Source organism: Fictibacillus norfolkensis (assembly GCF_014836645.1).
GTDB classification, from domain to species: Bacteria; Bacillota; Bacilli; order Bacillales; family Fictibacillaceae; genus Fictibacillus; species Fictibacillus norfolkensis.
The window spans coordinates 1-55,384 of the sequence record NZ_JACSQM010000015.1; the positions used below are offsets into that span (position 1 = coordinate 1).

The 55,384-nt window shown below is 39.4% G+C and carries 60 protein-coding genes, 2 tRNA genes, 1 pseudogene and 2 riboswitches; of the genes and pseudogenes, 50 read left to right on the forward strand and 13 right to left on the reverse strand.

Going from position 1 to position 55,384, the window contains the following annotated elements; genetic code table 11:
* Nucleotides 1–637 precede the first annotated feature (637 nt).
* The 9 genes from H9648_RS19480 (at nucleotide 638) to tsaD (ending at nucleotide 7,661) form a co-directional block, all read left to right on the forward strand.
* Entirely contained in the window at nucleotides 638–1,786 is a 1,149-nt protein-coding gene (locus H9648_RS19480; protein ID WP_191755379.1) for a trans-sulfuration enzyme family protein, read from the forward strand.
* Between the two features lie 110 nt (nucleotides 1,787–1,896).
* Nucleotides 1,897–3,276 (forward strand): amino acid permease, encoded by a 1,380-nt coding sequence (locus tag H9648_RS19485; protein ID WP_191755380.1) that lies wholly within the window; start codon nucleotides 1,897–1,899, stop codon nucleotides 3,274–3,276.
* Nucleotides 3,277–3,417: 141 nt separating this feature from the next.
* Nucleotides 3,418–3,494: transfer RNA gene (locus H9648_RS19490), tRNA-Met, on the forward strand.
* 109 nt (nucleotides 3,495–3,603) lie between these two features.
* Nucleotides 3,604–3,679 (forward strand) — tRNA-Asp (locus H9648_RS19495).
* Nucleotides 3,680–4,032: 353 nt separating this feature from the next.
* Nucleotides 4,033–5,031: a thiamine-phosphate kinase gene (gene thiL / locus H9648_RS19500; protein ID WP_225219017.1), complete on the forward strand. Its 999-nt coding sequence runs from the start codon at nucleotides 4,033–4,035 to the stop codon at nucleotides 5,029–5,031.
* 9 nt (nucleotides 5,032–5,040) lie between these two features.
* The gene (gene tsaE, locus H9648_RS19505) at nucleotides 5,041–5,493 is read left to right on the forward strand and encodes a tRNA (adenosine(37)-N6)-threonylcarbamoyltransferase complex ATPase subunit type 1 TsaE (RefSeq protein WP_191755381.1); all 453 of its coding nucleotides are present in this window, start codon (nucleotides 5,041–5,043) and stop codon (nucleotides 5,491–5,493) included.
* Complete coding sequence (gene tsaB / locus H9648_RS19510; RefSeq protein WP_191755382.1) at nucleotides 5,493–6,188, forward strand: tRNA (adenosine(37)-N6)-threonylcarbamoyltransferase complex dimerization subunit type 1 TsaB; 696 nt, start codon at nucleotides 5,493–5,495, stop codon at nucleotides 6,186–6,188. Before tsaE ends, tsaB begins: the two co-directional genes overlap by 1 nt.
* A 10-nt stretch (nucleotides 6,189–6,198) precedes the next feature.
* Nucleotides 6,199–6,648, forward strand: coding sequence for a ribosomal protein S18-alanine N-acetyltransferase (gene rimI, locus H9648_RS19515; RefSeq protein ID WP_066399684.1), 450 nt, complete (start codon nucleotides 6,199–6,201; stop codon nucleotides 6,646–6,648).
* Entirely contained in the window at nucleotides 6,645–7,661 is a 1,017-nt protein-coding gene (tsaD, locus tag H9648_RS19520; protein WP_191755383.1) for a tRNA (adenosine(37)-N6)-threonylcarbamoyltransferase complex transferase subunit TsaD, read from the forward strand. Before rimI ends, tsaD begins: the two co-directional genes overlap by 4 nt.
* Before the next feature lie 435 nt (nucleotides 7,662–8,096).
* On the opposite strand, the gene H9648_RS19525 is transcribed toward tsaD, so the two are convergent.
* A complete protein-coding gene (locus H9648_RS19525; protein WP_191755384.1) occupies nucleotides 8,097–10,037 on the reverse strand; it encodes an ABC-F family ATP-binding cassette domain-containing protein in 1,941 nt (646 codons plus the stop codon).
* A 420-nt stretch (nucleotides 10,038–10,457) separates the two neighbouring features.
* Here H9648_RS19525 and moaC point away from each other — a divergent pair, with 420 nt between their 5' ends.
* The 4 genes from moaC to tatC are packed head-to-tail and all read left to right on the forward strand — an operon-like array spanning nucleotide 10,458 to nucleotide 12,638.
* Nucleotides 10,458–10,961: a cyclic pyranopterin monophosphate synthase MoaC gene (gene moaC, locus H9648_RS19530; protein ID WP_191755385.1), complete on the forward strand. Its 504-nt coding sequence runs from the start codon at nucleotides 10,458–10,460 to the stop codon at nucleotides 10,959–10,961.
* Nucleotides 10,962–11,006: 45 nt separating this feature from the next.
* Complete coding sequence (locus tag H9648_RS19535) at nucleotides 11,007–11,642, forward strand: redox-sensing transcriptional repressor Rex (protein ID WP_191755386.1); 636 nt, start codon at nucleotides 11,007–11,009, stop codon at nucleotides 11,640–11,642.
* A gap of 18 nt (nucleotides 11,643–11,660) precedes the next feature.
* A complete protein-coding gene (locus tag H9648_RS19540) occupies nucleotides 11,661–11,843 on the forward strand; it encodes a twin-arginine translocase TatA/TatE family subunit (RefSeq protein WP_191755387.1) in 183 nt (60 codons plus the stop codon).
* A gap of 12 nt (nucleotides 11,844–11,855) precedes the next feature.
* A complete protein-coding gene (gene tatC / locus H9648_RS19545) occupies nucleotides 11,856–12,638 on the forward strand; it encodes a twin-arginine translocase subunit TatC (protein ID WP_191755388.1) in 783 nt (260 codons plus the stop codon).
* A gap of 269 nt (nucleotides 12,639–12,907) precedes the next feature.
* Here tatC and H9648_RS20935 read toward each other — a convergent pair whose 3' ends face one another.
* From H9648_RS20935 to H9648_RS19555, 3 genes are read right to left on the reverse strand one after another with little or no spacing between them, the layout of a single operon-like run.
* Entirely contained in the window at nucleotides 12,908–13,036 is a 129-nt protein-coding gene (locus tag H9648_RS20935; RefSeq protein WP_263600350.1) for a hypothetical protein, read from the reverse strand.
* A 39-nt stretch (nucleotides 13,037–13,075) separates the two neighbouring features.
* Entirely contained in the window at nucleotides 13,076–13,279 is a 204-nt protein-coding gene (locus H9648_RS19550; protein WP_137792220.1) for a YdiK family protein, read from the reverse strand.
* Entirely contained in the window at nucleotides 13,276–13,989 is a 714-nt protein-coding gene (locus H9648_RS19555; protein WP_191755389.1) for a CPBP family intramembrane glutamic endopeptidase, read from the reverse strand. Before H9648_RS19555 ends, H9648_RS19550 begins: the two co-directional genes overlap by 4 nt.
* A gap of 246 nt (nucleotides 13,990–14,235) precedes the next feature.
* Between H9648_RS19555 and groES the strand changes: the two genes are divergently transcribed.
* Complete coding sequence (gene groES, locus H9648_RS19560; protein WP_137792218.1) at nucleotides 14,236–14,520, forward strand: co-chaperone GroES; 285 nt, start codon at nucleotides 14,236–14,238, stop codon at nucleotides 14,518–14,520.
* Between the two features lie 101 nt (nucleotides 14,521–14,621).
* Complete coding sequence (groL, locus tag H9648_RS19565) at nucleotides 14,622–16,259, forward strand: chaperonin GroEL (RefSeq protein WP_191755390.1); 1,638 nt, start codon at nucleotides 14,622–14,624, stop codon at nucleotides 16,257–16,259.
* A 111-nt stretch (nucleotides 16,260–16,370) separates the two neighbouring features.
* Here groL and H9648_RS19570 read toward each other — a convergent pair whose 3' ends face one another.
* Together H9648_RS19570 and H9648_RS19575 are read right to left on the reverse strand one after the other, a co-directional pair.
* Complete coding sequence (locus H9648_RS19570) at nucleotides 16,371–17,534, reverse strand: site-specific integrase (protein ID WP_191755391.1); 1,164 nt, start codon at nucleotides 17,532–17,534, stop codon at nucleotides 16,371–16,373.
* A gap of 2 nt (nucleotides 17,535–17,536) precedes the next feature.
* Nucleotides 17,537–17,992, reverse strand: a complete 456-nt coding sequence (locus tag H9648_RS19575) for a helix-turn-helix domain-containing protein (RefSeq protein ID WP_191755392.1) — start codon at nucleotides 17,990–17,992, stop codon at nucleotides 17,537–17,539.
* A 171-nt stretch (nucleotides 17,993–18,163) separates the two neighbouring features.
* Here H9648_RS19575 and H9648_RS19580 point away from each other — a divergent pair, with 171 nt between their 5' ends.
* From H9648_RS19580 to H9648_RS19640, 14 genes and pseudogenes are all read left to right on the forward strand, one after another.
* Nucleotides 18,164–18,376 (forward strand): helix-turn-helix domain-containing protein, encoded by a 213-nt coding sequence (locus H9648_RS19580; protein WP_191755393.1) that lies wholly within the window; start codon nucleotides 18,164–18,166, stop codon nucleotides 18,374–18,376.
* Nucleotides 18,377–18,400: 24 nt separating this feature from the next.
* Nucleotides 18,401–18,682: a MerR family transcriptional regulator gene (locus tag H9648_RS19585; RefSeq protein WP_191755394.1), complete on the forward strand. Its 282-nt coding sequence runs from the start codon at nucleotides 18,401–18,403 to the stop codon at nucleotides 18,680–18,682.
* A 15-nt stretch (nucleotides 18,683–18,697) separates the two neighbouring features.
* Complete coding sequence (locus H9648_RS21030) at nucleotides 18,698–19,582, forward strand: replication protein (RefSeq protein WP_191755395.1); 885 nt, start codon at nucleotides 18,698–18,700, stop codon at nucleotides 19,580–19,582.
* A 14-nt stretch (nucleotides 19,583–19,596) separates the two neighbouring features.
* Nucleotides 19,597–20,451 (forward strand): ATP-binding protein, encoded by an 855-nt coding sequence (locus tag H9648_RS19595; protein ID WP_191755396.1) that lies wholly within the window; start codon nucleotides 19,597–19,599, stop codon nucleotides 20,449–20,451.
* A 12-nt stretch (nucleotides 20,452–20,463) separates the two neighbouring features.
* Entirely contained in the window at nucleotides 20,464–21,000 is a 537-nt protein-coding gene (locus tag H9648_RS19600) for a sigma factor-like helix-turn-helix DNA-binding protein (RefSeq protein WP_191755397.1), read from the forward strand.
* Entirely contained in the window at nucleotides 20,984–21,277 is a 294-nt protein-coding gene (locus H9648_RS19605; RefSeq protein ID WP_191755398.1) for a hypothetical protein, read from the forward strand. The genes H9648_RS19600 and H9648_RS19605 overlap by 17 nt, the downstream gene beginning before the upstream one ends.
* 349 nt (nucleotides 21,278–21,626) lie before the next feature.
* Nucleotides 21,627–22,184 (forward strand): hypothetical protein, encoded by a 558-nt coding sequence (locus H9648_RS19610; RefSeq protein WP_191755399.1) that lies wholly within the window; start codon nucleotides 21,627–21,629, stop codon nucleotides 22,182–22,184.
* Nucleotides 22,185–22,201: 17 nt separating this feature from the next.
* Nucleotides 22,202–22,390 (forward strand): hypothetical protein, encoded by a 189-nt coding sequence (locus H9648_RS19615; protein WP_191755400.1) that lies wholly within the window; start codon nucleotides 22,202–22,204, stop codon nucleotides 22,388–22,390.
* Between the two features lie 147 nt (nucleotides 22,391–22,537).
* On the forward strand, nucleotides 22,538–22,714 hold the full coding sequence (locus H9648_RS19620) for a hypothetical protein (protein ID WP_191755401.1): 177 nt from the start codon (nucleotides 22,538–22,540) through the stop codon (nucleotides 22,712–22,714).
* Nucleotides 22,715–22,724: 10 nt separating this feature from the next.
* Nucleotides 22,725–23,087, forward strand: a complete 363-nt coding sequence (locus H9648_RS19625) for a hypothetical protein (protein ID WP_191755402.1) — start codon at nucleotides 22,725–22,727, stop codon at nucleotides 23,085–23,087.
* A pseudogene (locus tag H9648_RS21090) lies at nucleotides 23,077–23,434 on the forward strand (hypothetical protein); the annotation flags it as partial. The gene H9648_RS19625 and the pseudogene H9648_RS21090, both read left to right, overlap by 11 nt.
* Before the next feature lie 164 nt (nucleotides 23,435–23,598).
* Nucleotides 23,599–24,102, forward strand: coding sequence for a phage tail tape measure protein (locus H9648_RS21095; RefSeq protein ID WP_404825775.1), 504 nt, complete (start codon nucleotides 23,599–23,601; stop codon nucleotides 24,100–24,102).
* A 325-nt stretch (nucleotides 24,103–24,427) separates the two neighbouring features.
* Nucleotides 24,428–26,122, forward strand: coding sequence for a hypothetical protein (locus H9648_RS19635; protein ID WP_191755404.1), 1,695 nt, complete (start codon nucleotides 24,428–24,430; stop codon nucleotides 26,120–26,122).
* A gap of 190 nt (nucleotides 26,123–26,312) precedes the next feature.
* Nucleotides 26,313–26,750, forward strand: coding sequence for a hypothetical protein (locus H9648_RS19640; RefSeq protein WP_191755405.1), 438 nt, complete (start codon nucleotides 26,313–26,315; stop codon nucleotides 26,748–26,750).
* Nucleotides 26,751–26,870: 120 nt separating this feature from the next.
* Here H9648_RS19640 and H9648_RS19645 read toward each other — a convergent pair whose 3' ends face one another.
* Genes H9648_RS19645 through H9648_RS19655 form a run of 3 tightly spaced genes read right to left on the reverse strand, consistent with a single transcriptional unit; the run spans nucleotide 26,871 to nucleotide 29,148 of the window.
* A complete protein-coding gene (locus tag H9648_RS19645) occupies nucleotides 26,871–27,374 on the reverse strand; it encodes a hypothetical protein (protein ID WP_191755406.1) in 504 nt (167 codons plus the stop codon).
* Between the two features lie 12 nt (nucleotides 27,375–27,386).
* Nucleotides 27,387–27,977, reverse strand: coding sequence for a replication-relaxation family protein (locus H9648_RS19650; RefSeq protein WP_191755407.1), 591 nt, complete (start codon nucleotides 27,975–27,977; stop codon nucleotides 27,387–27,389).
* Nucleotides 27,913–29,148 (reverse strand): FtsK/SpoIIIE domain-containing protein, encoded by a 1,236-nt coding sequence (locus H9648_RS19655; protein ID WP_191755408.1) that lies wholly within the window; start codon nucleotides 29,146–29,148, stop codon nucleotides 27,913–27,915. Before H9648_RS19655 ends, H9648_RS19650 begins: the two co-directional genes overlap by 65 nt.
* 231 nt (nucleotides 29,149–29,379) lie before the next feature.
* Here H9648_RS19655 and H9648_RS19660 point away from each other — a divergent pair, with 231 nt between their 5' ends.
* Genes H9648_RS19660 through H9648_RS19670 form a run of 3 tightly spaced genes read left to right on the forward strand, consistent with a single transcriptional unit; the run spans nucleotide 29,380 to nucleotide 29,943 of the window.
* Nucleotides 29,380–29,589 (forward strand): helix-turn-helix transcriptional regulator, encoded by a 210-nt coding sequence (locus H9648_RS19660; RefSeq protein ID WP_225219018.1) that lies wholly within the window; start codon nucleotides 29,380–29,382, stop codon nucleotides 29,587–29,589.
* A complete protein-coding gene (locus H9648_RS19665; protein WP_191755409.1) occupies nucleotides 29,562–29,783 on the forward strand; it encodes a hypothetical protein in 222 nt (73 codons plus the stop codon). The genes H9648_RS19660 and H9648_RS19665 overlap by 28 nt, the downstream gene beginning before the upstream one ends.
* Nucleotides 29,784–29,805: 22 nt before the next feature.
* Nucleotides 29,806–29,943 (forward strand): hypothetical protein, encoded by a 138-nt coding sequence (locus tag H9648_RS19670; protein WP_191755410.1) that lies wholly within the window; start codon nucleotides 29,806–29,808, stop codon nucleotides 29,941–29,943.
* Between the two features lie 2 nt (nucleotides 29,944–29,945).
* Here the strand turns inward: H9648_RS19670 and H9648_RS19675 are convergent, their stop codons facing one another.
* Nucleotides 29,946–30,314 carry a hypothetical protein gene (locus H9648_RS19675; RefSeq protein WP_191755411.1) on the reverse strand — a complete coding sequence of 123 codons (369 nt, stop codon included), beginning with the start codon at nucleotides 30,312–30,314 and terminating at the stop codon, nucleotides 29,946–29,948.
* Nucleotides 30,315–30,475: 161 nt separating this feature from the next.
* On the opposite strand from H9648_RS19675, the gene H9648_RS19680 reads away from it, so the two are divergent.
* The 3 genes from H9648_RS19680 to H9648_RS19690 all read left to right on the forward strand — a co-directional run bounded on the left by H9648_RS19680 (nucleotide 30,476) and on the right by H9648_RS19690 (nucleotide 32,041).
* The gene (locus H9648_RS19680; protein ID WP_191755412.1) at nucleotides 30,476–30,688 is read left to right on the forward strand and encodes a helix-turn-helix domain-containing protein; all 213 of its coding nucleotides are present in this window, start codon (nucleotides 30,476–30,478) and stop codon (nucleotides 30,686–30,688) included.
* A gap of 144 nt (nucleotides 30,689–30,832) precedes the next feature.
* Nucleotides 30,833–31,270 carry a hypothetical protein gene (locus H9648_RS19685; protein ID WP_191755413.1) on the forward strand — a complete coding sequence of 146 codons (438 nt, stop codon included), beginning with the start codon at nucleotides 30,833–30,835 and terminating at the stop codon, nucleotides 31,268–31,270.
* A 21-nt stretch (nucleotides 31,271–31,291) separates the two neighbouring features.
* The gene (locus tag H9648_RS19690) at nucleotides 31,292–32,041 is read left to right on the forward strand and encodes a Panacea domain-containing protein (protein WP_191755414.1); all 750 of its coding nucleotides are present in this window, start codon (nucleotides 31,292–31,294) and stop codon (nucleotides 32,039–32,041) included.
* Between the two features lie 486 nt (nucleotides 32,042–32,527).
* Here H9648_RS19690 and H9648_RS19695 read toward each other — a convergent pair whose 3' ends face one another.
* From H9648_RS19695 to H9648_RS19705, 3 genes are all read right to left on the reverse strand, one after another.
* Nucleotides 32,528–33,700, reverse strand: a complete 1,173-nt coding sequence (locus tag H9648_RS19695; RefSeq protein ID WP_191755415.1) for a type I restriction endonuclease — start codon at nucleotides 33,698–33,700, stop codon at nucleotides 32,528–32,530.
* 252 nt (nucleotides 33,701–33,952) lie between these two features.
* Nucleotides 33,953–35,134 carry a DUF4317 domain-containing protein gene (locus tag H9648_RS19700; RefSeq protein ID WP_191755416.1) on the reverse strand — a complete coding sequence of 394 codons (1,182 nt, stop codon included), beginning with the start codon at nucleotides 35,132–35,134 and terminating at the stop codon, nucleotides 33,953–33,955.
* Between the two features lie 551 nt (nucleotides 35,135–35,685).
* Complete coding sequence (locus tag H9648_RS19705) at nucleotides 35,686–36,210, reverse strand: ECF transporter S component (protein ID WP_191755417.1); 525 nt, start codon at nucleotides 36,208–36,210, stop codon at nucleotides 35,686–35,688.
* A gap of 303 nt (nucleotides 36,211–36,513) precedes the next feature.
* Between H9648_RS19705 and H9648_RS19710 the strand changes: the two genes are divergently transcribed.
* The 15 genes from H9648_RS19710 to H9648_RS19780 all read left to right on the forward strand — a co-directional run bounded on the left by H9648_RS19710 (nucleotide 36,514) and on the right by H9648_RS19780 (nucleotide 55,082).
* A complete protein-coding gene (locus tag H9648_RS19710; RefSeq protein WP_191755418.1) occupies nucleotides 36,514–37,224 on the forward strand; it encodes a hypothetical protein in 711 nt (236 codons plus the stop codon).
* Between the two features lie 378 nt (nucleotides 37,225–37,602).
* Nucleotides 37,603–38,454, forward strand: a complete 852-nt coding sequence (locus H9648_RS19715; RefSeq protein WP_191755419.1) for a manganese catalase — start codon at nucleotides 37,603–37,605, stop codon at nucleotides 38,452–38,454.
* A 173-nt stretch (nucleotides 38,455–38,627) separates the two neighbouring features.
* On the forward strand, nucleotides 38,628–39,602 hold the full coding sequence (locus tag H9648_RS19720; protein ID WP_191755420.1) for an AAA family ATPase: 975 nt from the start codon (nucleotides 38,628–38,630) through the stop codon (nucleotides 39,600–39,602).
* Nucleotides 39,602–40,873 (forward strand): DUF58 domain-containing protein, encoded by a 1,272-nt coding sequence (locus tag H9648_RS19725; protein WP_191755421.1) that lies wholly within the window; start codon nucleotides 39,602–39,604, stop codon nucleotides 40,871–40,873. The genes H9648_RS19720 and H9648_RS19725 overlap by 1 nt, the downstream gene beginning before the upstream one ends.
* Nucleotides 40,860–43,058, forward strand: coding sequence for a transglutaminase domain-containing protein (locus H9648_RS19730; RefSeq protein WP_191755422.1), 2,199 nt, complete (start codon nucleotides 40,860–40,862; stop codon nucleotides 43,056–43,058). Before H9648_RS19725 ends, H9648_RS19730 begins: the two co-directional genes overlap by 14 nt.
* A gap of 40 nt (nucleotides 43,059–43,098) precedes the next feature.
* A riboswitch (purine riboswitch) is annotated at nucleotides 43,099–43,200 on the forward strand.
* Nucleotides 43,201–43,363: 163 nt separating this feature from the next.
* Entirely contained in the window at nucleotides 43,364–44,893 is a 1,530-nt protein-coding gene (gene guaA / locus H9648_RS19735) for a glutamine-hydrolyzing GMP synthase (RefSeq protein WP_191755434.1), read from the forward strand.
* Between the two features lie 102 nt (nucleotides 44,894–44,995).
* Nucleotides 44,996–45,097, forward strand: a riboswitch (purine riboswitch).
* A 323-nt stretch (nucleotides 45,098–45,420) separates the two neighbouring features.
* Nucleotides 45,421–46,719 (forward strand): NCS2 family permease, encoded by a 1,299-nt coding sequence (locus H9648_RS19740; RefSeq protein ID WP_191755423.1) that lies wholly within the window; start codon nucleotides 45,421–45,423, stop codon nucleotides 46,717–46,719.
* A 163-nt stretch (nucleotides 46,720–46,882) separates the two neighbouring features.
* Nucleotides 46,883–47,635, forward strand: coding sequence for a prepilin peptidase (locus H9648_RS19745; RefSeq protein ID WP_191755424.1), 753 nt, complete (start codon nucleotides 46,883–46,885; stop codon nucleotides 47,633–47,635).
* A gap of 437 nt (nucleotides 47,636–48,072) precedes the next feature.
* On the forward strand, nucleotides 48,073–48,276 hold the full coding sequence (locus tag H9648_RS19750) for a hypothetical protein (RefSeq protein ID WP_191755425.1): 204 nt from the start codon (nucleotides 48,073–48,075) through the stop codon (nucleotides 48,274–48,276).
* A gap of 129 nt (nucleotides 48,277–48,405) precedes the next feature.
* The gene (locus H9648_RS19755) at nucleotides 48,406–50,079 is read left to right on the forward strand and encodes a transglutaminase-like domain-containing protein (protein WP_191755426.1); all 1,674 of its coding nucleotides are present in this window, start codon (nucleotides 48,406–48,408) and stop codon (nucleotides 50,077–50,079) included.
* A 21-nt stretch (nucleotides 50,080–50,100) separates the two neighbouring features.
* Nucleotides 50,101–50,304 (forward strand): hypothetical protein, encoded by a 204-nt coding sequence (locus tag H9648_RS19760; protein WP_191755427.1) that lies wholly within the window; start codon nucleotides 50,101–50,103, stop codon nucleotides 50,302–50,304.
* Nucleotides 50,305–50,314: 10 nt separating this feature from the next.
* Nucleotides 50,315–51,166 (forward strand): hypothetical protein, encoded by an 852-nt coding sequence (locus H9648_RS19765; RefSeq protein WP_191755428.1) that lies wholly within the window; start codon nucleotides 50,315–50,317, stop codon nucleotides 51,164–51,166.
* A gap of 48 nt (nucleotides 51,167–51,214) precedes the next feature.
* Nucleotides 51,215–52,558, forward strand: coding sequence for a VWA domain-containing protein (locus H9648_RS19770; RefSeq protein ID WP_191755429.1), 1,344 nt, complete (start codon nucleotides 51,215–51,217; stop codon nucleotides 52,556–52,558).
* 11 nt (nucleotides 52,559–52,569) lie between these two features.
* Complete coding sequence (locus H9648_RS19775; RefSeq protein WP_191755430.1) at nucleotides 52,570–53,544, forward strand: hypothetical protein; 975 nt, start codon at nucleotides 52,570–52,572, stop codon at nucleotides 53,542–53,544.
* A gap of 104 nt (nucleotides 53,545–53,648) precedes the next feature.
* A complete protein-coding gene (locus H9648_RS19780) occupies nucleotides 53,649–55,082 on the forward strand; it encodes a nicotinate phosphoribosyltransferase (protein ID WP_191755431.1) in 1,434 nt (477 codons plus the stop codon).
* Nucleotides 55,083–55,384 lie beyond the last annotated feature (302 nt).

The window sequence follows — 55,384 nt, forward strand, 5'->3', positions numbered from 1 at the left end:
CTTGGATCGGGCAGGGAGCGGTTGTCGAGATTTAGCGAACGGCCTTTATTTTTGATTTTAGACTTAATGGAGGTTCACTCCGACTTAATTCGCTCGCATTTCGACTTAATTTAAGTGCATTCAGACTTATTTAGACCACGTAGATACCCCACTCCGTATGCTTCGAAGATCAGTTTCAACTACGAAACCCCTCTCAAAACCCTCAAAATAGGAAGAAGATGGCTGGAGCCATCTTCCACAACGCGATATTCTTCAGCGAAAGCTTCAAATTTCATCTCAAAAGTCCCTCAAGCAGCTCCTTCAACCATCATCCAAGCCAAAATACCCACATAACCACCCCTGTTCTCCCCTTCAAAACCACTAATCAGCTCTCTCCATCAACCTAACCCCACACAATTACGAGGTAATCCTCTTTTTATACGAGGTAATCCTGAATATATCCGTAAAACTCTATCATAATTCCGTAGATAAAAATTTTTATCCGATTTTCATCAAAGACAGCAGCTAGTTAATGCACAAATAACACAGACTCCATCAAAATAACTCCCACCAAAAAACAAACAAACCTCAACCCCATATCTCCAACCATTTTTATGCTAAACTAAAAGATAAAAAAACAATGGGGAGGCCATATAACATGAAAAATGTTCATTTCGATACATCCAGTGTGCATGCAAGTGGTCATAAAAGTGTGAAGTCAGTAAGTAAGATTAATCCGATCTATCAGACGTCAGCTTTTTCTTTTAAAGATTTAGATGACTTAGAGGATTATTTTAGAGGAAAGAACGACTATTTGTATACACGTATGAACAACCCCAACCAGAACGATTTTGCGAGTGGTGTGGCAAATCTTGAACAAGCTCCTGCGGGTGTTGTGACATCATCCGGTATGTCAGCCATTCTAGTTGGTATCTTAGCAGTTGCACAAGTCGGTGATCATATACTAGCTTGCGATGATCTGTATGGCGGCACCTATCAGCTTCTTTCTGATGACCTCAAAAGCTTTGGAATCGAAACCACGTTCGTTTCATTCAAGGACCTAGATGAGGTTAAACGAAACATCCGTAACAACACAAAGCTCATTTATTCAGAATCCATTACGAATCCTTTATTGCGTGTAGAGAATCTAGAGGGCCTTGTTTCCCTAGCAAAAGAACATAATCTTACGACGATGATCGATAATACATTCGCCACACCATATGTACTTCAACCGTACACAAAAGGTGTTGATCTAGTTGTTCATAGTGCGACGAAATATTTAAATGGCCATAGCGACGTGACAGCAGGAGTAGTAGTAGGGAAAGAGGAATTAATCGCAAAAGCTCAAGCGAAAATGATTCACCTTGGCTGTAATTTAGGACCGTTTGATGCGTGGTTAGCATCCAGAGGATTAAAGACGTTAAGCGTACGTATGGAGCGTCACATATCTAACGCCACTGAATTAGCGAACCAGCTTAAACAGACTGATGGAATTAAAACCGTATACTATCCAGAATACGTAAGTGAAAACGGAAATTCATCAATTGTTACCATAGAACTCGACGAGAATAGCAACGTGCATACATTCTTTAAATCATTGGATTGGGTTCATATCGTTCCAACACTTGCCGGTGTAGAGACGACGGTCTCATATCCACTCGGAACTTCACACCGTTCATTACCAGCAGAAACATGTGAAAAATTGGGGATCAATAAGAATGTAATCCGAATATCCGTGGGTATTGAAAATATTGAGGATATCGTTGCTGTTTTTAAAGAAGCTGCTAAAAAAGCCCTGTTACAATAGGGCTTTTAGGCTTTTTAATGTAATAAAAACGAAATTGTTTCTTTTTGTCGAAATGTGTTATGATACCTGAGTGAAAGCGCTTCATCATATACATCAAGGGAGGCATAAAAATGAAGCCAAAACAAGAATTACATCGTGGGCTCGAAGAACGACATATCACACTTATGTCACTCGGGGCCGCTATTGGAGTGGGCTTATTTTTAGGGTCAGCTTCAGCAATTGAAATGGCGGGGCCAGCCATTTTATTAGCATATGCATTAGGCGGATCTGTAATGTTCATCATTATGAGAGCGTTAGGTGAGATGGCGATTCATCAACCTGTTGCCGGATCTTTCAGCCGATATGCTAAAAACTATATTGGGCCACTAGCCGGTTATTTAACAGGCTGGAACTATTGGTTCTTATGGATCGTAACATGTATGGCTGAGATAACAGCTGTAGGTATTTATATGAAGATGTGGTACCCAGATGTACCTGTTTGGATTTGGGCACTATCTGCACTTGTGATCATGGCGAGCATCAACTTGCTTGCGATCAAAGCGTATGGAGAGTTTGAATTCTGGTTTGCCCTTATCAAGATCGTTGCTATCGTATTAATGATTATAACTGGGTTAGGCATGATACTATTTGGTTTTGGTAACGGTGGAGTGGCAACAGGAATCAGTAACCTTTGGGAAAATGGCGGTTTCGCACCAAACGGCATACAAGGAATCCTCATGTCTATGCAGATGGTTATGTTTGCATTCTTAGGAATTGAAATGATCGGTGTTACAGCAGGTGAGGTTAAGAATCCTGAAAAATCTTTAGCAAGAGCTGTAAACTCTGTATTCTGGCGTATCCTGATTTTCTACGTAGGGGCATTATTCGTTATCATGTCCATCTATCCGTGGGATCAGATCGGAACGCAAGGAAGTCCGTTCGTTCTTACATTTGAAAAAATCGGTATCGGACAAGCTGCTGGTATCATTAACTTTGTCGTTCTAACTGCTGCATTATCAAGCTGTAACAGTGGAATTTTCAGTACAGGACGTATGCTTTTCAACCTGGCTGAACAAAAACAAGCACCGGCAAAGCTTCATAAAGTAAGTAAGACGGGTGTCCCTTCTGTAGCTGTATTAGTTTCAGCTGGAGCACTTCTTATTGGAGTCGTGTTAAATTATCTTGTTCCTGAAAAAGTTTTCGTATGGGTAACAAGTATCTCAACATTCGGAGCGATCTGGACATGGTCGATTATTCTTCTGTCACAGCTTAAGTTCCGTAGAAGTTTAAGTGAAGAAGAAAAGAAAACGTTGAAATTTAAAGTTCCGTTCTTCCCGTACGGTTCATATATCGCATTAGCTATTCTAATCTTTGTTGTTGGTCTTATGGCATACTTCCCAGATACACGTATCGCCTTGATCGTAGGGCCTTGTTGGTTGATCTTATTAACAGCGATCTACTATTTAAAAGGGTTCAACAAACGCCCTGAGAATAACGATAAAGCAGCATAAAATAGAGGGCACAGGAAATAAATAAAATTTCTTGTGCCTAATATTTTTAAAACACTTGCATCATACTAATAAACGTGATATATTAATAAATGTCCGAAACAAGTTGTTATCTAAACCAGAAAAAACAACATTTTATAACGTCGCGGGGTGGAGCAGTCTGGTAGCTCGTCGGGCTCATAACCCGAAGGTCGCAGGTTCAAATCCTGTCCCCGCAACCAATTAAATTTCATGAACTACGTCGAGTAAACGTCTAGCCATGAAATATCGGAAGTGCCCAATGGGTGCAACCAATTAAATTTCATGAACTACATCAATTACATACAAGCTGGACCCGTGGTGTAGTGGTTAACATGCCTGCCTGTCACGCAGGAGATCGCCGGTTCGACCCCGGTCGGGTCCGCCACTTTTAAAAACGAAACAAGGTTTCGTGTTTTTTTATGTCTAAAAGTAAGTTAAACTAATATACAACTGTCACCTTAGGAGTTTTATTATAATCCTAAGGCTTTTTTATAATTTGAATGTTCTTTAAGTATATTCTTAGTTGTTTTTTTATGCTGTTGATTTCCGCTCCAGGTGCTTCGCTTTCCGCGGGGCGACCGGTGAGCCCCTTGCCGCTTTGCGCCCTTAAGGGTCTCACCTGACCGCTCGTCCTAGCCAAGAGTCTCGCACCTTCCGCTCCAATCAACTTAATCATTGAAGTCTTGTAAAGCTATTTAATAAAACTTAGTAAAGTAAACTCCAGAGAGGAGCACATCCATGATTAAAGATGAATTTGAATGGATTAACAGCATCACGCCTCGGCATTTTTTTCAACAAGAAGTGGTTCAAGGCATTGGTGATGACGCTGCTCTTTGGTCGGTGAACGAAGAGATGGATCAAATCGTTTGTGTGGACACCATGGTAGAAGGCGTTCATTTTACGAAGGATACTTTATCTCCTTATCAAACAGGCTTTAAAGCACTTGCTGTGAATGTAAGTGATATTGCGGCTATGGGTGGTATTCCGCAGTTCTATCTCGTCTCGATTGCGATTCCACCTGAATGGTCGGAGGATGAGCTGCAAGAGATCTATCGAGGCATGGGAGATCTTGCGGAGAAATACAAAATGGATCTTATGGGCGGCGATACCGTTTCTACAAAAGGGCCGTTAGTATTATCGGTGACGGTTATTGGAAAAGTAGAAAAAGGCAGATCTTTATTAAGAAGTAACGCGAGACCTGGAGACTCCGTATTTTTAACAGGAACAACGGGAGAATCAGCGGCAGGGCTCAACATTTTGCTTGAAAAAAAAAGACATGCTGAATTTACTTCAAACGAAGAAAAATGGACAAAAGAGCATCAGATGCCCATTCCTCATATCCAGCAAGGAAGAATTCTCGCAGGTAGCGGTTTTCGGATTTCTTTAAACGATGTCAGTGACGGAGTGGCGAGCGAATTGAATGAAATCGCTGAAGCGAGTACCGTTTCTATTCATATAGAAAGAAACCGCCTGCCTGTTAGTGAGTCCTTAAGAGATTTACCAGAGGCTGACGTGCTCAACCATCAGTTGTTTGGTGGAGAAGACTATGTACTGGTAGGGACGGCGTCAGAAGAAGACTTTAAGGTGCTGTCAGATACATTCAAAGAACATAGGTTGCCGCTTTATGAAATCGGAAAAGTTGGAGAAGCTGGTAAGGCTGAGGTCTATCTTCATAAACAGGGTGAGAAGCCTGAACTTCTCACGAAAAAAGGATTTAATCATTTTAGGGAAAGGTAAGGGGAAGTCATGAGTACTTATCAATACGAAACAAAGTCAGCGGAAGAAACGATGTCTTTTGCCGAAAAGCTGGGCTCTATTCTTCAAAAAGGAGATGTACTCACACTGGCTGGAGATCTTGGAGCTGGAAAGACGACTTTTACAAAAGGGCTTGCAAAAGGACTCGGAGTTACCCGTACAGTGAACTCTCCTACTTTTACCATCATTAAAGAATATAGTGGCCGATTACCGCTTTATCATATGGATGTGTACCGGTTAGAAAATTCTGATGAAGATCTAGGATTTGAAGAGTACTTTTCAGGTGATGGCGTCTGTGTGGTCGAGTGGGCCGTATTTATAGAAGACTATTTACCAGAAGAAAGACTTGAACTCGTTATCTCACATAAAGGGGACGACGAGCGTGAGATACAATTAAAACCTATCGGAAGCAGATACGAAGAACGCGTTAAGGAGATTATGTAATGAAAGTTCTTGCAATAGATACATCCAATCTTGTGATGGGGATCTCAGTATTGGATGAAGGAAAAGTGCTCGGTGAGTATATTACAAACTTAAAAAAGAATCATTCGATACGAGTGATGCCTGCGATTGAAGAAGTACTAAAAGAGACTGGGGTAAAGCCTGCAGAACTCGATCGCATCGTGGTTGCGAAAGGCCCAGGATCATACACAGGTGTCAGAATCGGTGTAACGATCGCAAAGACACTTGCGTGGACGCTTAAAAAAGAACTCGTTGGGATCTCGAGCTTAGAAGTACTTGCTCAGAGCGGTAAATACTTTGAGGGCTATACCGTTCCGTTGTTCGATGCGCGCCGGACACAGCTGTTTACGGGGCTTTACGGAAGAAATGATTCAGGAGAGTTTCAAAATCTTTGGGAAGACCAAATCATCTTATTAAAAGATTGGTTGGAAAAGCTTCAAACGCTAGATAAAAAGATATTATTTGTAGGCAGCGATCTGCCCCTGCACCAAGAAACGATTCAGAACATGTTGGGCGACCAAGCTGTTTTTGGACAAGTATCTGATCATAATCCTCGACCAAGCGAACTTGGACGTATCGGTATGACAAGCGAACCGGTTGATATCCATTCGTTTACACCAAGCTATCTTCAGTTGGCAGAAGCAGAAGTGAACTGGCTGAAGTCACAAGGGAAGTAGGGTGGATCTGATGGGAGAGCCTTATACATTCAGACTTGCAAAAGTAAGCGATATAGATGATATCCTTGGGATCGAGCAAGCCTCATTTGCAGTTCCATGGTCCCGAGAAGCTTTTTATAGAGAGATAGTTGAGAACCAATTCGCTCATTACCTCGTCATCGAAGACTCCTTTCAGCCGGTCGGTTATTGCGGCATATGGCTCGTTATGGACGAGGCACATGTTACGAACATCGCGATTCTTCCTTCATATAGAGGAAGAAAGCTAGGGGAGATGCTCATGAGAGAAGCGATTAAGCTCGCGAAGATGCATGGCGCTGTATCGATGACGCTAGAGGCACGCGTAAGTAATCATGTTGCACAGAATTTATATAAAAAACTAGGATTTGAAGCAGGCGGTATCCGGAAAAACTATTATAGCGATAATGGTGAAGATGCTTTAGTTATGTGGGTGGAATTATGATAAAAGATGAATTGATATTAGCGATAGAAACAAGCTGTGATGAGACAGCAGTAGCGATTGTGAAGAACGGTACAGAGCTGTTGGCAAACGTTGTCGCGTCACAGATCGAGAGTCATAAGCGATTTGGCGGCGTTGTGCCTGAAGTGGCGTCACGCCATCATGTTGAAGAAATTACGGTCGTGATTGAAGAAGCGCTGAATCAAGCGGGGTTAGAGCCAGGAGATCTCACGGCTGTAGCCGTAACAGAAGGACCAGGACTCGTCGGAGCACTATTAATAGGAGTTAACGCGGCGAAAGCGTTCGCCTTTGCACACAGTCTCCCGCTCGTTCCTGTGCATCATATCGCAGGGCACATCTATGCGAACCGACTTGTAAAAGAAATGACATTTCCACTGTTGTCTCTTATCGTCTCTGGCGGACATACAGAGCTTGTCCTGATGGAAGAGCACGGCACGTTCAAAGTGATCGGCGAAACAAGAGATGACGCAGCAGGGGAAGCGTACGATAAAGTGGCGCGAACGCTTAACATGCCATACCCAGGCGGTCCTCATATCGATAAGCTGGCACAAGAGGGAGAAGCGAACATCGACCTTCCTCGCGCTTGGCTAGAGCCGAACTCACTTGACTTCAGCTTCAGCGGCTTAAAGTCAGCTGTTATCAACACGGTTCATAATGCCACACAGCGCGGAGAAGTGATCAAGCCTGAAGATTTAGCAGCAAGCTTTCAAGCGAGTGTTGTGGATGTACTTGTGGAAAAAACATACCGTGCCGCAGAGCAATATAACGTAAAACAAGTCCTCTTAGCCGGAGGAGTAGCGGCAAACAAAGGACTTCGTCATATGCTAGAGAACCGTTTTAAGGGAACGAAGTACGATCTCGTCATTCCTCCTCTTCACTTATGCACAGATAATGCAGCTATGATCGGAGCTGCAGGAAGTGTGGCGTACCAAAAAGGAACGCGCGGAGATATGGCATTAAACGGTGTACCAGGGTTAGATTTAGAAGCGCAATAAGTAAAAAGCTCTTTTCCTTTTAAGAGGAGAAGAGCTTTTTTGTTATCGACGTAATTCGACATAAAACTCTTCATTTTTGTGGAAAAGTTATACACAGGTTTGTGGATAATGTGGACAATGGTTTTGAAACATTTGAAATAAAGGGTTTGTGTTATACACAATTCACACAATGTATACACATGTTCGTGTGGATAAAGTGGATAAGTCGTCAAAAAGTGCAAAATCCACAGGTTGATCTGTGGATAAGAATGATTATTCGAAATTTTCACTAGGTGTTTTTTTAAATGTATGAAGGGAATTGTGTGTAATCTTGGGGAAGAAGTGCGTAAGTGATGTCGAAACGTGCACAGCAAATGAAATGATGTGTGGAGAAGTGTAACAGCAAAACAAAAAAGCTGACAACCCTACAATAAAGTAAGGATATCAGCTTTCAACTTAAGCATTCTGAAGTTCTTCCCATTCTTCCATCAACGTTTCCATTTCTTCGTTCAAAGCATCTAGCTGAGATTGGAATTCTTGCGTCTTTTCATAATCTTGAAAGACTTCAGGTTTACAAAGTTCAGCTTCGGCCGAAGTGATTTTCGTTTCGAGTCCTTCAAGCAGACCCTCAATCTCCTCGATACGGCGCTGTCTTTTACGGTCCAGTTTCTTCGCTTCTTTATCGATCGAATTTTTCGCACCGTTTCCTTGGTTGGAAGAAGAGGTGTTAACCGCGTTCTCCGCTTTCTGGCGCGCGGCGATTTCTTCCCGTGCTTTCATCTCATTTTTCTTTTCCGTGTAATAGTCGTAGTCACCTAGATACTCGGTCACCCCTGTTGGTGCAAGTTCAACGACCTTTGTGGCGATACGGTTGATGAAATAACGGTCATGCGATACGAAAAGAATCGTACCTGGATAGTGGATCAAAGCTTGTTCAAGGATTTCTTTGCTATCGAGATCCAGATGGTTCGTCGGCTCGTCCAGCAGAAGAAGGTTTCCTTTTTCCATCATAAGCTTCGCCAGGGCAAGACGAGCCTTCTGACCACCGCTCAGCTCTGTTACAAGCTTTAGTACATCATCACCGCTAAACAGAAACTGTCCGAGAATCGAACGAATCTCTTTTTCCGTTTTTTCCGGATAATCATCCCATAGCTCGTTCAGTAGAGTCTTGCGGGAATGAAGATCTGCTTGTTCTTGATCATAGTGAGAAATCATAAGTCCACTGCCATAGCGTATATCGCCCGATATGAGCGGCAGCTGCTTACGTATCACTTTTAGTAAAGTCGATTTTCCGATTCCGTTCGGTCCAACGATCGCCACGCTGTCCTGGCGGTTTACCGCTACTGATACGTTCTTAAATAGTGGCTCACCGTCTTCATACCCCGTGCTTACGTTCTCAAGCTTTAGCACATCGTTCCCACTTTGTCTCTCAATCTCAAAAGAAAAGCTAGCAGATTTTTCTGAACCAGCGGGACGCTCTTTTAATTCCATCTTCTCTAACTGTTTACGACGACTCTGTGCGCGTTTCGTAGTGGAAGCACGCACGATGTTACGCTGAATAAAATCTTCTAACTTCGCAACCTGCTCTTGCTGCTTCTCAAACTCTTTCATCTCTTGAGCGAAGCGCTCCGCTTTTTGCTCGAGATAGCTAGAATAGTTACCTGTGAAACGGTACGATCGTTTTCTCGAAACCTCATAAACCGTCGTTACGATCTTATCGAGGAAATACCGGTCATGGGAGACGATCAAGATGCCGCCAGGATAACTCTGCAAATATTGCTCGAGCCATGTTAGCGTTTTGATGTCTAAATGGTTCGTCGGCTCATCGAGAATAAGAAGATCTGGTTTTGTTAAAAGAAGCTTCGCGAGTGCGAGTCTCGTTTTTTGCCCACCACTCAATGTGTTGATCTTCGTATCGCGATCGAAATCGGCAAACTGAAAACCATGAAGCACCGTACGAATCTCTGCTTCATACTGATAGCCGCCTTCATCTTTAAACGTAACTTGCAGCGCATCATAGTCTTTTAAAAGACGCTCATACTCCGCTTCATTCGCAATCACTTCCGGATCTCCCATGCGCGCTTCCATCTCACGCAGCTTTTTCTCTTTTTTACGAAGGTCTTCAAACACAGAGAGCATCTCATTCCAGATCGATTCATCCGAATCCAGCCCAGCATCCTGTGCAAGATAACCAGTCTTCACGTCTTTCGGAATCATGACATGACCAGAATCATAGGAATACTCACCAGTAATCACGCGAAGCAGCGTAGATTTACCCGCACCGTTACGCCCAACAAGCGCGATCCGCTCGCCTTTCTGAACCTCTAGCTTTATATTCGATAAAATAACGTCAGCGCCAAACGACTTCGTAACGTCCTGAACTTGTAAAATAATCATTGTGAATTCACCTCTATGGAAAACGGGTGGTGTTATTTATTTAATAGACTTATTTCAAAAGTGTGTTGCTTTTGAACAATGCTGAAAAATGCTTCATTGTAAGTTGGTTGGAGCGTAAGGCACGAGACTCCTGTGGGACAAGCGGTCAGGTGAGACCCTTAATGGCGCAAAGCGGCAAGGGGCTCACCGCCTGCCCCACGGAAAGCGAAGTGCCTGGAGCGGAGAACAACTACATCCATAAGCATGCATTTATACAATCAGCCTTTAAATAAACATTTAAACCCTGTCTAACTAGTAGTTTAGCGTAGTTTGGAGATTCGCGCCAACAAAGGGAATGTTCAACATTTTGCAATAATTACAAGTAAAATCTTAACGACAATAAAAGCGGTTTCGTGTATATTCATCATGAGGAGGGGTTATATGACAGAGTTTACCCATTTTAACGAAGAAGGCCGTGCACGCATGGTTGATATTTCGGAAAAAGAAACATCTCACCGAACAGCCGTAGCGGTAAGCGGGGTAACGGTTTCTGAAGAAGTCTTCCTTAAGATCAAAGAAAACGGATTTAAAAAAGGGGACGTTCTAGCCGTCGCGCAAATCGCTGGAATCATGGCTGCCAAAAAAACCTCTGACTGGATTCCGATGTGTCACCCGTTATCACTGACAGGCGTTGATCTGTCTTTTTCATGGGATGAATTAGCGGACAGCATGTATAAACTTAACATCCAAGTTGAAGTGAAAACGAAAGGCAGCACCGGTGTAGAGATGGAGGCGTTAACAGCGGCTTCTGCAGCGGCATTGACCGTCTATGATATGTGTAAAGCAGCGGATAAGGGAATGGTGATCGGACCTACATACCTTCTGTCGAAAACTGGAGGCAAGAATGGGGACTTTCTACGTTCTTCAAGCCCTGACAAAATATGATACAATAGGAATAGATAAGCTTTCTAAACTTGGAGGGCTCCAAATATGAACCAAGATCAGTTAAAAATACCACACGCAACAGCAAAACGGCTGCCCTTGTATTATCGTTTTTTGAAAAACTTATCATCTTCCGGTAAACAAAGGGTGTCTTCTGCTGAATTAAGCGAAGCCGTTAAAGTAGATTCTGCAACAATCCGCAGAGATTTTTCTTACTTTGGCGCATTAGGCAAAAAAGGTTATGGCTACAATGTTAATTATCTGCTGTCGTTCTTCGCAAAAACGTTGAATCAGGATGAAACGACAACCGTAGCGTTAATCGGAGTAGGTAACTTAGGCACTGCCTTTTTACATTACAATTTCACCAAAAATAACAATACAAAAATAGAAGTCGCTTTCGATGTAGACACAGCTAAAATCGGCAACGAAATTGCCGGAGTACCGATCTATCACACAGAAGACATCGAGCAAGAGCTGAAGAACCGAGGCATCGATGTTGCGATCCTGACTGTTCCAGTAGGAGCCGCTCAACCGATCGCGGATCAGTTAGAGCGCGCAGGTGTAACAGGCATCTTAAATTTCACACCGGCACGATTGACCGTCTCACCAAAGATTCGTGTCCATCACATCGATTTAGCTGTTGAATTGCAATCGCTTGTTTATTTTATGAAAAACTATTCTTAAAACAAGGAGGTAATCGTTATGTTAGGACCAGGAAGTATCGCGGTAATCGGACTTGCAGCTCTTGTTATGTTTGGACCGAAAAAATTGCCTGAGCTAGGAAAGGCAGCAGGTAAAACGCTTCGCGAGTTCAAGAATGCAACAAAAGGCATGATGGACGAAGAAGATGACAGCAAAAAGGAACGCGAACAACTGAAGAAGTAAGGATGTTTGTCTATGACCTCTGAAAAAAATATGTCGCTATACGGTCACATTGGCGAATTACGAAAGCGCATCATGTGGGCGATCCTAGCTTTCTTCGTATTCTTGATCGCTGGATTTTTCTTAGCCAAGCCCGTGATCGTATATCTGCAAAGTGATCCAATTGCAAAGAACATTCAGATGAACGCTTTTCATCTAACCGATCCACTGAACGTGTACATGACGTTTGCCTTCTTCATCGGCCTCGTCCTATCCGCACCAGTGGTGTTGTACCAACTCTGGGCATTCATCAGCCCAGGTCTTTATGAGAACGAACGAAAAGTAACGCTCATGTACATCCCGATCGCATTCGTGCTCTTCTTAACGGGACTCGCATTTTCGTACTTTATTCTTTTTCCGTTCGTCGTCAGCTTTATGGGAAATGTCGCCGTGGCACTAAGTGTAGAAGGAGAATACGGAATTCAGGAATACTTTTCATTCCTATTCAACATCACACTGCCGTTCGGACTGTTGTTCCAGTTCCCGGTCTTGATCATGTTTCTGACTCGACTCGGAATCGTAACACCTGATTTCCTAAAGAGCATACGAAAAGTAGCTTACTTCGGGATCTTAGTAGTAGCGGGATTGATTACACCGCCAGAGCTGCTGTCTCACTTGATGGTTACGTTCCCGCTTATCCTGTTATACGAAATCAGCATCATCATTTCGAAGGCAGCTTATAAAAAACGAATGAGAGCCGAAGTCGAAGCACTCGTAAAAGAACGAGAAGCCCAGGCAGAAGCTATGTATCATGATTAAGAAGAGGATGACTCCACGCGGGTAATCCTCTTTTTTGTGTGGTTGGATTGAAGCTGCGGTATGGGAGAGTGGGAGTGGACAGTAAAAATGGCGAAGTGGACAGTATTTCATCGAAAGTGGACAGTAAAACTCAAAAAGTGGACAGTATTTTCGTGGAAGCCGACAGTAAGCATCGTTAGAGGTGGCTTGCGGCCTATTCAGGTGCCACCTAAAGTACTGAAACAGCCTTCGTTTTGGTGTAGGTGATGATAATCTGTCGGATTCGAAGACTAATCTGTCCGATTGGCCGTATAATCTGTCCAATCCCCAACATAATCTGTCCATTTCAGCCAATAATCTGTCCAATCCCACCTCCGCCACTGGCCAACCTCACAAAGCATCACCAAAATCCAACACAAACAAAAAAACTGCCTCCAATAAGAAGCAGTTTCCCCATATTATTTCTTCTTTTTTCTTTTTAAATGGTTGTTTAATGCGAAATAGCGGATGGCATTGGCGTAATCGAAGGTTGCTACGACCATCGTGATGATCGTCCAGAAGCTTGTCATGCCGTACTCGCTAGCGTAATGAACGGCTAAGTAAGTAAAGACGACTCCGATCCCTAGATATAAAAATGCCATAAACAGTGGTGATGTCTTCATAATAGTCCTCCAATAATCAATTGCGCTGTTTCTAGCTGTTGTTCCATTTCTTTGATTTTATCGGCAAATAATACTTGAACGATCAAAACGAGCGTGTTCATGGCAACGTGTGCCGCGATCGGTACGATCAGGCGTTGCGTTCGAACATACAGAAAAGCGAACGTGAAGCCCATAGCCGTATAGATTAATAAGTGTGTGAAGTCCGCATGAACAGCAGCAAAGATTAAAGAACTGATCAAAGCAGAGATAAAGAAATTAAAGCGTTTATGAAGAGAGCCGAAAATAATCTTTCGGAAGATGATCTCTTCTAGTATTGGCCCAACGATGGCCGTTACAATCATAAAATATTTAACGTTTTTCACGATCTCAACAAGTTGCTTCGTGTTTTCCGATCCAGGTTGAATGCCAAAAAGTTTCATCTCGATCATGCTCGCGATAATTTGAGCGGCGTACGCCATGAAAATACCGATGATCGACCATAGAACAGCAGAGCCTTTTGAGACGCGCTTAGAGTTTCGGTGGCGTTCTCTCATTTCAGGGATCAGCATGTAAAGGATAATAACAAGAGCCGCGATAAAGCTGAACGTTCCCCACATTCCAAAAAGTTGATTTCTAGGAACACCAAGTTCATTTAACAGTGGAATCCCAATGTAACCTGAGAATTGCATCACGATATATATGAAGATGATCCACCAATATTTTTTCTTCAAATTACCTTCTCCTTTACGTACAGCCCTAAAAATAATTACGTTTCATACCTCTTTATATGCTTACCCATTTTAACATAGAATAGGCAGGGCTCGCGAGGATATCGAATTTGAGGGTAATTCGATTTATATTTAGATTTCTCACTTGCAAAATTTTTTAGTTTTATTTATTATTAGAAATGGAGTTAGCACTCACTAACAAAGAGTGCTAATAAGAAATCTTTTAACTATTTAAGGAGGGTGTTTCACTTGTTAAAGCCACTAGGTGACCGTATTATTATTGAGCTTGTAGAAGGTGAGGAAAAAACTGCAAGCGGCATTGTATTGCCAGATTCAGCAAAAGAAAAGCCTCAAGAAGGAAAAGTTGTTGCTGTAGGTACAGGTCGTGTAACGGATAACGGCGAGCGTATCTCTTTAGAAGTTTCTGAAGGCAACACGATTATTTTCTCAAAATACGCAGGTACAGAAGTTAAGTACCAAGGTAAAGAATTCTTGATTCTTCGTGAGTCTGACGTTTTAGCGATCGTAGGCTAAACGTTAGGTAACTGGGAAGCTTCAATGTTTTGAAGCTACATAAATCAAAATTAAAGCATATGTAAGTCACTAACTTTTAAAATTAATGGGAGGGTTTTTACATGGCTAAAGATATTAAATTTAGTGAAGACGCACGCCGCTCGATGCTTCGTGGTGTTGATGCACTAGCAAACGCTGTAAAAGTAACACTTGGACCAAAAGGACGTAACGTTGTGCTTGAGAAGAAATTCGGTTCTCCTCTAATCACAAACGACGGTGTTACAATCGCAAAAGAAATCGAGCTTGAAGATGCATTCGAAAACATGGGTGCTAAGCTTGTAGCTGAAGTTGCGAGCAAAACGAACGACGTAGCAGGAGACGGAACAACAACTGCAACAGTTCTTGCTCAAGCGATGATTCGTGAAGGATTAAAGAACGTAACAAGCGGAGCAAACCCAATGGTACTTCGTAAAGGGATCGAAAAAGCAACGGCTGCTGCTGTTCAAGAACTAAAAGCGATCTCTAAACCAATCGAAGGCAAAGAGTCTATCGCACAAGTTGCGGCGATCTCTGCAGCTGACGAAGAAGTAGGACAATTGATTGCTGAAGCGATGGAGCGCGTTGGAAACGACGGCGTTATCACGATCGAAGAATCAAAAGGATTCACAACAGAGCTTGAAGTGGTTGAAGGTATGCAGTTCGACCGCGGATACGCATCTCCATACATGGTAACAAACTCTGACAAGATGGAAGCAGAGCTTGAGAACCCGTACATCCTTATCACAGATAAGAAGATTACGAACATCCAAGAAATCCTTCCAGTTCTAGAGCAAGTTGTACAACAAGGGAAATCTCTATTGTTGATCGCTGAAGACGTTGAAGGTGAAGCACTTGCTACATTAGTAGTTAACAAGCTTCGCGGAACATTCAATGCAGTAGCTGTTAAAGCTCCTGGATTCGGTGACCGCCGTAAAGCAATGCTAGAAGACATCGCGGTACTAACTGGCGGTGAAGTGATTACAGAAGAGCTAGGTCTTGATCTGAAGACTGCGAACATCACGCAGCTTGGTACAGCTTCTAAAGTTGTGGTTACAAAAGAAAACACAACTATCGTAGAAGGTGCTGGAGAATCTTCTAAGATCGCAGCTCGTGTTAACCAAATCAAAGCACAACTCGAAGAAACAACTTCTGAGTTCGATAAAGAAAAATTACAAGAACGCCTAGCGAAATTAGCGGGTGGAGTAGCCGTAATCAAAGTTGGTGCAGCTACAGAAACTGAGCTTAAAGAGCGCAAACTTCGTATCGAAGACGCACTTAACTCAACGCGTGCAGCAGTTGAAGAGGGTATCGTATCCGGTGGTGGTACAGCTCTAGTTAACGTGCTAAAAGCGATCGCTCAAGTAGAAGCGACTGGCGACGAGTTAACAGGTGTGAAACTAGTACTTCGTGCATTAGAAGAGCCAGTTCGTCAAATCGCACACAACGCAGGTCTTGAAGGATCTGTAGTGGTTGAGCGTCTGAAGAACGAAGAAATCGGAATCGGCTTCAACGCTGCAACGGGCGAGTGGGTAAACATGTTTGAATCTGGAATCGTTGACCCAACAAAAGTTACACGTTCAGCTCTACAAAACGCAGCATCCGTATCTGCTATGTTCCTAACAACAGAAGCAGTAATCGCGGATAAGCCAGAAGAAAACGCTGGCGGCGGAATGCCTGACATGTCCGGAATGGGCATGGGTGGAATGGGCGGCATGATGTAATTAGGGTCTAGAAACCCTTTTATATCAACGTTTCAATAAGATTTTAATTTGTATTGTCCGCGGATTTGTCCGCGTGAGGTTTGAAAAGACATTAAATAAAAGAAAAACCGCTTAAGAGAGAAGGTCTTTCATCAGTTTACTAAACTGTTGGGAGGCCTTTTCTTCCATGTTCGCGGTCATATGAGCATAGATATTCATTGTAGTGTTGATATCGGTATGCCCTAACCTCTGCTGGATCTCTTTAACCCCAACGCCAGCCTCAATTAATAAGGATGTATGAGTATGTCGGAATGAGTGGGGAGTGATGTTTTTTTCAATTCCTGCTTTCTTCAGCAAACGTTTAAGTCTGGTCTCTATAACTTTTCTTAATTGTGGATGCCCATCATCACGAGCAAAGATAAATCCTGAATCTTTATATATTTTTCTGTTTTTCAATTTAATCTCATTTTGTCTAATCCTGTGTTTATTTAACATGTTTACAAGCATATCATCAATACGGATTGTCCTTATAGATCCACTTGTTTTAGGTGTGAGTAATTCGTATTTCTCATAGTTATTAGTGGGATTATATAGCGTTTTGGTTACACGCAGCTTTCCTTGTCCTAAATCAACGTCTGCCCATTTAAGTGCAAGTAATTCCCCTATACGTAATCCGGTATAGGAAAGGGTAGTAAATACAAGTTGATCCATTTCTAAACCGTCGGTATTAGATAAGTTTAGAAAGGCAGCAAGCTCTTCTTTCTCCAAAAACTTATATTCCTCTTCCTTATTCTCCAGGTCCTCTACTTTTGCTTTAGGTTTGGGCAAATGGATATTTTCAGTAGGATTTATTTTCATAAGCCCTAGATCTACAGCGTGACGAAAAATCATTCGTCCGCAAGCATGAATACCACTCATATAATTAGGGCTGTATTTTGCTGACAATTCATTTATTCTATCCTGGTACATTTTCTTTGTAATGTTTTTAATTGGATAAGGTCCCCAGACACTAATAAAGTGCTTCATTTCCTTATCTCTAGCCCTAACGCTACTTATTTTAACTTTAGGTCCATATGACTTTAACCAGTCATGGGCGAAGGTTTCAAAAGGCATAGATGATTCCTTTGTGAAGGTCCCATTCTCAATTTCTCTTTCGATAATACGTGCAGCTGCCTGAGCATCCCTTTTCTTTTCAAATCCACCTTTAGAAATTTGTCGACGCTTCTTAGTTAGCGGATCTATGCCGTAATCAATTATATAACTCCATCTTTCTCCACGTTTGCGGTAGTGCGCCATGGTTATTCCTCCTTCTTACTTCTACCAGAATATAAAATATCCAAATACGCAGTAATAAGTTTTTTATCATGTTCATTTATCAAGTGATCATTGTAAAAAATTTTAGGTTTCTTAAGAATATCAGCGATATTGATAGGTTTTGAATTTTTAGGTGAAATTTCACGAAACTGTTTTTCTATCTTTATTTCATTTTCAACTTCATTAAAGAATTCCTCAGCATGGAGAATAAAGCTGCTCTCAGCATAATATCCTGCTTTCTCCATTAGGTTTATATAACTTACACCTAAAGGCTCAGCTAATTTACGTAGGATTTCCGGAGATGGAATTCCTTTTTTTCCGTTTTCAATTTGGGATAAATAGGGCTGAGACAATTGAGTTTGTTCTCCTAAATCAATTAGTGTAAATCCATTATTCTTCCTTAATGTCTTAATGTAAGCACCAAACTCTGCTGCATCCATATATTCACTCTCCTCTAACGACATTCAATATTCCAGTTCATTATAACAGAAATATAACAAATAGAAATATTTTTATTACAAAATAAAATAAAAGTATTGCTATAAGGAATATTATGGTGTATCTTATAATCAAACATTGCTATTAGTAATAATGACCAGGAGGTGAATACTTTGGAAATTAGACTTAAAAGTGTTGATGAGTTTAACAAACTTCTTTTGCGCAAGGGTTATTCAAAAAGAGCTTTAGCTAATAAAGGGAATATGGGACAAGCAACAATACATCAAATTAGTAAAGGTGTAAGAAAGCCTAGTCCGCCAGTAGCAAAACGTATTCTTGAAGCTTTAGAAGTAGAATTTGATGAGATTTTCACAATAGAAAAATGAATTATTTGGAAGAGGTGAATTTAATTGATTCAAATAAAACTGGATGATGACCAGCTAAAGGATATGTATCTTGCTGAAGTTAGAAAGCGCTTGGACAAGTTTGAAGCTGAGTCGTTCCTCATGGATTCTAAGCAACTATGTAAGATGCTTTCATTATCATGGCCAACAGTGGTAGACACTTTCTTAAGCGATCCTAACTTCCCATCCATTCGGTTAGGTAGTAAGTGGCTATTCAACAGAATGGAAGTTCAGGATTACATTAATCGGTGGTCCATAGAGATTAAAAGACGGGATCAAGTGAAATAAAACGGGGTGGGTGATGTGGCAGACGTTCAGCCAGAAAACGGATTTACAAAGATAGCGAATGAAATTCTTGAAGAAATGCAAAAGTACAAATTCAATCTGAATGAAGTAAAAGTAATCATGTGCCTATGGCGGTTTACTTATGGGTTTCAAAGAAAGAAACACAATATGTCACTTTCCTTTATCGAGAATCATACTGGTTTAACTAGAACCAGGGTTAATAATTCATTAAAAAACATGATAAAAAACAATGTTGTTATGGCCGAAAAAGGTGCTGCCAATAAGGGTAATTTGTACTCGTTCAATAAGAATTACGATGAATGGAAAACAGAAAAGTATTCATGTTTCGGTAGTGTACAAAACGATACTAGTGTGCAGGGTGATACTAGTGTACAAAACGATACTACTAGTAGTGTACAAGATGATACTACAAGTAGTGTACGAAACGATACCCAAGAAAGAAAAGATAAAGAAATATCTAAAGAAAAGGATGATCGTCAGATGGACAAGCCAAATCCTTTTTCTGAATATGAAAAACACTTTGGAATATCTTCAGCAGTATTTAAAGCAGACGTTGATCACTGGATGGACAATAGCAATTTTAAAGAACCAGAAGAAATCATTGTGGAAGTAATTAGACGATCGAGTTTACATACACCAAGAAACCCAGCTAAATATATTAACACTTCATTGTCTAATTTACACAAAGCATCATTGTTTACACTGCAGGATGTTTTGAAGCACTACAGCAAGAATGACAGAAAACCCAATAATAAAAAGCCTACGTCAGTAGAGATGTACTCAAAGCGTGGATACTTTAGCAAAGATGAATGCCAGACTTGGACCCGTGAACAATGGGCGCAATGGGAAGAAGAATTACAAAATGATCCTGATTTACTTTAGGAGGTACAAATAATATGAAAAGTGCAACGGCCACAATTAATTTAGACCTTCTTGATCCGTTAAGAACATTAGAGAAATGCATAAGTAAAGACATCTTACCAATTGAAGCTGTGTTTCATTATTTTAATTGCAATGGATGCCGACAAGATAAAGTTCAGGGTTGGAAGTATCGGGATGAAATAGATGGACAATGGAAGTTCTTCACAATAGTAAATAGGTGTTCAGACTGCTTTAATGGTCGACAATCCAAAGAAGTGTTTTCTGAAATTCAGCAGCAAAGAAATCAACGGTTAATGGACCAGTATTGGCTTATAGACCCAATGCTTAAAGAAGCAGGATTTAAAAATTATCAAGTTCATAATCCTGTTCAAGAAAATGCTAAAAAGATAGTTTCACAGTTTGTTAGATCTGGAGTTAAAGGGAAATTCGAACCGGAAAATTTATTGATCATAGGGAGTTTTGGTTCCGGCAAGTCCCATTTAGCTACAGCTGCAGCAAGAAGTTTTAAAGAAAAAGGGTTGTGTACCGGGTTTCTTATGGAAGAACATTATATCTCATTGATTCATTCTTCTTACAATGGTGGGAGAAAAAAGGAAGCTGACATTCTTCAAGACCTTAAACGATTTGATGTACTTGTTATGGATGAGCTAGGTTCTGAGAATTACAAGATGGAAGAATCATCATGGGTATCGACCAGGCTTCTACATTTAATTAATGCCCGTAAAGGTAAGGCAACTATTTATACAACGAACTTAAACACTGAGACTCTTCCAAAGGCAATAGGAGAAAGAGCGTATAGTCGATTGAAGGTTAATACAAAAATCGTTGATTTGTATTCTACTGATTATCGTGACAACTTTCTTCAGTAAAAGGGGGACTTCATGGAAGATCTTCTTGAAAACTATAAAAGTGCTCTGAAATACATTGAAGCGATTGATGATGCAAGCGAAGAGGATAAAGCTTTATTGAATGGAATGGCAAGCAATCTCCGGTACTCCATTGAATGGATGAATTCAGGAAGAAGACCAGGAAACAAAAGAGGTATTGAAAGAAGAGCAGCATACCAGAGAGAGAAGCCTATAGATCCGCTCGTCATGCAAAAGTTTTTTAAAAGCAGCAATAATGACCCTTACACCTGGATAGACCAAAGTCCAATTAGTGTTATAGCGGAAAGTGACAAAGAAAGAATTATGGATGCACTTTGTGTATTAACGGATAAAGAAAGAGAAATGTATTTGATGTCGCGTGGGCATTGCCTTACATATTCTCAGATAGCTGGATATTTTGTCACAACAAGAAGTGCGGTACAAAACAATGTGGAACGTGCTGAGAAGAAGATCAGCAAGCGCATAAATAGCAGTCTTTTCTGCTCAGCACCTTTGAAAGGAGGTTGTAGTAAAAGTGATAACCAAAACTAAACAGATCATAGAGGACCTCCAAGGTAAACAGTGCCAAGTGTTTGTTTTGGGAAATGGTGTGAAGAGTGAATATGTTGCTGAAGTAAAAAAGATTTCTGAAGTGGAGATGTTTTCAAAACTAACAATCAACTTTAAAGGAAAAGGAAAGCCGTTTCTTACTTTATCTGACCCTTACAGCTTTGTAAGAAATCAATCAAAAGATGAATTAGTATATCACTTTTATAGTGGTGAAGAGTTGAATTTGATTATTGGCTACAAAACTGAAAAGGAGAATTGAGTTTAAATGCCAAACATCAAAAAGGATTTACGTATTATAAGTAGCTTACTAAATAAAAGAGTCTTACGAAATTTATATTCATTTTTGTATCAACCTCGCAAGTCTTCTCCTCCATTACGAACAAAGAAAGAAAACTTATTAGCAAAGATTGAACGACTCAAGATGGGTATCACAATTGAAGAATATGAAAAAGGTCGTTCGTGTACCACTTTGGAAAGAGTGCATAACATTCGTAACAAGCAAAGGAGATCTAGCAGGACTCCGACCATTCAAAGCTTAGACATTAGCAAAATGAAATACGGTGAGATAATTAACCACAAATCTAAATAATAAAAGGAGTTAATGCTAAATGAATTTCTTAAAGGTATATAAAAGTAAAATGGACCACTTAAGAGGGAAGATGCAAGAGCTGCAGGCTGAGAACGATCGTGATCAAGAAAAGCACAACGAACTAAAAGTACATTATGATTCTTTAGTTGTTGCGCTTGATTTTGAAAAAGCCAGCAAAGTAAAGCAACAGATGAAGCAGCTGGAAACAGAAATGGAAACTCGAGCAGATATGTTTGATGTACTCAGACTTAAATTGCAAAGCGGTGATAAAGATGCCGCGATTGAAGCTGCCAAGGAGTTTCATGCTGAGAAGTCAGAATATCTAAAGCAGGTTGGAAAACTTGTTACACAGCTTGATAAGAAGCGAGCAGAATACTTAGAACTACTATCTCAGGCTAGGGATATTAATAACACACTTACTATTGCTGGTAGACAATTAGGGACACTTCAAAAGGTAATAGACTGGAAGAGTCCAGAAGTTGAAATGGCAATAGGGTTTAACTACACCATTGAGGCTAACAGATCCAGAGGGGAAATCAATCTTAATGATTATTTAGTGGGGCACCACAATTTATAAAAGGAGATGAAAGAAAGATGGAGTGTGAAAAGCGAGTAGTTGATCCAATAAACAAGCAACTAGAAGAAGAACAAAGAAAGCTAGATCCTTATAAAGCGTATCGAGAAGAAAAGCTGGATGAAGAGTTAAAGAAACTAAATGTTTCTGAAGAAGAAAGAGAAAAAAGAAAAGCAATATTACTTGAGTATGAATTACATCTAAAATAATGCCAAACTGAATCCCCCCGGTTATTGAATCGCGGACGAGCTCAATAGGGACCGGAGGGGGAGCTTTCGTGAACGCACAGGGCATTTTCATATGAGGGGGGGTCAAAGCCTCCTCTTTTATTTTACTAAAGGATGGCGGGGAGATGAATGGCCAGAAAAAACAAAAATAGTTTTACAGGGAAGTTCACTTCTAAAAAAGCAAAAATGATTTTCTCTTATGATCAACGTTTTAGAAAAATGGTCAAAGAAATTAATGAACTAAAAGCGGAAAGACGCCAAACCCACAAAAAGGGTATGGTAAGTGAACTTTGGAAACTAAAATGAGGTGAAGATTTTGGAGAAAATAATTGAGATTGATGGAAAATTTATACCCTTTAAAGGAGATAGACAGATATACAGTCAGTATCAGAAATTATTAAAAAGGAACTTGTTTAGTGACCTTGGAGAAGTGTACAACATTGTCGCGCTTAAGATCTCTCCTCGAACTTCTCCAATTAAAGACTTAAACAAAATAGATTTTGAAGCGTTAACTCGAATAGTTTGGTTTTTCGCATGGAATGCAGATCCAACTATTCCTAAACCTAAAAAGTGGATTGATCAATTTGAAAAGTTTCCAATCGTAGATATTTTAGCTAATCTTTCAGATCTTATGATTTACTCTTCCACTAAAGAAAGGGGTAGTATTCATGGCAGATAAACGAATTAAAGGAATAACGATAGAGATTGGCTCTGATACGGTAGGATTACAAAAAGCCTTAACGGATGTTAACAAAAAGAGTAACTCACTAACTAAAGAGCTAAAAGACGTTGAACGCTTATTAAAATTTAATCCAGGTAGTGTTGAAGCTTTGGCACAAAAGCAAAAATTACTTACTGATCAAATTGAAAACACTTCTGATAAGTTGAAACAGCTTAAAGAAGCAGAAAAGCAAGTTCAAGATCAATTTAAAAATGGAGATATTTCTGAGGAGCAGTATCGCGCTTTTAGACGTGAAATAGAGTTTACCGAAGGATCCTTAAAAGGTTTTGAAAATAAATTAGAAGCAGTTACTAAAGAGCAAAATCAAGCTGGGGATTCAGCAAAAGATACAGGTAGGAAAATAGAGGGATTAGGTGATAGCTTTTCTGATGTAGGTGATGCTTTAGCTGGTGCGTCTGGCCCTGTGGGTGATTTTGTAGGTGGTCTAGCGACAGCACCTTGGGCAGCGATGGCTGGTGGAGTTGCAGCAGTTGGAGGTGCAGCACTTTCTGCAGCGTTACAATTCGAAGATGCAGATGCCAAAATCCAAGCTTCTTTAGGGGTCACTAAAGATCGAGCTAAAGAATTAGGAGAAGTTGCTGAGGAAGTTTGGAAAAATGGTTGGGGCGAGAGTATAGATGAAGTAGCAAATTCAATCGTTACTGTGTCTAAGAACCTTAGAGATCTACCAAAAGAGGAACTTCAAAAAGCTACTGAATATGCACAGATACTTTCTGAAGCAATGGGAGTAGATGTGGCCGAATCTACGAGGTCCGTTAAACAATTAATGTCGACCTTTGGGATGACAGCTCAAGAATCATTTGATTTTATTACTAAGGGATTCCAAGAAGGATTAGACTTCAGCGGTGAGTTCCTAGACAGCATAAACGAGTACTCTCCGCAATTTAAAGCGGTAGGTATGGATGCTACGGATATGTTTACATTATTCAAACAAGGTGCAGATTCGGGTTAAATATAGCCCCTTATGATGGTGACATTATAAGCAAACCCTGAATATGCTGGAAACTCCTAAAGCCTTTGGTACGAGCTTAAAGCCGTTATAATTCAAAGGATGAAACAATGGACAATCAGCAGGCATAGCCCTTTTTAGGGAAGGCCCCAACGACTACCAAGGGGGAACTCATTAAGAGTTTATGGTATAGTCTAGCCCCGTAAAAAATATCGGGAAACCGAGGGTATAAGCGGCATTCAATCTAGATAAGCTTGGTGATCTAGTAAAAGAGTTTAACATTCGTGTTAAAGATGGATCTAAGACAACCTCTGATGCTTTTTCAGGCATGAGCAAAGAAACTCAAAAGCTTTGGAAAGAATTCAGAGAAGGAAAAGCAACAGGTGAGGAAGTCTTTAACGCAGTCATTAAAGAATTATCCAATACAGAAGATAAAGTTAAGGCAAACCAAACTGCAGTTGGGATTTTTGGAACCCAGTGGGAAGATTTAGAAGCTGAAGTTGTAGCTGCTTTAGACACCAGTATAAACAAGCTAGGTGAGTTTGAAGGAGCAACAGAAAAAGCTGGCGAAGCTCTTTCAGATACTAAAACGAAGTTGATCAAAGAAAAAACTAGAGAAATTACTGCCTCGTTTGAAGAAGCAATCAACTCATTTTTATATTTTGCTTTGGTTACTGGGGAAAAACAGCCTGAGATCGCTGAAACCTTTAACTTATTTGGAGCTAATATTTCAAGTAAAACCAAAGAAGCGATTGGTTCATTTTTAGAGTTAAGTAGTGAAGCAACAAATCAAATGAGTCTCTTGAAATCTAGCGTAGTTCCTCTTTCTCAAGAGACAGCAAATGAAGTAGCAGGAATTTATGAAACAATGGCTACTCAAGTTAGAGATGCTATTGCCGCTAGACAGGAAGAAACATTGACTAGTATGTCAAACTTCTTTGCAACAACTAGTGCTCTTTCCGATGAAGAAGAAGCAAACGCTCTTGCTAAAATGACTTCGAATTATGAAACTCGTTCCCAGGTTATTACCGATGGTGAGAAGAGAGCGATAGAAATAATTACTACAGCGGTAAATGAAAAAAGATCTATTACCGAGGAGGAAGGTATAGAGTTAAACGCGATTAGAGCTCAGATGCAGTCTCAAGCAATTGACATTATGTCAGCAAGCGAAGCAGAGCAGAAATCTATTCTAGAACGGTTGAAGGTTGAATCAAGCAACATCACCGCTCAACAAGCAGCTAGTGTTGTTCAAAATAGCCTTAAGCAGAAGAATGAATCAGTTAAAGCTGCTGAAGAACAATACAATCAAACAGTTCAAGAGATCATTCGTCAGAGAGATGAGACTGGTAGTATCACTGCTGAACAAGCAACAAAACTAATTGGTGAGGCTAAACGACAAAAGGAAAAGTCGGTTGCTGAAGCTCAAATTATGCACAGAGACGTTGTAAAAGAAGCTAAGGCACAAGCTAAAGAGCACGTTAATGAAATAGATTGGTCGACAGGTAAAATGCTTACTGGATATGATCAATTTAAACGTGATGTAAAAAAGGTGTGGGATGGAATTTATAAAGATATTAAAAAAGTTATCAATGACATCTTAAAGTTTATCGATGGGATTGAATTCAAACTTCCTAAATTTGAACTTCCAGAAATGCCTCATTTTAGTTTGAAAACCGCTTCAAAAACTGTAATGGGTAAGAAAATATCTTATCCATCAGGTTTTGATGTAGATTGGTACGATAAAGGTGGAGTATTTTCAGGACCGACAATAATTGGTGTTGGTGAAAAACGGCCTGAATTTGTTGGAGCCCTTGACGATCTTAGAGCGATAGTGAGAGATGAAATGAGTAATGTGTTGAAAGTTACAGATCCGTCAATGGTCCAAGCGAGTTCCATTAAAATAGAACCTGCACCAGTTCATATAGACGGATATCAAGTTGCGGAGGTTATTTTCCCGCATGTGAATACTAAAATGGGAGATAAACTTTCTTCAGAGATGGTTTTCAGGGGTTTAAAACGTTAAGTTAGATCTTAATAGAAAAATTAAGTTGATATTATTATGTTTTTGCATCCTAAAAATAGGGTGCTTTTTCTTATGAAGGAAATTGTTTCCTTTTATCGAATTTAGTCGGTGGAGATGAAATGCGTACCAAAGGCCTTTTGAAAAGAAGTTTGTCTCCTATCGAGAAATCTATAAGGGAGGAGGGGATGATATGACCAAAACATTAAAAGAAAAATTTGAAATTATTGATATTGTATTATCTAATGCGAGTAATTATTTTCTTGTTGAACCTGTGCATCAAACATCAGTAATTAAAAAATTTAATATTAAGGTTTTAAAGGATAACACTAGTGCCATTGCAGACCTAAATGGTAAAGTAACAGATTTAATACGAAATAAAGAATTTGGCGAGATTGACCATAAGAAGCTAGAACAATATAGCAAACAGTTAACGTTTTTAACGGAAGAATTTGAAAAGAAAGCTGAAGTCATTTGTTACTTACAACAAGACTCTATAAAGATTGAAATTTCGATGAACGATGAGACAGTCTTATTTGAATTTCAGGAGCAGGATTATCTAGATCCTCTAATGGATTATTTAGAAAAGACCTTGGGTCAAAAATTATTGTCAACTCAAGTAGAAAAATAGGTTATTTGTCTATTAGCGTGCAATTAACAATGATTTATAGTTATCTATAAAACTACAATGATGCATTCAATAGCAAAAGAACCTCCAATAAAATGGGGGTTCTTTTTTCTGTGTTTTCTTTTACACCATATTTCCCATTGTCTTTAAAATTCCAGAGAACACAGGGAATAGTTGGATTAGAATGTAGACAATTGCAACTTTGCCCACTCCTTCCCATACCTGCCCTTGATCCTGGAAGAAGCCCATGAATAACTTGAATAAAATTAATACAGATGCTACAGGGAACGAGATGCCGATAATTAAATCTATCAATGGATCGAATAGGTGAGCCATACTTGATAGTAACTTTTCTCCTACAACGTCACCAACGTTTACAGGAACAGCTTGAATATTTGCTGATGCTACATAATCCATACACTTTAGAGATGTTTGTGCAGACCCATCTAATACTGTCTCTGGGGAAGCAGCAAAAGCTTTTGGTGCTAGTGCAAATAATGGAATAGATGAAGTTAATGCGATAGACACTTTATTTGCTTTTCTACGCTCTTTTTTATCATTCCCTTTCCGATTGTATTCACCGCTCATAAACTCACTAAATTTGATGGTTTCTGTTCGTTTAAACACTCGAATCACTCCTTATATAATATCGTTCAAGGTATAAACTCTTCCTGACAATCCTTCACATAGCTTCATCAGCTTATGTCTGCGACTTTCTAACTCAGTAATCCAGACTAAACTAAAGTTAGCACCAGTTAATTCTTTGATCTTTCTGTACTTCTCAATTTTGGCTTTGTTCACCAACATAGGTTGCGATATATCCACTTCTACAAAACAGCGCATCCCATTATAGAATTCTTTATACTCTGCATCACATATTACGGAGATCTTGTCGGCCGTCAATTTAATTTCGTTTTCCCATGTAGAAGGATATTTTTTATAGATGTAAAACTGATTTCTCAAAAGATAATGCTGCACGTTTGGAGTTTTCTTTCTGATCTTGGTACATTGAACACGATCACGTCCTGCTTTGTTAAGGTAGTAAATTTTCTCTAACCCAAAACGGAAGGAGGAAACATACTCACTTAAACCATTTAGGACCCTGTTAGCATTGCGAGGACTCTTTAAATTGTGCATGATCTGAATTTGATACCTATTAAGGTAATCAAGCTTTTTCAGTGACAAGAGTATGTTTTCGGTCCTCTGTTGATGGAGTGCGTGGTAGTTCATGTTTCTCCTCCTCGAACGGTTTAATTCTTTCTTTAATCTGTTCATTACTCATGAAAGGTGTTTGCAGGATGATTTGTTTCACATTCTTATAAATACCTCTGCCCGGTATCTCAGGAAGGCTTTCTGCTCCAGCTCCATCTAATACCACTGTGGAAGCAGTTGAGCTATCTACCACATAACAGAGCCTTGCAGGAATATTCCTTTTGATTTGCATTGGTATAGCTTCGGCAGTTGGGTACTGTGTCGCATAGATAACGTAATATCCAGCACCTCTTCCTTTTCTAACAATGTCAGTTAATAAACGTAATGATTCTTTTGATTCGCTTAGATCAGCAGCTTCATCCACTATGATGAAATGTCGTTTTGTTAACCCTGCTTCAATCACATCTTCAAAACCACCTTCTACAATCTTTCTATAATCATCATCCATCCTTTCTTTAACCTTCTGGATTATCTCAAGTGCTTCAGTGTTATCCGTTCCGAACTCTGTCACCTGCTTAGCTTTTTTGAACCGAGCAAATGCTGGGCCTCCTTTTAAATCAATCAGCGAAAATGTCACATCATCTGGTTTGTTCATGATTAAAGAGGTAATCATCATTTTCATGGCTACCGATTTCCCAAAACCTGTGGCACCAGCTACGATTAAATGTTTACGATTATCAAAGTCATGGTAAATCATCTTTCCTTGCTGCGTTTTACCAACAGGGACTTTCCAGCCACCTTTAAGAAGACCATCGCTCCATTCCTCTTTACCTAAGTCATTTTCATAAACACGAATCTTTAACATGCCGTCAAAGTCTAACTCCACCTGTTTATTGGCTTTCACTCCTTTAAGCTGCTTAATCTGTTTCAAAATGTCCTTATTGAATTTTACTTTTGTAATATCAAAGGCAATCTTCTTTGTGTTTAATCCATCGGCCAAAACATCCGTATCAACCTTTTTACGGTCAAATCCTAGCGGCAGCTGATAAACATACTCCATCCCATTTTCGATTTTTCTTCTTCTTCTCAATCGAATTGTTTTTGTTTCACCATCTTCTTTTTTAGTCCATCCAGCGTTGGCAAAAATTCTTTGAATTTTATCTGCATCATTCGTTACTCCATTTGTTTTTAAATAACCATATCCGGCCACTCCACCGAGAAGTAAACTTGAAGCGATACTAAAGATCATCAGGCCACTCTCCTTTCATATATTCAGAGAATATAGTTTGCTTTGTTTGGATTGTTCCGAGACAAGACATAAAGCTGATTTGATAGGGTTTGGAATATTCCTTTCTAAGTTCTTTGACGGTATTTAATAAAGCATATTCCTTAGTATGCTTGTCAGTTGTTTGTCCAAAAAAATAAAACTATAAAGGACAAATAGTTTTTTTGAAGAAGATATTTAACGGGTGATATTATTATGGAGATCAAATCGAAGTTAAAAGAAATTATGGACAGTACAGGAATGAAGCAAAGATTCTTAGCTAATAAGGTAGGGATCAGCGAGGGAACATTGAGTTTTATAGTGAGAGGAAAGACTATACCGACACTTCCAGTTGCTTTAAAGATTGCTGCAGCATTAGAAAGAAGGATTGAAGATATATGGGAGATCAAACACGATACGGAATAATGTTTACTGTAAAAAGTCCTACTAGCCCTCATAGGAAAGTAACTGTAATGGATTTTAAAATGGGAAGACTAATTACTTTTACTTTGGATGAAATTGAAGGAGAGGAGATGGAAGAGGATCTAAAAGAATACATGAAAGGTCAACTAATGAAGGTTAACACTGGTTACTGGGATTATACAGGTCAACATAAGTAAAGTTTTAGGAGGATGGATGAATATGAGCGTGAAAATTATCCTCAACGAAGAGCAAACAAAACTACTTTATGAAATGCTGTTACCCGAACTGATTCGTATTGAAAGAGAAAAGCAAGCAGCAGCAGCCGAAAAAGAAAAAAGCCCCGATAAGCGGGACTAAAGTTAACTAATCTGGTTTATAGAAGAGAGTTCAGATGTAATGTCTGCATTCTCTTTTTGTTTTGCAGCCATATATCCAGCTTCAAACGCTCTCTCCTCTAATAAAGAAGCATGCTCCATAAAGTCAATTGAGTATTGATCTATGCTGCTAATTAAAGTGTCAGGTGCTAAGGAAAGGATTTTCTCGAGTTGATCAATTAACTTTACTTCGTTGTGCAATATATATTCTGGAGTATCATTTGTATGGAACATTCTTAATTGAGCCTCATATTCATTTTTCACACCGATAACCGTAAGACCATTTTTTAGATGTGCTACCATTCCAGGTCTAATTTGATCTGTATAAACAAAACCATCTTGTCTAATTAACATTTTAAAAACCTCCTAGAGAGAATGTTTTGTTACTTCTTGAGTTAATAATATTACTTCAGGAGTAATATGTCAAGCGTATAATTACTTTAAACTAGATTTTATTTACGCTTATAAGTTATATTAACCATAATAGGAGTAATTATTTATTGGAGGAGATTTCAATGGAACTTAAAATTAGAGTATCTGATTGGTTAGGAAAAAAGAAAATGACACAAAAGGAGTTATCAGATCTCACTGGCATAAGACCCGCCACAGTATCAGCTTTATATCACGAAAAGATCAAGCGGATTGAAATTGATCATATTGTAAAGTTATGTGAGGCTTTTGAATGTCAGCCAGGTGACTTATTTCAATATGAGAAAAGGGAAAATTAAATGAAATAAAAAGGCCGCCTATCATTAGGTGGCCTTTTAGATTTTAGTTCATGATTCAGATTGTAAATTTTTCTATATTTTCCCTTCTACTTTGCTATAATGGATTTCGTGTTGTTCTAGTTTGTTTAGGGAAAGAGGTCTAAAATGATTGAACAATCTCATTCTAAACTTTATGAGGAAAAAATAATAAATCAGTACTCGGATCTAATTGAATTAATGTATAGTTCACATATTCTTTTTACTGGAAAGTGGCTCTCTCGTCAATCTGGTGTAATTCACTTTAATTTAAAGAAGACAGAAGTTAGAACGATAATAAGTTCCATTGATGAGGGTACTTACTCGATACAAAAAGATTTTTATGATTATATGATTAACTATAAAGGTGAACTTATTCGTTTATATGTCGATATCATAAATGAGATAAAGCAAAAGTATGATGTTATTATCACGGGTAGAATAAAGAACGAAGATTCTATTTTTAATAAGTTGGAAAAGAAGAGTAATGAATTAAACGGCCTAGACTCCCATGAGATTTATAAAAAGGATTATACATCCTGGCCTGAAATTTATAATAGAGGCTAATATAATGAAGGGGTGGTAGACATGAGTGAACATTTTATCATTCTCTACAGTGATTACAAAAGTGGAAGAAGAATAGCCTTTCATAAAAGCGATTCCCACATTGACGGTATATTCGAAGTTCTTCAATTAATGGATTTATTGAAAATTAGATTCAATCATTTATCATTTGGTTTTCATCATTTACAAACAAATGATCATTCATGGGAATCGGTTGTAAAATATGATAAATTCTTTTTTGATGTAACGCCTATATCGGATTTCAAGCAATTTAAAGATTTTATAAGTGGGGATTTAAAAGTCTCGGCTTTAGATGTTGCTAATTTAATGACTGCCAGCCTAAAGTGTACACACTTAAAATTGCAAAAACTAATATACTTATTTTATTGCAACTTTATAAAAAAATATGGCTATAGACCTTTTGAAGAAGAATTTACTGCTTGGCAATATGGTCCTGTTATTAAAGAAGTGTATGATAAGTACAAAAGCTATGGAAAAGAAGAAATTTTCTTTGAAGATGATTCAGAAACAATTTATAAAGAAAAATCATTTAAACTCTCTGTTTTTTCAAAATTCATGAAAACTCCTTACCATCAAAAAGTTGTGGAAGTGCTAAATGAGACTGTGTTGGAATATGGTCACTTTAATGCTTATACGCTCGTGGATATCACACATGTCAAAGCTGGACCATGGGATCTTGTTTTTAGAGATGGATTGGGCAGAGATGATGTTATACCACACGAGTTGATTGAGGAGTATTGCACTAAACATTAAATGCCCACCGTATTAATAGATGGGCATTTTTATTGGATTAAAGATATTAGGTATTTATCCTAGCTTGTCCGCGGATTTGTCCGCAGATTTGTCCGCAGAATTTCTCTAAACAGTTTAGGACTATGATTTATAATCCTTTAAAACCCTTTGTTTTAAGGGGTTTTTTAATACTATTTAATTCGATTTTAAGCTCAAATGAATGGGCGGCATGATGTAATTTTGCCACTCTTACGCTCGATAAACTGTTTCTCGGATAGAGTGAGAACAGTCATGTAGTTAATTAATTTCTAAAGAATAGACTACTTCCTAAATACAAGGAGGTAGTCTTTATTATATTGAGGAGAATTGCATATGAATAAAAACAAAGATTTGTATAAAGGCTTTTGAAATACGACAAATGAAATGGTATCTACCTTCTCTTCAACAAAAGAAAAAACACTCTATTCAGAGTGCTTTGAAGGGTAAGAAATTAAAGACCTAATACATTTAAGTAGTAATTTTACTCTCTTCACTTACTTCATCGTAGCAAGCTATTATTAAACTTTTCATCTGCAGCAAATCTTCAACAGAGTTAATGTATATTCTTGATTTTCCCATGCCTTTTGGCGATTCTTCAACTCTAAACCCTGGGCATAACTGATCCACAGCTTGTGTATCAAGCCTTGTAATTATGTTTTTATTCTCAGTATCTGAATATAAGCGGATAAACCATTTAGTAATTACTCTATTCATAATGTTGAAATAGCTAGAATTGTCTTTGTATTTTACATTTTCAACAACTCTACCACTAACCTCTAGTGTTTCTTTAATAATTGAAAAAGCTCTAAGCTCTTCTTCAGTGGTTAATATACTTGGCTTAGTAATTTCATCATTATCTTCTTCTAGTTTATCCCCTTCTTTAACCATAGTTTGATCCGACACTAAAATATCTTCTTTAGGTTGGTTGGCTTGAACATTTGTGAAAGACAAACCTTCTCCAATTATCTCTAATAAAGTATGATTAATAGCCTTTTTTATAATAGGCCGAAATTTCTCTAACACTATAGAGGTGACTCTCTGATTATTTAGATCTTTTATAAGGAATCTTACAAAATCATCAGAAGGATTCTTAAACAGCTCTTTGAGAGTAGAATGGATGTTGTTCGTGTAAACTAGCTCTTGGGAAAATTTTATATTTTCATCAATATCAAATTCATCCTTGGTAAAATGTTCAATGACTTCAATATCAAGATTCGTTAGAGATTCTATATTAAATTCATAAAAAGGGTCGTCATCCATGATGTTATCTCTTTTTAAATCTGTAAAAAGCTTATATTCTGTACCATTTGTTAGGATTGAAAATCTCACTTCTGGAGTTGCATTGAAATACCTATAAATTTGCGAGCTGTGTTTATGTAACTTTTCATTAACGGATTTAGCTTCAACAAAAATTATTGGTTTTCTATCTTTCTTAATAGCATAGTCTACTTTTTCCCCTTTTTTTATGCCGAAATCTGAGACATACTCAGGTTCAACTTCAAGTGGGTTGAAAACATCAAATCCTAATTTTTGAATGAACGGAATTATTAATGCTTGTTTTGTAGACTCTTCGTTAATAATATGTGATTTTCTTTCTATTAACTGTAGAGATAATTTTTCTAATTCCTGTTTAAAATCCATAAAAAAGTTCCTCCTTGTATATTATTGATTCTTTCTAATATTTTCTTCTAAAGATTGGATTTCCCTTTAAAGAAATGATTATAACTGTAGTTAAGTTGAAATTCAGTTTATTTTTCTGTGGAGGACTGGGTAAATTAACGTTTAATATAGGGGGTGGTAATAGTTTAAAGTCTGTATTTAGAAAGGTTTGCAGATAGAAAAAAGCTTCTCATAAACAATTTGTGAGAAGCTCTTTTCTATCTGATATTTAGTTTATTTTCCCACCTTCTCCCCAAAAGTCTCCGGAATCATCGTAAAGCCTTCAATCACCGTATCTTCTTCCACTTCAATCATGAGGTAACGTTTACCGCTAAGCTGTACTTGCTTCACATACCTTAAATCTTGGGGACTGATTGAAATCTTAGCTACCTTTGTGTCAATCTTAATAGACTTCGAGTTGTATTTTGGGACAACACTGCTTGCCTTAATCTCATACTTGTCATCATCAATGACTTTTTGGAAAGCGGATTCTACCTTTTCCACACTGATATCTTCCACGCCGCTCGCTTTCAAAACCCGTTCAACGTCCTTTGAATCTAAACGTGGATGTTCTTCCTCTTCGTTCTCTTCAATCATTCGGTTGATCTCTTCATACACATTAGAGAGAGTAGACGTGTTCAATTGATCTTGTGTTACGTCTTTAATAATTTCTTCAAACACAATCTTATCGTCTTTTGCTGTCATGATTTCTTCGCCATTTAAAACGTCCACGATGAATTCGTAATCGGGCTCATGAACTTTACCTGCTGAATACAGGATGTGGTTCACATCTGCTGCATTATCACTGAAACAAGGGAAGAGGAATCCTCCAATCGGCGCGTTCAGGTTAATAACAGGATCGACAACGAAATTGTACTTGAACTCTTTTTCCACATAATCAAAGAGCAGTTCTTTCTTCGGTTCTTGTGTATTGTTTATGCTGCACAAAATAAAGGGGAAGGAGTAAACGGCATCACGTTCACTAATCTCAGCTTCATCATTTTTGCGCTTCGTCGGCTTATAGTATTCTCCCTTAATAAAGGTGATCACGATATCCTTTTCGTACTGACGGTTTAGTAGCATTTTTCCTACCATTTGAAGCATGCGTTCTTTCCAGTCTTCTGTATCGCTGGCAAGTAGGCCCTGATGCAGGATAAGCTGGCTATTGTTTTCAGCATTTCTATTAAACTTTAATTCAAATAACTTTTCATCGAGATTTCCACCAAGCAATTTTTTAAAGTTATTAAAAAAGAGCTCTTGTTGTTCAGGATCTAGCATCTCAAAAGGCTGACTAACGTGATGATAGATCTCGCTGGATTCTTTCGTAATATACACATTAAAGATGCTGGAGATCTTCAGTAGGTCGTTCTCTTTTTTGAACTGTTTTCGTATTTGAGCGATATCTTTTTTGTTCATGCTTGTATACACTCCTAAGTTGTTGCAATTTTAAGTCGACAGTTTCTATATGTCTAACAGGGAAGTATTCTTTATTTTAACATTCATATGGAGTGAAGTGTGATGGTGAATATGGAACTTAAACTTAAAAAAGCAGACACCAAGAGGGCGTCTGCAGTCTAAGGAAATATATATTTTAATTATTGATTATGTGCACAAATACAAATACGATTGGTATTAATAGTAGAGTAATAATGAATGTATATGTGTTAATTTTTTTACCCATAGTTTCTCTTACTTTTCCAAAAATTAAAAGAATTGCACAAACGAACATGCAGCCAACTAAGAAATATGATAGTGGATCTTGGTCAAGAATATAATTACCGTTTGGTAGCTTTGTTGCTGAACTTGAAAATAGTAACAGACTTAAAATAACAACTCCAAACATCGGACCTCAGAAAAACCAATCAATTTGCTTTTTCTTCATTCTTACTCCTTATAAAAAGTATTTTGTATTAATAACTCAAAAAAACCACATATCGTAAGCCAATACGATACATGGTTCTTTTGAATTACAGTATTCTTTTCTTAATACGTGCTACGAGTGGAACCACGACAAGTCCGGCAAATCCAACTTGTAGAACGTTTCCTGGAATGGATCCAAATGGTACAATCCAGTTGCTATAAAGCACAACTTCAGCAAAATAATAGCCTACCACTTTAATCAGCATAGCTACGATAACAGCTAAGGAATAGACGAGCACACGTTTACCTGGTACTTTTTCAGATATAGCGCCCGCTACATAACCCATTGCACCAACGATGATAAATGTGAAAGGAGCCCATATTGTCCAACCAGATAGAAGGTCAAACAAACCCATCCCGAAAGCACCTGCAATAGCACCAGTTCTTCTACCGAAAACAAAAGCTGCTACGAATAGAGGAATGTTTCCTAAGTGGATTAGACCACCGTTTCCTGCGATCGGAAGCTTAATGTTTATGAACATCGTTGCAACAAGAGTCAGGGCGACGAATAGTGCGCTGATGACTAACATTCTTGTTTTAGTCGATTGTATCGATGAATAAGTAGTATTCATAACATAACCTCTCTCATAAAAAATAAATGATAAAATGATTGCACTCATTCATTATATATGTCCTTATTCTATTAGAAAACAGCTATTTTCTGGGTGGGGTGAAGAAATAGAAAAATAATCTAGTAAAATGAACGAGTTTCTAAATCGGAAAGAAGGGGAGATCGACACATTTGCCGAAATCTATTTAGTAGAGCATAGACGTATCGATACAGTTCATTGCGAATGCCTATAGTAGAGGAATTAAACGATATGTATCGCATGGCGATATAAGGAATAGATGAAAAGAAATGAAGGAGGCCCGATATGCGACGTGATATACAACCGAATGAACGAGCTTTCTCCTCCAAGGAAGTTGCAGAAGAAGTAGGAATCGCAACACCTACTGTTCGAAAGTATGGACAAATTTTAGAACGAAACGGATACGAGTTTTTAAAGGATGGAGATCGCCGTATTTTCGTTCAATCTGATATCGAATCGCTCATAGCGCTACGCGATACAGACAAGCCATTAGACGATACAGCCAAAGATCTCGTGATTCAACAAAAAGAGAGACTAAAAGAGACGATCCAAACGGACGTAGCGCTACCCGATACATATGAGAATCTTCCACAAGACCCGAATCAATTACGAGAAGTCTTAATGATGCTAGCGAATGAATTAGCGGCAACACGCGAGATGAATGCGCAGCTAACTAGCGATATGTCAGAGCTAAAAGTAACCGTATCAAGACTTCAACAAGATCATCATGCGATCAGTGCAAACGTAGGAAACGCCGCTCAGAAAACAAACGCTAAAATTGAGAAGCTTACCAATCAACAGAAAGAGCAATACGAAGCATTGCTAGAACAGGAAAAAGAGAAAAGTGAACTTCTGCAGCAGGAAATTCAAAAGTTAAGAGAAGAACAGATCAAGGAATGGCGTCTGCAAAACGATTTCAATAGACGACTAGAAATCGTGGTTCAAAGCAGGCCGAAAAGCAAATGGGAAGCCATTCTTTCTTTATTTAAAAAGTAAATTTGTGTGTATCGGGGGGCGATATGATAGATGATATTGAAACACTTTCATCAAACATATCGTGACCCGATATGCCTTCCTTTTATAACAATCCACTATATAGACATCGCCTATCAATCGTCATATTTCTACAATTTCCCGAGAAATATCTACAAAAATCCCCCTTTAATAATACGTAGAATTAGAATGCGAAATTCAAATTAATCCTTCTATTCTTCAGTATAGACTGTTTCATTCTTACTACATTAACCACAGAATTTAATGAGTGCACATTCAAGCATAGTTCTTTTTACATAAATCCTCCAAAAGCTGTTTTATATTAAATCGATTGGGAAGAAATTAATTGTGTTTCAAAATTCATTTCCCAGGAGGTATCATATGTTTCGCCACCAAAAGGAACTACAGTTTGAAATTAAGGTAGATCGTCCGGATCCACAGCTTGCCAAACAAGTTCAAGAAGTGCTGGGTGGGCAGTTTGGAGAAATGACAGTAATGATGCAATATCTTTTTCAAGGCTTTAACTGTCGTGGAGAAGAAAAATACAAAGATATGCTGATGGATATTGGAACAGAAGAAATTGGGCATGTAGAAATGCTTTGTGCCATGATCAGTCAGTTGCTTGACGGTGCTTCACCAGACGATCAAGCGAAAGCAGCGCAAGATCCTGCGACAGCAGCGATCATGGGTGGAATAAATCCTCAGCATCTGCTCGTAAGTGGACTAGGTGGAATGCCGACGAACTCAAATGGCGTACCTTGGAACGGAGCGTATATAGTAGCGAGCGGCAACTTGCTTGCTGATATGCGTTCAAATCTTCACGCAGAAAGTCAGGGACGTCTGCAAGTAGCGCGTTTGTATCATATGACGAGGGATGAAGGGGTAAGAGCTGCTTTTCGAAAGATGTTAGCTCGTGATCGCTATCATCAATATCAATGGATGGCAGCGATTGAAGAACTAGAGCAGAGTAACGGAGTAGTCGTACCAGCTTCATTCCCGCCAGAAGCTGAACTAGAATCGCAGCCAGAAGCGTATAAGTTTTGGAACCTTTCAGAGGGTCAGGAGTCGAAAGAAGGTTTATGGGCTACCGGAAGTGCTCCAGACGGAACAGGAGACTTTGTTTATGAAGCAGATCCAGTGCCGCTAGGGAACATTCCGAACCCAGAAATTCCGGCTCCATCTCTGCATCATGACTTGGATGGAAAGAAATTTAAGAACTCAGATCAAGAGTGAAATGAATGATAAGGGTGCACTGTTCATGGTGCATCTTTTTTTATTTCCTCCTCTTTATCGAATCTTCTCTTTTTTTGTAAAAAAACAAGGAATATCGTCTGTCTGATGAGAATATTTAAAGGAAACAAAAAATTAAATAATGTAGAGACAGAAATGTTAGAGGGGAGTCTATCATGAACGCTAGAAATGAAAAGACATTTGAATATCATCCTCATCTTAGAGAGGTTATCGCGAACGTAGAAAAAGTTATGGTAGGTAAGAAGAAGGTTACAGAGTTAACGCTTGTTTCGTTATTAGCAGGAGGACATGTTTTGCTTGAAGACGTACCAGGAGTAGGAAAGACGATGATGGTGCGTTCCATCGCTAAATCTCTGGGCCTAACCTTTAACCGCATCCAGTTCACACCTGATCTATTACCGTCTGATATGACGGGAGTATCCATATATAACCAAAAAGATATGAGCTTTGAATTTAGACCGGGTCCTCTTGTTGGAAACATTATTCTCGCTGATGAGATTAACCGTACGTCACCAAAGACACAATCTGCACTTCTTGAATCGATGGAAGAAATGAGCATGACCGTTGATGGGCAGACGCACATATTGCCCGATCCATTCTTAGTTATGGCCACACAAAACCCAATCGAATACGAAGGAACTTATCCGCTTCCAGAAGCACAGCTGGATCGTTTCTTAATGAAGCTGACGATGGGGTATCCGACTCCCGAGGAAGAGTTTAATGTACTGAACGTGATCGGAAACGAACATCCGATACACCTCCTTACACCAGCCATCTCACCAGAAGAAATCTCAGAACTGAAAACAGCCGTGAAGAACATCTATGTATCAGATTCGATCAAGCGATATATCGTCGATCTGATCAATCGTACACGTAATCATAAATCCATTGCGCTAGGCGTTAGTCCGCGTGGATCGCTCGCTTTATTAAAAGCAGCACAGGCTTTTGCATTGCTCATGAACCGTGATTTTGTTATCCCTGATGATGTGAAATACTTAGCACCCTTTGTTCTTGTTCATCGTGTGCTATTAAAACCTGAAGCACGCTTTGAGGGGGTCTCAGCCGAAGAAGTAATCAATGAGCTTTTGGCCCGTGTACCAGCACCTATTCATAAGGAACAGCATGCGTAATGAAAGCATTTCTCCATAAATTTCGGGAGCGGTATAAAACGCCGATCGGGTTTTCAGGGATCATCTTTTTACTGCTTGTTACGTTCTCCTTTGCCATGTTTCAGGGAGGGTTCGTAAGCTGGTTTTTGTTTTACAGCGTACTTCCGCTTGTTCTTTATTCCATTACGATGGCTTTCTATCCGATACAGAGGTTGAAGGTCGAGCGATATATCTCTAAAAACAAACTTATGGCAGGCGAAGAAGTAGAGGTAACGATTGTTATCAAACGAAGAAGCAACTTTCCGCTCTTTTACGTTGTGTTAGAAGACGTGCTGCCAGAGGTACTGCTTCGTGAAACGCGATACGAGGGCAATACGCATCAGATTCAGTCTCGTATCCTGTTGTTTCCGTTGTTCCGAAAGCACCTGGAATATTCGTATACGATCAATCCTGCACCGCGCGGGTTGTTTAAATTTGATCAGATTCAAATCAGTACAGGCGATATCTTTGGCTTTGTGTTGAAAAGCACGAGTGTCTCGGTTCAAGATCAGATCTTTGTGTATCCGCAATATCAAGATATCGAGCGGTGGGAAGCAGGGAAGATGCTTCAATCTGGTATGAAAAAAGTCGGGAAGCGTTCGTTTACTGACTATACATCGACAGTCAGTGTTCGTGATTATGTCGCAGGCGATCGAATGAACTGGCTGCACTGGAAAGCGAGTGCGAGATCGAATAAGCTGCTGACAAAAGTGTTCGAACAGCAGCGGAACGATGATTTTGTGATCGTGCTTGACCATTGTGAGAAGAGCTACGGCACGCAGGATGGGTTGTTTGAACGCGGCGTATCGCTTGCGGCATCCATCGTTCACTATGCGATCTCAAAGGGTGGTTCGATCGGCTATCATCCGTTATCCGGAAAAGAAATCCCTATGAATATAGGGGTTGATCAAGAGTGGCGGATTCTTCACGAACTGGCAAAAGTGAAGTCAGACGTGAAGCTGCCGTTTGAAGAACGGTTGAAGCAGGAATATATGGCAGGCTATATGGAAGGAAAGACGGCGCTTATTATTTCGCCAAATCTTTCAGAATACACGATGAAAACGCTCGAGCTTATCGCATCGAGACAGCAAACGAACGTGATTTTCTTTTACTTAGCGCTTGATTCTAAACTTAAGAGTCAAGAACTCACGTATATCTCTCGAATCAGACAGTTCGGTGTGCCTGTAACACCGATCATTGGTTCTGACTTTAACGAAGCGCTGAAGGCAGGTGGCACGTATGCCTCAATCTAATCAACAACAAGCGTCAACGCTACACGTCTTAGTTCTGTACGGCTTAGGCTTTCTTCTTTTATGGGAGTGGTTAAGACCGCTTAAAGAACTTACGACTACGAACGATATCCAGATTTTTGTGATGTACACGTTCTTTTTGTTTATCGTAACGTATTTTCAGCTTCCACTCTGGATCTCATTTCCGGTGAAATTGGGAGCGATGTTATATGCGCTTCACTCCCTTTACTTTTTTGATGTCTTCTTATCGTTTAAATGGGTTCCATTCTTGATTGAAGATATCAAATATAATCTAGGGCTTTTTTCAGACCAGAACTGGAACGAGATGACGTCTCTTTCCAGGAGTCTGTTGTTCTTTATTTTACTCTGGCTCGTCAGTTATTTGATGCATTATTGGCTCGTCCAGACACGCAGAATCTTCTTGTTCTTCTTTATCACGGTCATCTATATTTCGATACTCGATACATTTACGGTGTATGATGGGAAATTTGCGATCATCCGTACGGTTTTCATCGGACTGATCTTGGTCGGTATCTTACGAATGATGAAGATTATTGAAACGCAAGGCTTCTCACTTTTAAAAGGAAAGTTCCCTGTTCTTTGGGTGGCACCACTTTCTGGTGTTATCGCGTTGTCGTCAGCTCTAGGGTATGTGGCACCTAAAGCATCTCCAATCTGGCCAGATCCTGTTCCGTTTCTTCAGAATATGTCTGGTAAAGGGGAAGAAGAAGGACTAGGAAAAGGAGCTGGGATCGCAAAGATTGGATATGGTGAAAACGACAGCCAGCTTGGTGGACCGTTTGAGTTCGACTATACGCCGATCTTCACCGCTTATGATAACGGCAGGCATTATTGGCGGATAGAAACGAAAGAATTCTACACAGGTAAAGGGTGGGAAAATAAGATTCCGACTCAGGCGATCGCTTTAGAAGCAGATAACCCTTCCGCTGATACGAATTACACGAGAGTCTGGGAAGATGGATTAGAAATGAAAGACCATAAAGCACGTATCGAAGCGGAGAAAAGAAAAGAATATTCTTTTTTAATGATTCCAGGTAAGCTAACCAACATTAAAACAGAATCGGATATCAACTATCAGTTAGATGGTGTGAACGGAAAAATTTCTACCTTTCAAGGTGGAGAAGAAGAGAAGCTTTCTGAATATGAGATGGATTATCAGCTGCCCGTTATAAAAGAGGAGCAGTTAAAAGCTTCAGGTAACCAATATCCAGAGACAATAACAGAAAATTACCTGCAACTGCCTGAAACATTGCCGCAGCGGGTAAGAGATCTTGCACAAGATGTTACGGCGGACCAACCAACGCTCTACGATAAAGTCAAAACGGTCGAAGGCTATTTTGCTAAAAACGCCTATGGCTATAACACGATTGAAGTTGCGGTTCCAAAGGACGATGAAGATTACGTTGATCAGTTCTTGTTTGAAACGAAAATAGGGTATTGCGATAACTTTTCAACGTCGATGGTCGTGATGCTGCGTTCTGTTGGTATACCTGCTCGTTGGGTAAAAGGCTTCACTCCTGGAACCTTTGAGGCACTTGGTGATGATGGTCTTCGTGAATATACCGTTACAAACGCAAACGCCCACTCTTGGGTAGAAGTGTATTTTTCAGGAATCGGATGGGTTCCTTTTGAGCCAACGCGCGGATTTGATAATCCATTCGAGCCAGAGAGTGAAGAAAAGGATTCAACACCAGCTGCACCTGTTCCGACTCAGCCGGACAAGCCTGAAAAAGACGTAACGAAGGACGATAGCACTGCTTCAGGAGAAAAAACAGGTTCAGATTCAATCCTGAATTCTGTTGGAACGCTGGCTGTTATCTTGTTAATCAGCCTTGTCGTGATCGCGGGGCTCGCTTATCTGTTCCGCAGAAAATGGCTTCGTCAGTACACGATCTGGCGCTATAAACACAAAAAGGGCGCTGATAGCTTTGAAGAAGCATTCGAACGTTTGATGTGGCTATTAAAGGTATATGGTATAAAAAGAAGACCTGCTTTTACATTGAGAGAGTATGCTCTGTATGTAGACAGAGAGCTTGATACAAAGGACATGAGGATTCTCGCTAAAGCTTATGAAGGCGTTCAATTCAGTCCGAAAAAGCAGTCAGATCTGTGGAATGATTTTCATAAAGAATTGTGGGAAAATTTAATTAAAAGAATCCGCCCTTGACCGCTATAACAGGCATTGTTAGAATGTCTTTAAGATTATAGTGTCAGATATTATTCTCCTTCGTATATCCTCGATAATAAGGTTCGAGAGTCTCTACCGGGTTGCCGAAAATGACCTGACTATGAAGGCAGGATTCTTTATAGCTACATTTTAAGGAATTCTGCCTTTGTTTTTGTATGTGGAAAACAAGGGTAGAATTCTTTTTGTTTTATAAAGAAAGTGTAAACATAGACAAGCTGACGGATACTATAGCTGATAATAATAGATGGGGTGAGTACATGAGCGTAACGAATGATTTGCACGTAATGAGTGAAATGATCGTTGTGTTAGATTTCGGTGGACAATATAATCAGTTGATTGCACGTCGTATCCGTGACTTAGGAGTATACAGTGAATTACATCCGCACACGACAACGGCGGAAGATATAAAGAAAATGAATCCAAAAGGGATCATCTTCTCTGGTGGACCTAACTCTGTTTATGCAGAAGGAGCTCCAGCTTGTGATCCAGCCATTTTTGATCTGGATATCCCAGTGCTTGGTATCTGCTATGGTATGCAGTTGATGAGCTACCACTTCGGCGGTAAAGTAGAGCGCGCGAGCCACCGTGAGTACGGAAAAGCAGAGATCACAGTAACAAACATGAACAAGCTCTATGAAAATCTTCCAGAACAACAAGTGGTATGGATGAGCCATAGCGACTTAGTTGTTGCTCCGCCAGAAGGTTTTGTAACGGACGCTACAAGTCTTTCTTGTCCTGTAGCGGCAATGAGTGATGTATCTCGTAAACTTTACGGCGTACAATTCCACCCAGAAGTTCGTCATTCAGAGTACGGTATCGAGTTTCTTGATAACTTCGTAAAATCCGTTTGTGAATGTGAAGGTAACTGGACGATGGAAAACTGGATTGAAGACGAAATTCAAAAGATCCGTGACGTTGTTGGCGACAAAAAAGTCATCTGCGCAATGTCAGGTGGCGTTGACTCATCTGTTGTAGCCGTTCTTGTTCATAAAGCGATCGGTGACCAGTTAACATGTATCTTCGTTGATCACGGACTTCTTCGTAAAGATGAAGCTGATCAAGTTATGAAAACGTTCAGCGAAGGCTTCAACATCAACATCATCAAAGTCGATGCGAAAGAACGTTTCTTAAGCAAGCTTGAAGGTGTTTCTGATCCTGAGAAGAAACGTAAGATCATCGGTAACGAATTTATCTACGTATTTGATGAAGAAGCGTCAAACCTACAAGGCATCGAATTCCTTGCTCAAGGTACGCTTTACACAGATATCGTAGAGAGCGGTACAGCTACTGCACAAACGATCAAGTCTCACCATAACGTTGGCGGACTTCCTGAAGACATGCAGTTCAAATTGATCGAGCCTCTTAACACACTATTTAAAGATGAAGTGCGTAAAGTAGGTACAGAGCTTGGTATTCCTGAACCCATCGTTTGGCGTCAGCCGTTCCCAGGCCCTGGTCTAGGAATCCGTGTACTAGGTGCGATTACAGAAGAGAAGTTAGAGATCGTTCGTGAGTCTGATTTCATTCTTCGTGAAGAGATCGCAAAAGCAGGCTTGGAGCGTGAAGTGTGGCAATATTTCACTGTCCTCCCTGACATCCGTAGCGTTGGTGTAATGGGTGACGCTCGTACGTACGACTACACGATCGGTATCCGTGCGGTAACGTCAATCGACGGAATGACTTCTGACTGGGCACGTATCCCTTGGGACGTACTAGAAAAGATCTCTACTCGTATCGTAAACGAAGTGGACCACATCAACCGCGTGGTGTACGATATTACGTCTAAGCCACCAGCAACGATCGAGTGGGAATAGGTTTGCAAGCGAAAACACGAACGATTATAGTAAAATAACATAAAATCATTCGTAAAAACGCTTGACGTACGACAAAGTTCGACCTATACTACAGAAGTAATCAAAAATTAAATGTATTTCCTACGTATAAATTCGGGGATATGGCCCGAAAGTTTCTACCAGACTGCCGTAAATGGTCTGACTACGAAGGATTTTTGAAACATGGCGCACATGCTCTCTTTGCATAGCCCTCGTTTCATTAACTCTTACGTATTCAGATCCAGGGGCTTGTCCCTTGGGTCTTTTTGTTTGAACAAAGCTGCTTTTGGAAGTAGTTGATTTCCGCTCCAGGTGCTTCGCTTTCCGCGGGGCAGGCGGCGATTCGTACGTTTCCCGTATAAGTGTCTCGCCTGCCGGCCTGTCCCACAGGAGTCTCGCACCCTACACTCCAATCAACTAGTCAAAGAAGAACAGGTCAAACAGCTCGAGTCATGAGCGACTTTTAAAGAGAAGCTTTATACGTAGACAGGGTATAGGGGGATATATAGATGGAAAAGTATTTTGGTTTTAAGGAGTTCAACACTTCTTACAAAAAAGAAGCAACAGCAGGATTAACAACGTTCCTTGCGATGGCTTACATTTTATTCGTTAACCCATCCGTATTAGGCGATGCTGGCATGGATAAAGGTGCCGTGTTCACGGCGACTGCACTTGCAGCGGCCCTTGGAACACTATTCATGGGGATCGTAGCGAAGTATCCGATCGCACTTGCTCCAGGTATGGGACTTAACGCATTCTTCGCTTACTCAGTAGTCTTAGTCATGGATATCCCGTGGCAAACAGCTCTTGCTGGCGTATTGATGTCTGGTATTATCTTTATTTTTATTACATTATTTAAAATTCGTGAAACGATTATAAACGCAATCCCGGAAGATTTGAAGTTTGCTGCAGCATCCGGTATCGGGCTGTTCATCGCATTCATCGGACTGAAGAACGCAGGAATCGTCGCACCAAGCAAAGCGACACTTGTTTCTCTTGGTGACTTAACACAAGGTCCAACTTTACTTGCCATCTTTGGTTTCATCATTACGATTTTAATGATGATCCGAAACGTTCGTGGAGGAATCTTCTACGGAATGGTGATCACAGCTGTAGTTGGTATCTTTGCTGGCTTGATCAATAAGCCGGATCAAATCGTAGGAGCGATTCCGAGCCTTGCACCAACATTCGGACAAGCGTTCTCTCACTTTGATCAAATTTTTACAGTAGACATGATGATCGTTGTTCTAACGTTCTTTATCGTTGATTTCTTTGATACGGCAGGAACATTGATGGCAGTTGCTTCCCAAGCGGGAATCATGAAAGACAATAAACTGCCGCGTGCAGGTAAAGCGTTGCTTGCCGATTCATCAGCGATCGCAGTTGGTGCGATCCTTGGAACATCTTCAACAACAGCATACATCGAATCAGCTTCAGGTGTAGCAGCAGGTGGTCGTACAGGGTTCACGTCTGTTGTAACGGGTGGATTGTTCTTACTCGCTCTTTTCTTCTCGCCATTATTGGTAGTCGTAACACCATCTGTTACAGCACCAGCACTTATCATTGTCGGTGTGCTGATGGTATCCGTATTAAGCAAAATCAAGTGGGACCGTTTAGAAATCGCAGTACCAGCATTTTTAACATTGATTGCAATGCCGCTCACATACAGCATCGCAACAGGTATCGCTTTAGGATTTGTTATGTACCCACTAACAATGACAGTAAAAGGACGAGTAAAAGAAGTTCACCCAATCATGTGGGTTCTCTTCATCGTCTTCATCAGCTATTTCGTATTCTTAGTCGAATAGTGAAAAAACATATGCAGGAATGTCCGTTTTCGGGCATTCCTTTTTTGTATGTGCAGGAAAACAAATAAAAAAGATAGCCGATAACTTTAAGGAAGAGAGATGCAAAGAATAAGTTTCTTCATTATAATAGTGTGCAGAAAGAAGATTAAGGGAGAAGTGGGAAATGGAAGCAATGTGGACTCTTTGGTTTTTTGTAGTAGGAGCAGTGTTAGCCTCGTTCGGCGGAGTAATAGGCTATCGTCTGCCAAAGGGAATGAAGGTAATAGGTGTAGAACGTTCACAATGTGACCATTGCGAAAGGCAGCTTAAATGGTACGAGCTGTTTCCCGTCGTTTCATTTGTAGCTGCGGGCGCAATGTGTAAAACATGCAAGAAGCGGATTCCGAATATATACACGATGGTGGAGCTCGCAACTGGAGCACTTTATAGTTTTTCATACATAAAATACGGGTTTTCTATCGAATTGTTGTTAGCCTGTTCACTCGTTTTGTTATGCGCCATCATTACCGTTTCCGATTTGTTGTACTTCATCATCTCGGACAAAGTACTGATCGTATTTTTCGTGTGGTTCCTAGCGTTACAAGTGATCTTTGGACCTAAAGGCTGGGTAGATGCAGCCGTAGGAAGTCTGCTCGGATTTTTATTTTTATTGTTGTTAGCCGTTCTCTCAAAAGGCGGAATCGGCGGTGGAGATATTAAGTTGATGGGCGTATTAGGGCTCGTACTTGGGTTCCAAGGAGCTTATCTGACACTGATGGTCGCATCCATAGTCGGGGTATTAGTCGCAATAGTCGGGTTAGTAACGAAGAAATATAACCGAAAGACCGCGATCCCGTTCGGACCGTACTTAGCGGTCGGTGCGTTAGTGACGTTTTATTATAGTGTGGAGTTGTTGGGGTTGATCTTTAGAGCCTAAATAGTTTTTGAAACGAAAAGAAAATGGAAAGCACCTAACCACATGTTTAGGTGCTTTTATTATTTTGATTCTTTTTACCTAAGTGGACTCAACTAATTTAAATGATTTAAAAGCGCATATCCAAATAATTATAGGTTTAAATTTGCAAAATACGAGGAAAAAACAAGATAACATATGGATATTTTTGTATATTAATCATGATAAAAATCCTATTATAGAAAATCAGGAGGGGTGTCGGAAAAAGTCGATGATTGCGAAAGGTAGTAAAAAGGATGTGTATAACTGTTATGAACCTTTATATATCAAGATTTTTGAGGGTTTGACTCTAATAGAAAATCTGTGATAGTTTTGGCATAGAAAAATATTAGAAGATTTACTTTTGTGGGAAAAAACGAGAAATACATACGTAATTAAGATTATTTTAGTAGGGGATTTGGATGTCAAAAAGTGAAAAGAAATGGCGTCGTTTCTATATGATGATGCACATCTTTATTTATGGTATTTATGTTCCTTACAATCTCTTCATGTGGTTAGGTGGGAATGAGGAATTTCCTTTTGCGATGTTGGGGATTGCTTTAGGTCTGCCTATTATGAAGAAAAATCATATAAACAGCATCCGTGAAAAGGAGCAAAATGTATAGTTAATCTTGCAGTTATTTGTCTGGGAACTTTTTCAAATGAAGTTCGTAATAATTTTTAGATATAGCAATGTTATAAGAGATGGAAACGCCATCTCTTTCTTTTTGAAATTAATTAAAGGGGATTATTCAATGAAAAACAATATAACCAGTTTTCTACTAATTCTCACGGTTCTGGCACTTACAGCCTGCACAACTGATAAAAACTCCTCTTCCAAACCTGATCAAGAAGAGAAAAAAGACAAGTATACAGCGCTTGCTGAGGAAGCAAACAAAGAGGACACATTAGAGAAACTAGAACTTCTTCCATACGCAGAAGAAGTAGAAGCCACGTTATCCAGTCCTAAGTACAAAGAGTTTACGGCGAACTCGACGGTAACTATTAAAGGTAAGGCAAAGAAGTATAACAGCTTTAAATCAGATCACGTATGGATTAAAGTGATGAGTGATGATGAAGGGCCGAACGGTAGAGATTTCAGCTATTATGCTCCTTTAAAGGAAGGCAAGTTTGTACAAAAGATTCAGTTGTTTAATGGGAAGGGAAATTATTCTGTTAAAGTGAGTGTGCCGAGTGATACGGCTGAAAATTACTATTACGATATTGCCTCATTTGATGTAGAGAACGTGAATCCTGAGATCAAGAGAGATATTGCTTATACGAGGAATGCATTTCAATATGATTTAAAGTTAAAAAATTCCATAAATGGGTATATGGAAAGAGATGGTTCTTTCGAGCTGACGGGTGAGGTTGCTGATTCTAATGTGGAGCAGCTTATGGTTGAGCTTAAAAAAGAAAGTGAATCTACCAAAATTATGGTCCCAGTTGAAAATGGGGAATTCAAGCAAAAAATTCCTCTTTATTATGGTGCGGGTGTTCATGAGGTACAAATTATGACGCCAAAAGAAGGGTCGACTGACTTTTTTACTGACGCGGCTCACTTATATGTGAAGAATTTATCTAGTGAATCCTTTGAACCTGTGAAATATGCCACTGCTTACGAAGAAAAAGGCTTTAAGCTTGAAACGCCAGAGGTAGGCGGTGAGGAAGCGGACCTGACCTACAGAATTAAAGGAAGAATCGATCCAAAAGGTAAGGATGCGAACAAGACAAATGTCGTTTTTGTTCAGACTAAAAAGGACGATTTGCAAGCAATGTACGCGATCCCAGTTAAGAACAACAAGTTTGAGGGAGAGTTTTTCCTCCGTTTTGGACCTGGGAAGTACGATGTGTCCGTTATGGCACCTGATTTTAATAAAACGAACGGATATATGCAGTTCTTTGTTGGCGTAGCAAATTTCACGGTTGAGAATACTAACACGAGTGATCAACGATTCATCTTGCCATCTAGAGGTATTCAGTCGGATGCTCCTGAGATTAAGAGATTAGCAGCGGAACTAACAAAAAATAAAAAAACTGATAAAGAAAAAGCACTAGCTGTATATGAGTATGTAGCAAAAAATGTGAGCTATGACGTAGACAAGCTAAACAATCGTACGTTTGAGTTTGACGACAGTGCGGTAAAAACGTTGGACGAGAAAGAAGGCGTTTGTCAGGACTTTGCGTACTTAGCGATCGCTCTATTACGTGCAAGTGGTATGGAAGCGCAAATGGTAACAGGTTTTGCCGGGCAGAATCATGCATGGGTGGAGACAAAGGTCGACGGACGCTGGTTAACGATGGACCCAACATGGGGATCAGGTTACCTGCAGGACAACAAGTTCGTGCCAAAGTTCACCATGGAATACTTTGATCCAAAACCAGCAGAATTTCAGAAAACACATACGAAAAAAGAGATAGAGTTTTAATTTTAGAAAATGAGGTGCGATATGTCCAAAAAAGAAAAACGGTGGAGACGTGTTTATTTTCTTCTATATCTATTAATCTACGGGCTTGTCGCACCCTTAAGTGTGATTCTCTTTTTTATAGGAGAAGAATCATTTCCATTTTTTATTATTCCAGTGGTCCTGGCGCTGCCGGCTATGAAGCATAATCATATTGAGAAGATAAGAGATAAAGAAAGTGGTGTCTGAGGAGTTTTCTATGAATGTTATAAATGAGTCTAAATTAATAGAAGGTGCTAAGAAATATAAAAAATTTATAGAAAAATTTGAGATATATCCTTATTCCTGTTATAACAACGGAAAAAAATTTTATTATGTAAGTTATCAGAGATTTAACAAGAGCAATGGGATGGTAATTTTATCAGAATCTGAAAACGTAACAGATCAAGATATAGTCTCTGCATTTAAAATGATGTATAACTTTAATCAAATAATGAGAGAAGCCTTAGATCAAATGATTCCCGATATCAAAAAGCCTGTTTCAGTTTTACAAGAAATGAAAGTATTGTTAGAAGAGGTTGAATCAACGACCGGTTTGGAACTTAAGGGTAATGAAATTAAAAATCTATATTATATGATTGATCAAGTTGTTAGTTTTCCAGATAAACTAATAAGAATTTTAAAAGAGATGCAAGCGATTGAAAAAGTAGTACTTGATCGGAAATATCTTTTAAGAGAAGACGTCGATCGTATGATGGAACTGAATTTTCTTCATTGTAAGATAATGTATACCCAAGGTAGAGAACAGTTAAAAGCCATTGAAGATGCTAGAGTAATTATTGGTTATTTAAAGGGCCAGTTAAGTGACGGTACTAAAGATGTTAATAAAAAAGTAAAACAGTTAATTTTTTATTTAGAAACATTTTCTGAAGAGAGGGCTATAAGAGACTTGAATAGATCGCAAGCATCCTTTGAAAAGGATGAGTACGGCAATAAAATAATGATTGGTCCTGGCGAGGAAGGAATGCAAGAATACAAAAGAATCCACTATAGAGCAGTGGATCATATTTTGGATAACCATATTAAAAACTATCTAAGAAATTTTCAGTAATACAGGTTATAAGAAAACTACTAAGATAAGAAAGGGATTTATTAATAAATGAACAAATCTAGTAATCATGTTTTTGTGCTTGTTATGGCTATAATGCTTCTTTTAACCGCATGCTCAACCGAAAAAACTACATCAGAACCAGAACCAAAGAAAAAAGAACCTAAAAAAGAGACGGTTGAAAAAGCACCGACTGATCCTGAAGAGATGGTAAAACAGGGTGCAGGTAAGTATAACGAAAAGGTAAAGGATCTTGAAAGTGATGCTCTTGATAAGGAGATTAACAAAATCACAAAGAACTATCCTAAAGGTATGAAGGCTGAGGAAACCTATAACCGAATCGTTGCTGGGTTCGCGGCTAATCATCAGCCGGGATTTCAGGAGTTAGAGGACTTTGACATTACGTTTGAAGAAGTAGAGGCGTATGAAAAGTATAAAGAAGAAAATGAAGACGGAGAGGAAAAGAAGGAAGGTCCCCTTAATGTAGCTATTCTTCTAGATGCAAGCGGTAGTATGGCAGGAAAGGTTTCGGGAACGGATAAGATGACGGCGGCGAAAGAAGCGTTGAAGAAGTTTGCAGGTGGATTGCCTGAGGATGCCAACGTCATGCTGCGTGTTTATGGACATAAAGGAAGCAACGATGATAAAGACAAGAAGGTTTCATGTGAAAGTACGGAAGTTATGTACCCTTTAGGCGCATATAATGAAGGAACTTTCCAACAATCTCTCTCTAAATTCAAGCCAACAGGTTGGACACCGCTCGCAGCTTCCATTGAAGCAGCTGAAAAGGATCTACAAGGAAACGAAGGAAATAACGTCATTTATATTGTGAGTGATGGCATTGAGACATGTGATGGCAATCCTGTAGAAGCGGCGAAAAAGTTGCATGAGTCGAACATCAAGGCAGAAGTAAACATCATCGGCTTTGATGTAGATAACGATGGTCAGCAACAACTTAAAGCAGTAGCAGAAGCGGGTGGAGGCGAATTCCAATCAGTTTCTTCTCAAAAAGAATTGTTTGATGAAGTAAATTCCAACTGGTCTGAAGCGATGCATGATGCCAGTATTAACTGGAGCTCATCAATGGATTCATCAAGCGTAAATTGGAGCAGTTCGGGTAAAGGTCATTCTATGAGGAAAGTGTATTCAAAAATATTGGATAGCATTTCCGATGAATTCGAATTACTTCGCACTGTAAAGAGAGATCTCTACGATAAAGAAAAGATGTCTAATGAAGAATTTATAAAGTTGGACAAACTCCTTTTAGACAGATATACAACCCTTAGAGAGTACAGTTCCAAAAAACATGATGCTAGACAAGAAGAATTGAATCAAGAAACAGACAGAGTACTTAAATTAATTGATGAATACGCTGAAGATGCCAGAGTAGAATAGGGGATTGAATCTTGAGTAAATTAAAGTTTTTATTAATAACTACAAGCATTGTCTTACTTGTTTCGGGTTGTAGTAGTAACGAATCAACAAGTGGTAATAAAGAAAATCAGGAACAAGAAATTAAGAGTGAAAAAGAATCCGTTAAAGTGACAGATGAAAAAGAAAAAGCGCCTAAAGACCAAGGTGAATATGAAGTTTGGTTTAAAGGAGAAGCGAATCGTAAAGGGAAGTTGATTTCGGTTAAAGGGCAAACGAACCTTCTTCCAAACTCTAACCTATTAGTTACGATGGATGGTGTAGAAGATACTTTAATTGGTGGTTCAGATCGAGTACAGGTTAGTGAAGATGGTACTTTTGAAACAGATCTAAAAATACCAAAAAGCTCTGAAGGCTTAATTGAAGTTAGAATAGAGTTCGATCCTCATTCCGATAATCAACCAATCAAAGATCATTATGGAGAAAACGGTGAAAAGTTGAAAGGTCCGTTTGTCAGGTTGCAAGAAGAATCAGATATGCAGCAGAACATCACTCTGTTAACCCTTGAAATACCTCAAGATGAATCAAATGCTTTTGCTAAAATAAAGGAACCTGAGTGGGACAAGCCTGAAGATTATGGTACACCTACAGTTCGATTAGACGAACCGGACATTCAAAAGGATGATAAATATCTTTATATAGAAGGAAAGTCAAATCTATTAGAGGGTACAAGACTGAAAGGGAGCTTAGATATTCCGAATTATATTGTTTCAGGATTAGCGGATGTGGCGGAGGTTAACCCAGATGGATCATACAAGTTAATCATTGAAAAACCTTCAAGCATAAACAAATTAAAGGATGTTAAAGAATACGAAGTGGTTCTGAGTGTGAGTCCAGCGGATAATCAGTGGAAATCAAACTTAGAAGTATACGGCTTAAATGGCGAGAAGTTTATGGGTGAGTACGTCGTCAATCAAAATGGAGTAAAAGAGATTGAAAAGACGTCCTAGAATAAAAAGTAGCCCGATGATCTGCCAGGTTATCGGGCCTTTTACTATGTTTAACAACCACACAAATAGAGAAAAATGAGGAGAGAGAAAGGCGGGACTCATACATGAGCTATGAAGATTTAGCATTACATACAGATAAGTATCAAATTAATATGATGTACGCTCATTGGAAAAACGGAACGCACAACAACATCCGCGTATTTGAAGCATTCTTTCGAAAGAATCCCTTTAAAAGCGGCTATGCCGTATTCGCGGGACTTGAGCGGATCATTCGTTATTTGGAGCATCTTCATTTTACAGAGGAAGATATCGACTACCTAAGAACACAAGAAGAACACTATGAGGAACCTTTCTTGGAGGAGTTAAAGAATTTTAATTTTTCTGGAGAGTTATTCTCTGTAAAAGAAGGAACGGTCGTTTTTCCGAATGAGCCGCTAATTCGTATCAAATGCCGTGTGTTTGAAGCACACTTGTTAGAGACAGCACTTCTAAATTTCATGAACTACCAAACATTGATCGCTACGAAAGCAGCCCGCATTCGCTATGTTACTCCTGATGATCAGTTGATGGAGTTTGGAACGCGTCGCGCCCAAGAAGCCGATGCCGCAATATGGGGTGCGCGTGCTGCATATATTGCAGGCTTTGATGCAACATCAAACATGCGCGCCGGAAAACTATTCGGCATTCCGACAAAAGGAACTCATGCACACGCGTGGGTTCAGGATCACGATACAGAAGAAGAAGCGTTTGAACGGTTTGCGGAAGTTCTACCGAATCAAAGCGTTCTACTTGTAGATACGTATAATACATTAAAAAGTGGAATTCCTAACGCGATAGAAGTTGGGTTAAAGATGAAAGCGGCGGGTAAATCACTTAAAGGCATTCGTCTGGATAGCGGTGATCTCGCGTACCTATCCATTCAAGCTCGTAAAATGTTAGACAAAGCGGGCCTCACAGATGTTGAAATCGTAGCGAGTAACGACTTGGATGACGATGTGATTTCGGATCTAAAAGCACAAGGTGCAAAAATCACTTCCTGGGGAGTTGGTACGCAGCTTATTACGGCATCAGATCAACCTGCACTCGGAGGCGTTTATAAGGTTGTCGCTAAATATGAGGACGGAGAATTTGTACCCACGATTAAAATTTCATCTAATGTAGAGAAAATCACAACACCTGGATATAAAAAGGTCTACCGCATTATCAATTCAAAAGGAAAAGCGGAAGCGGATTACATAGCGATGGATGATGAAGTGCTTCCTGAAAAAGATTTAAAACTATTTGATCCGGTGCACACATACAAAAGCAAAGTGGTTTCTTCCTTTACTGCCGAAGAATTGCTACAGCCCGTTTATATAGAAGGAAAGCTTGTATATGACCTTCCGAATCTAGAAGAAATCCGGCGCTATCATCAAGAGCAGCTTGGATTGTTTTGGCCTCAGCACTTACGAAGATTGAACCCACAAGAGTATTTTGTCGATCTATCCGTTCAAGTATGGAAGACGAAAAATGACCTTTTAGAAAAGTATTCTTTATAGCGAGCAAACCTCTTTTCGACATGAAAAGAGGTTTTTTAATAAAATCTTTAAAAAAGCGTTGACGGTCGGCCGTATCGCTGATATAGTAATAAACGTTGTTGCTTTTCTTACATAACGTTCGACAAAAACAAACATAAACTTTTAAAAAAGTTGTTGCTTCGAAAGAAGATATGTGGTAAGATAGTTTTTGTCGCTGCTTTAAGAGAGTGACGCGATAAAGAAAAAAGTTCTTTGAAAACTGAACAAAAGAAATAGGTAAGGAATTAAGAATTAATTCCGTCAGTTTTAAAATCGAGCAAGAC

Bases quoted from the DNA above. Each gene is read 5' to 3' on its own strand.
- tatC (WP_191755388.1), top strand. From the start codon at position 11,856: ATGACCTCTGAAAAAAATATGTCGCTATACGGTCACATTGGCGAATTA.
- H9648_RS19740 (WP_191755423.1), top strand. From the start codon at position 45,421: ATGGAAAAGTATTTTGGTTTTAAGGAGTTCAACACTTCTTACAAAAAA.
- H9648_RS19695 (WP_191755415.1), bottom strand. From the start codon at position 33,700: ATGGATTTTAAACAGGAATTAGAAAAATTATCTCTACAGTTAATAGAA.
- H9648_RS19760 (WP_191755427.1), top strand. From the start codon at position 50,101: ATGTCCAAAAAAGAAAAACGGTGGAGACGTGTTTATTTTCTTCTATAT.
- H9648_RS19725 (WP_191755421.1), top strand. From the start codon at position 39,602: ATGAAAGCATTTCTCCATAAATTTCGGGAGCGGTATAAAACGCCGATC.
- H9648_RS19700 (WP_191755416.1), bottom strand. From the start codon at position 35,134: ATGAACAAAAAAGATATCGCTCAAATACGAAAACAGTTCAAAAAAGAG.
- H9648_RS19575 (WP_191755392.1), bottom strand. From the start codon at position 17,992: ATGGATGCAGCAGAGTTTGGTGCTTACATTAAGACATTAAGGAAGAAT.
- moaC (WP_191755385.1), top strand. From the start codon at position 10,458: ATGACAGAGTTTACCCATTTTAACGAAGAAGGCCGTGCACGCATGGTT.
- H9648_RS19600 (WP_191755397.1), top strand. From the start codon at position 20,464: ATGGAAGATCTTCTTGAAAACTATAAAAGTGCTCTGAAATACATTGAA.
- thiL (WP_225219017.1), top strand. From the start codon at position 4,033: ATGATTAAAGATGAATTTGAATGGATTAACAGCATCACGCCTCGGCAT.
- H9648_RS19540 (WP_191755387.1), top strand. From the start codon at position 11,661: ATGTTAGGACCAGGAAGTATCGCGGTAATCGGACTTGCAGCTCTTGTT.
- H9648_RS19730 (WP_191755422.1), top strand. From the start codon at position 40,860: ATGCCTCAATCTAATCAACAACAAGCGTCAACGCTACACGTCTTAGTT.
- tsaD (WP_191755383.1), top strand. From the start codon at position 6,645: ATGATAAAAGATGAATTGATATTAGCGATAGAAACAAGCTGTGATGAG.
- H9648_RS19675 (WP_191755411.1), bottom strand. From the start codon at position 30,314: ATGTTAATTAGACAAGATGGTTTTGTTTATACAGATCAAATTAGACCT.
- tsaB (WP_191755382.1), top strand. From the start codon at position 5,493: ATGAAAGTTCTTGCAATAGATACATCCAATCTTGTGATGGGGATCTCA.
- H9648_RS19685 (WP_191755413.1), top strand. From the start codon at position 30,833: ATGATTGAACAATCTCATTCTAAACTTTATGAGGAAAAAATAATAAAT.
- H9648_RS19535 (WP_191755386.1), top strand. From the start codon at position 11,007: ATGAACCAAGATCAGTTAAAAATACCACACGCAACAGCAAAACGGCTG.
- H9648_RS19715 (WP_191755419.1), top strand. From the start codon at position 37,603: ATGTTTCGCCACCAAAAGGAACTACAGTTTGAAATTAAGGTAGATCGT.
- guaA (WP_191755434.1), top strand. From the start codon at position 43,364: ATGAGTGAAATGATCGTTGTGTTAGATTTCGGTGGACAATATAATCAG.
- tsaE (WP_191755381.1), top strand. From the start codon at position 5,041: ATGAGTACTTATCAATACGAAACAAAGTCAGCGGAAGAAACGATGTCT.
- H9648_RS19615 (WP_191755400.1), top strand. From the start codon at position 22,202: ATGGAGTGTGAAAAGCGAGTAGTTGATCCAATAAACAAGCAACTAGAA.
- H9648_RS19650 (WP_191755407.1), bottom strand. From the start codon at position 27,977: ATGAACTACCACGCACTCCATCAACAGAGGACCGAAAACATACTCTTG.
- H9648_RS19640 (WP_191755405.1), top strand. From the start codon at position 26,313: ATGACCAAAACATTAAAAGAAAAATTTGAAATTATTGATATTGTATTA.
- H9648_RS19655 (WP_191755408.1), bottom strand. From the start codon at position 29,148: ATGATCTTTAGTATCGCTTCAAGTTTACTTCTCGGTGGAGTGGCCGGA.
- H9648_RS19690 (WP_191755414.1), top strand. From the start codon at position 31,292: ATGAGTGAACATTTTATCATTCTCTACAGTGATTACAAAAGTGGAAGA.
- H9648_RS19570 (WP_191755391.1), bottom strand. From the start codon at position 17,534: ATGGCGCACTACCGCAAACGTGGAGAAAGATGGAGTTATATAATTGAT.
- groL (WP_191755390.1), top strand. From the start codon at position 14,622: ATGGCTAAAGATATTAAATTTAGTGAAGACGCACGCCGCTCGATGCTT.
- H9648_RS19705 (WP_191755417.1), bottom strand. From the start codon at position 36,210: ATGAATACTACTTATTCATCGATACAATCGACTAAAACAAGAATGTTA.
- H9648_RS19765 (WP_191755428.1), top strand. From the start codon at position 50,315: ATGAATGTTATAAATGAGTCTAAATTAATAGAAGGTGCTAAGAAATAT.
- H9648_RS21095 (WP_404825775.1), top strand. From the start codon at position 23,599: ATGGCTGGTGGAGTTGCAGCAGTTGGAGGTGCAGCACTTTCTGCAGCG.
- H9648_RS19770 (WP_191755429.1), top strand. From the start codon at position 51,215: ATGAACAAATCTAGTAATCATGTTTTTGTGCTTGTTATGGCTATAATG.
- H9648_RS19670 (WP_191755410.1), top strand. From the start codon at position 29,806: ATGAGCGTGAAAATTATCCTCAACGAAGAGCAAACAAAACTACTTTAT.
- H9648_RS19780 (WP_191755431.1), top strand. From the start codon at position 53,649: ATGAGCTATGAAGATTTAGCATTACATACAGATAAGTATCAAATTAAT.
- H9648_RS19745 (WP_191755424.1), top strand. From the start codon at position 46,883: ATGGAAGCAATGTGGACTCTTTGGTTTTTTGTAGTAGGAGCAGTGTTA.
- rimI (WP_066399684.1), top strand. From the start codon at position 6,199: ATGGGAGAGCCTTATACATTCAGACTTGCAAAAGTAAGCGATATAGAT.
- H9648_RS19525 (WP_191755384.1), bottom strand. From the start codon at position 10,037: ATGATTATTTTACAAGTTCAGGACGTTACGAAGTCGTTTGGCGCTGAC.
- H9648_RS19485 (WP_191755380.1), top strand. From the start codon at position 1,897: ATGAAGCCAAAACAAGAATTACATCGTGGGCTCGAAGAACGACATATC.
- H9648_RS19665 (WP_191755409.1), top strand. From the start codon at position 29,562: ATGGGAGATCAAACACGATACGGAATAATGTTTACTGTAAAAAGTCCT.
- H9648_RS19750 (WP_191755425.1), top strand. From the start codon at position 48,073: ATGTCAAAAAGTGAAAAGAAATGGCGTCGTTTCTATATGATGATGCAC.
- H9648_RS19610 (WP_191755399.1), top strand. From the start codon at position 21,627: ATGAATTTCTTAAAGGTATATAAAAGTAAAATGGACCACTTAAGAGGG.
- H9648_RS19660 (WP_225219018.1), top strand. From the start codon at position 29,380: ATGGAGATCAAATCGAAGTTAAAAGAAATTATGGACAGTACAGGAATG.
- H9648_RS19710 (WP_191755418.1), top strand. From the start codon at position 36,514: ATGCGACGTGATATACAACCGAATGAACGAGCTTTCTCCTCCAAGGAA.
- H9648_RS19635 (WP_191755404.1), top strand. From the start codon at position 24,428: ATGAGCAAAGAAACTCAAAAGCTTTGGAAAGAATTCAGAGAAGGAAAA.
- H9648_RS19680 (WP_191755412.1), top strand. From the start codon at position 30,476: ATGGAACTTAAAATTAGAGTATCTGATTGGTTAGGAAAAAAGAAAATG.
- H9648_RS19550 (WP_137792220.1), bottom strand. From the start codon at position 13,279: ATGAAGACATCACCACTGTTTATGGCATTTTTATATCTAGGGATCGGA.
- H9648_RS19720 (WP_191755420.1), top strand. From the start codon at position 38,628: ATGAACGCTAGAAATGAAAAGACATTTGAATATCATCCTCATCTTAGA.
- H9648_RS19595 (WP_191755396.1), top strand. From the start codon at position 19,597: ATGAAAAGTGCAACGGCCACAATTAATTTAGACCTTCTTGATCCGTTA.
- H9648_RS19480 (WP_191755379.1), top strand. From the start codon at position 638: ATGAAAAATGTTCATTTCGATACATCCAGTGTGCATGCAAGTGGTCAT.
- H9648_RS19620 (WP_191755401.1), top strand. From the start codon at position 22,538: ATGGCCAGAAAAAACAAAAATAGTTTTACAGGGAAGTTCACTTCTAAA.
- H9648_RS19755 (WP_191755426.1), top strand. From the start codon at position 48,406: ATGAAAAACAATATAACCAGTTTTCTACTAATTCTCACGGTTCTGGCA.